This is a genomic window from uncultured Aquabacterium sp. (genome assembly GCF_947366995.1).
Lineage (GTDB): Bacteria > Pseudomonadota > Gammaproteobacteria > Burkholderiales > Burkholderiaceae_C > Aquabacterium.
Genome location: NZ_CANBCC010000026.1, coordinates 1 through 47234, shown reverse-complemented (window position 1 = coordinate 47234; position 47234 = coordinate 1). Strand labels below are relative to the sequence as shown.

43 protein-coding genes and 1 other RNA gene are annotated in these 47234 nt (G+C 68.0%); 29 read left to right on the top strand and 15 right to left on the bottom strand.

Going from position 1 to position 47234, the window contains the following annotated elements; translation table 11 throughout:
• Positions 1-158: 158 nt before the first annotated feature.
• Entirely contained in the window at positions 159-1175 is a 1017-nt protein-coding gene (gene lipA, locus Q0Z44_RS09150) for a lipoyl synthase (RefSeq protein WP_298011892.1), read from the top strand.
• A 14-nt stretch (positions 1176-1189) separates the two neighbouring features.
• On the opposite strand, the gene Q0Z44_RS09145 is transcribed toward lipA, so the two are convergent.
• Positions 1190-2221, bottom strand: a complete 1032-nt coding sequence (locus Q0Z44_RS09145; protein WP_298011891.1) for a patatin-like phospholipase family protein — start codon at positions 2219-2221, stop codon at positions 1190-1192.
• A gap of 207 nt (positions 2222-2428) precedes the next feature.
• Here Q0Z44_RS09145 and Q0Z44_RS09140 point away from each other — a divergent pair, with 207 nt between their 5' ends.
• Positions 2429-3172, top strand: a complete 744-nt coding sequence (locus Q0Z44_RS09140) for a helix-turn-helix transcriptional regulator (RefSeq protein WP_298011888.1) — start codon at positions 2429-2431, stop codon at positions 3170-3172.
• Entirely contained in the window at positions 3106-3594 is a 489-nt protein-coding gene (gene ybaK / locus Q0Z44_RS09135) for a Cys-tRNA(Pro) deacylase (RefSeq protein ID WP_109034150.1), read from the top strand. Before Q0Z44_RS09140 ends, ybaK begins: the two co-directional genes overlap by 67 nt.
• A gap of 22 nt (positions 3595-3616) precedes the next feature.
• Here ybaK and Q0Z44_RS09130 read toward each other — a convergent pair whose 3' ends face one another.
• Entirely contained in the window at positions 3617-4339 is a 723-nt protein-coding gene (locus tag Q0Z44_RS09130; RefSeq protein ID WP_298011886.1) for a TetR/AcrR family transcriptional regulator, read from the bottom strand.
• 222 nt (positions 4340-4561) lie between these two features.
• Here Q0Z44_RS09130 and Q0Z44_RS09125 point away from each other — a divergent pair, with 222 nt between their 5' ends.
• Complete coding sequence (locus Q0Z44_RS09125) at positions 4562-5404, top strand: SDR family NAD(P)-dependent oxidoreductase (RefSeq protein WP_298011884.1); 843 nt, start codon at positions 4562-4564, stop codon at positions 5402-5404.
• Positions 5405-5432: 28 nt separating this feature from the next.
• Positions 5433-6416, top strand: coding sequence for an alpha/beta hydrolase (locus tag Q0Z44_RS09120; protein WP_298011883.1), 984 nt, complete (start codon positions 5433-5435; stop codon positions 6414-6416).
• Positions 6417-6492: 76 nt separating this feature from the next.
• On the opposite strand, the gene Q0Z44_RS09115 is transcribed toward Q0Z44_RS09120, so the two are convergent.
• The gene (locus Q0Z44_RS09115) at positions 6493-8208 is read right to left on the bottom strand and encodes an AMP-binding protein (RefSeq protein WP_298011899.1); all 1716 of its coding nucleotides are present in this window, start codon (positions 8206-8208) and stop codon (positions 6493-6495) included.
• A 225-nt stretch (positions 8209-8433) separates the two neighbouring features.
• Positions 8434-10254, bottom strand: coding sequence for an acyl-CoA dehydrogenase C-terminal domain-containing protein (locus Q0Z44_RS09110; protein ID WP_298011882.1), 1821 nt, complete (start codon positions 10252-10254; stop codon positions 8434-8436).
• A gap of 331 nt (positions 10255-10585) precedes the next feature.
• On the opposite strand from Q0Z44_RS09110, the gene Q0Z44_RS09105 reads away from it, so the two are divergent.
• On the top strand, positions 10586-11317 hold the full coding sequence (locus Q0Z44_RS09105; protein ID WP_298011881.1) for a GntR family transcriptional regulator: 732 nt from the start codon (positions 10586-10588) through the stop codon (positions 11315-11317).
• A gap of 10 nt (positions 11318-11327) precedes the next feature.
• Here Q0Z44_RS09105 and Q0Z44_RS09100 read toward each other — a convergent pair whose 3' ends face one another.
• The 3 genes from Q0Z44_RS09100 to Q0Z44_RS09090 form a co-directional block, all read right to left on the bottom strand.
• The gene (locus Q0Z44_RS09100; protein WP_298011879.1) at positions 11328-11663 is read right to left on the bottom strand and encodes a hypothetical protein; all 336 of its coding nucleotides are present in this window, start codon (positions 11661-11663) and stop codon (positions 11328-11330) included.
• A 139-nt stretch (positions 11664-11802) separates the two neighbouring features.
• Positions 11803-13032, bottom strand: coding sequence for an FIST N-terminal domain-containing protein (locus tag Q0Z44_RS09095; RefSeq protein ID WP_298011878.1), 1230 nt, complete (start codon positions 13030-13032; stop codon positions 11803-11805).
• 18 nt (positions 13033-13050) lie between these two features.
• Complete coding sequence (locus tag Q0Z44_RS09090; protein ID WP_298011877.1) at positions 13051-13866, bottom strand: PhaM family polyhydroxyalkanoate granule multifunctional regulatory protein; 816 nt, start codon at positions 13864-13866, stop codon at positions 13051-13053.
• Between the two features lie 92 nt (positions 13867-13958).
• Between Q0Z44_RS09090 and Q0Z44_RS09085 the strand changes: the two genes are divergently transcribed.
• Positions 13959-15551 (top strand): alkaline phosphatase D family protein, encoded by a 1593-nt coding sequence (locus Q0Z44_RS09085; RefSeq protein WP_298011875.1) that lies wholly within the window; start codon positions 13959-13961, stop codon positions 15549-15551.
• 22 nt (positions 15552-15573) lie between these two features.
• Entirely contained in the window at positions 15574-16179 is a 606-nt protein-coding gene (locus Q0Z44_RS09080; RefSeq protein WP_298011874.1) for a helix-turn-helix domain-containing protein, read from the top strand.
• A gap of 42 nt (positions 16180-16221) precedes the next feature.
• Here Q0Z44_RS09080 and Q0Z44_RS09075 read toward each other — a convergent pair whose 3' ends face one another.
• Positions 16222-16782 carry an HNH endonuclease gene (locus tag Q0Z44_RS09075; RefSeq protein WP_298011873.1) on the bottom strand — a complete coding sequence of 187 codons (561 nt, stop codon included), beginning with the start codon at positions 16780-16782 and terminating at the stop codon, positions 16222-16224.
• A gap of 281 nt (positions 16783-17063) precedes the next feature.
• Between Q0Z44_RS09075 and Q0Z44_RS09070 the strand changes: the two genes are divergently transcribed.
• From Q0Z44_RS09070 to Q0Z44_RS09040, 7 genes are all read left to right on the top strand, one after another.
• Entirely contained in the window at positions 17064-17765 is a 702-nt protein-coding gene (locus Q0Z44_RS09070; RefSeq protein ID WP_245932731.1) for a TetR/AcrR family transcriptional regulator, read from the top strand.
• A 59-nt stretch (positions 17766-17824) separates the two neighbouring features.
• On the top strand, positions 17825-19615 hold the full coding sequence (locus tag Q0Z44_RS09065; protein ID WP_298011872.1) for an acyl-CoA dehydrogenase C-terminal domain-containing protein: 1791 nt from the start codon (positions 17825-17827) through the stop codon (positions 19613-19615).
• Between the two features lie 89 nt (positions 19616-19704).
• Positions 19705-22104 (top strand): 3-hydroxyacyl-CoA dehydrogenase/enoyl-CoA hydratase family protein, encoded by a 2400-nt coding sequence (locus tag Q0Z44_RS09060; RefSeq protein ID WP_298011871.1) that lies wholly within the window; start codon positions 19705-19707, stop codon positions 22102-22104.
• A gap of 18 nt (positions 22105-22122) precedes the next feature.
• Positions 22123-23346, top strand: a complete 1224-nt coding sequence (locus tag Q0Z44_RS09055) for an acetyl-CoA C-acyltransferase (RefSeq protein WP_298011870.1) — start codon at positions 22123-22125, stop codon at positions 23344-23346.
• A gap of 71 nt (positions 23347-23417) precedes the next feature.
• Entirely contained in the window at positions 23418-24317 is a 900-nt protein-coding gene (locus tag Q0Z44_RS09050; RefSeq protein ID WP_298011869.1) for an alpha/beta fold hydrolase, read from the top strand.
• Between the two features lie 65 nt (positions 24318-24382).
• Positions 24383-25159 (top strand): enoyl-CoA hydratase, encoded by a 777-nt coding sequence (locus Q0Z44_RS09045; RefSeq protein ID WP_294635990.1) that lies wholly within the window; start codon positions 24383-24385, stop codon positions 25157-25159.
• 176 nt (positions 25160-25335) lie between these two features.
• Positions 25336-26265: a diguanylate cyclase gene (locus Q0Z44_RS09040; protein ID WP_298011868.1), complete on the top strand. Its 930-nt coding sequence runs from the start codon at positions 25336-25338 to the stop codon at positions 26263-26265.
• 21 nt (positions 26266-26286) lie between these two features.
• Here the strand turns inward: Q0Z44_RS09040 and Q0Z44_RS09035 are convergent, their stop codons facing one another.
• Positions 26287-27018, bottom strand: coding sequence for a 2OG-Fe dioxygenase family protein (locus Q0Z44_RS09035; RefSeq protein WP_298011866.1), 732 nt, complete (start codon positions 27016-27018; stop codon positions 26287-26289).
• Positions 27019-27136: 118 nt separating this feature from the next.
• The gene (locus tag Q0Z44_RS09030; RefSeq protein WP_298011864.1) at positions 27137-27559 is read right to left on the bottom strand and encodes an acyl-CoA thioesterase; all 423 of its coding nucleotides are present in this window, start codon (positions 27557-27559) and stop codon (positions 27137-27139) included.
• A 53-nt stretch (positions 27560-27612) separates the two neighbouring features.
• On the opposite strand from Q0Z44_RS09030, the gene Q0Z44_RS09025 reads away from it, so the two are divergent.
• Positions 27613-29439, top strand: a complete 1827-nt coding sequence (locus Q0Z44_RS09025; protein ID WP_298011863.1) for an ABC transporter ATP-binding protein/permease — start codon at positions 27613-27615, stop codon at positions 29437-29439.
• A 21-nt stretch (positions 29440-29460) separates the two neighbouring features.
• Here Q0Z44_RS09025 and Q0Z44_RS09020 read toward each other — a convergent pair whose 3' ends face one another.
• Both Q0Z44_RS09020 and Q0Z44_RS09015 read right to left on the bottom strand, forming a co-directional pair.
• A complete protein-coding gene (locus Q0Z44_RS09020) occupies positions 29461-30396 on the bottom strand; it encodes a DUF4394 domain-containing protein (RefSeq protein WP_298011861.1) in 936 nt (311 codons plus the stop codon).
• A gap of 43 nt (positions 30397-30439) precedes the next feature.
• Positions 30440-31273 carry a prohibitin family protein gene (locus tag Q0Z44_RS09015; protein WP_298011858.1) on the bottom strand — a complete coding sequence of 278 codons (834 nt, stop codon included), beginning with the start codon at positions 31271-31273 and terminating at the stop codon, positions 30440-30442.
• Positions 31274-31385: 112 nt separating this feature from the next.
• Here Q0Z44_RS09015 and pyrC point away from each other — a divergent pair, with 112 nt between their 5' ends.
• Positions 31386-32429, top strand: coding sequence for a dihydroorotase (gene pyrC / locus Q0Z44_RS09010; protein WP_298011857.1), 1044 nt, complete (start codon positions 31386-31388; stop codon positions 32427-32429).
• A gap of 12 nt (positions 32430-32441) precedes the next feature.
• On the opposite strand, the gene Q0Z44_RS09005 is transcribed toward pyrC, so the two are convergent.
• Together Q0Z44_RS09005 and cysK are read right to left on the bottom strand one after the other, a co-directional pair.
• On the bottom strand, positions 32442-33245 hold the full coding sequence (locus tag Q0Z44_RS09005) for a potassium channel family protein (RefSeq protein ID WP_298011855.1): 804 nt from the start codon (positions 33243-33245) through the stop codon (positions 32442-32444).
• Positions 33246-33286: 41 nt separating this feature from the next.
• A complete protein-coding gene (cysK, locus tag Q0Z44_RS09000; protein ID WP_298011853.1) occupies positions 33287-34204 on the bottom strand; it encodes a cysteine synthase A in 918 nt (305 codons plus the stop codon).
• A gap of 81 nt (positions 34205-34285) precedes the next feature.
• Here cysK and dsbD point away from each other — a divergent pair, with 81 nt between their 5' ends.
• The 4 genes from dsbD to Q0Z44_RS08980 all read left to right on the top strand — a co-directional run bounded on the left by dsbD (position 34286) and on the right by Q0Z44_RS08980 (position 38694).
• Positions 34286-36028, top strand: coding sequence for a protein-disulfide reductase DsbD (gene dsbD, locus Q0Z44_RS08995; protein WP_298011852.1), 1743 nt, complete (start codon positions 34286-34288; stop codon positions 36026-36028).
• A gap of 2 nt (positions 36029-36030) precedes the next feature.
• Positions 36031-37230, top strand: a complete 1200-nt coding sequence (locus Q0Z44_RS08990) for a multidrug effflux MFS transporter (RefSeq protein WP_298011896.1) — start codon at positions 36031-36033, stop codon at positions 37228-37230.
• 9 nt (positions 37231-37239) lie between these two features.
• Positions 37240-37566: RNase P RNA component class A (gene rnpB, locus Q0Z44_RS08985), an RNA gene on the top strand.
• Between the two features lie 96 nt (positions 37567-37662).
• On the top strand, positions 37663-38694 hold the full coding sequence (locus Q0Z44_RS08980) for a carbonic anhydrase family protein (RefSeq protein ID WP_298011850.1): 1032 nt from the start codon (positions 37663-37665) through the stop codon (positions 38692-38694).
• Positions 38695-38697: 3 nt separating this feature from the next.
• On the opposite strand, the gene ruvC is transcribed toward Q0Z44_RS08980, so the two are convergent.
• Positions 38698-39258 carry a crossover junction endodeoxyribonuclease RuvC gene (ruvC, locus tag Q0Z44_RS08975; RefSeq protein ID WP_298011849.1) on the bottom strand — a complete coding sequence of 187 codons (561 nt, stop codon included), beginning with the start codon at positions 39256-39258 and terminating at the stop codon, positions 38698-38700.
• Between the two features lie 150 nt (positions 39259-39408).
• On the opposite strand from ruvC, the gene Q0Z44_RS08970 reads away from it, so the two are divergent.
• The 8 genes from Q0Z44_RS08970 to Q0Z44_RS08935 all read left to right on the top strand — a co-directional run bounded on the left by Q0Z44_RS08970 (position 39409) and on the right by Q0Z44_RS08935 (position 47203).
• Positions 39409-39996: a GspH/FimT family pseudopilin gene (locus tag Q0Z44_RS08970; RefSeq protein WP_366517594.1), complete on the top strand. Its 588-nt coding sequence runs from the start codon at positions 39409-39411 to the stop codon at positions 39994-39996.
• Complete coding sequence (locus Q0Z44_RS08965; RefSeq protein ID WP_298011846.1) at positions 39993-40565, top strand: hypothetical protein; 573 nt, start codon at positions 39993-39995, stop codon at positions 40563-40565. The genes Q0Z44_RS08970 and Q0Z44_RS08965 overlap by 4 nt, the downstream gene beginning before the upstream one ends.
• Positions 40562-41290, top strand: a complete 729-nt coding sequence (locus tag Q0Z44_RS08960) for a PilW family protein (protein ID WP_298011845.1) — start codon at positions 40562-40564, stop codon at positions 41288-41290. Before Q0Z44_RS08965 ends, Q0Z44_RS08960 begins: the two co-directional genes overlap by 4 nt.
• Entirely contained in the window at positions 41287-41898 is a 612-nt protein-coding gene (locus tag Q0Z44_RS08955) for a PilX N-terminal domain-containing pilus assembly protein (protein ID WP_298011844.1), read from the top strand. The genes Q0Z44_RS08960 and Q0Z44_RS08955 overlap by 4 nt, the downstream gene beginning before the upstream one ends.
• Before the next feature lie 69 nt (positions 41899-41967).
• Entirely contained in the window at positions 41968-45234 is a 3267-nt protein-coding gene (locus tag Q0Z44_RS08950; protein ID WP_298011895.1) for a PilC/PilY family type IV pilus protein, read from the top strand.
• Positions 45235-45261: 27 nt separating this feature from the next.
• The gene (locus Q0Z44_RS08945) at positions 45262-45675 is read left to right on the top strand and encodes a type IV pilin protein (RefSeq protein ID WP_298011842.1); all 414 of its coding nucleotides are present in this window, start codon (positions 45262-45264) and stop codon (positions 45673-45675) included.
• Positions 45676-45812: 137 nt separating this feature from the next.
• Positions 45813-46199, top strand: coding sequence for a hypothetical protein (locus Q0Z44_RS08940; protein WP_298011840.1), 387 nt, complete (start codon positions 45813-45815; stop codon positions 46197-46199).
• On the top strand, positions 46172-47203 hold the full coding sequence (locus Q0Z44_RS08935) for a HAMP domain-containing sensor histidine kinase (RefSeq protein WP_298011838.1): 1032 nt from the start codon (positions 46172-46174) through the stop codon (positions 47201-47203). Before Q0Z44_RS08940 ends, Q0Z44_RS08935 begins: the two co-directional genes overlap by 28 nt.
• Positions 47204-47234: the final 31 nt, after the last annotated feature.

Below are 47234 nucleotides of genomic sequence, written 5' to 3'. Positions count from 1 at the left end.
TCCGAGGGGCCCGCTGCAGCCCCTCCGCGCCCTGAGCACGGGCAGATCGGCTACAGTCCCGGCTGGCCACGTCACCCATGTGGCCACTGTTGGCCGCAGGGCGCCTATCCGGCGTCCTGGCGGTCGCTCCGGCAGCCCCGCCACCCAGACCCCGCGCCATGACCACTGAACGCACCCCGTCCGCCCCGGCTTCCGACACCCCCGCAGCCGGCCAGCCCGCCTACGACCCCACGGCCAAGCAGAAGGCCCAGGCCAAAACGGCCCGCATCCCCATCAAAGTGGTGCCCGCCGGCGAGGTGCTGAAGAAGCCGGACTGGATCCGCGTGAAGGCGGGTTCGCCCACCACGCGCTTCTACGAGATCAAGGACATCCTGCGCGAGCACAAGCTGCACACGGTGTGTGAAGAGGCCTCGTGCCCCAACATCGGTGAATGCTTCGGGCACGGTACGGCCACGTTCATGATCATGGGCGACAAGTGCACGCGCCGCTGCCCGTTCTGCGACGTGGGCCACGGCCGCCCCGATCCGCTCGACGTGAACGAGCCGGCCAACCTGGCCAAGACCATCGCGGCGCTCAAGCTCAAGTACGTGGTGATCACCAGCGTGGACCGCGATGACCTGCGTGATGGCGGCGCCGGTCATTTCGTCGAGTGCATCAAGCAGGTCCGCGAGCAGTCGCCGGCCACACGCATCGAGATCCTCGTGCCCGACTTCCGCGGCCGCGACGACCGCGCGCTCGAGATCCTCAAGGCCGCGCCGCCCGACGTGATGAACCACAACCTCGAGACCGCGCCACGCCTGTACAAGGAAGCGCGCCCGGGTTCTGACTACCAGTTCAGCCTGAACCTGCTCAAGAAGTTCAAGGCGCTGCACCCCGATGTGCCAACCAAGAGCGGCATCATGGTGGGCCTGGGCGAGACCGATGAAGAGGTGTATCAGGTGATGCGCGACATGCGCGCGCATGACATCGACATGATCACCATCGGCCAGTACCTGGCGCCGTCGGGCCACCATCTGCCGGTGCGTCGCTACGTGCACCCGGACACCTTCAAGGCCTACGAGCAGGCCGCCCGCGAGATGGGCTTCACCCACGCCGCGGTGGGCGCCATGGTGCGCTCAAGCTACCATGCCGACCAGCAGGCAGCGCAGGCCGGGGTGACGGTCGACGGCGCCTGAGTTGGCGCCCCGTCTCAGGTGTAGTGCGACAAGGGCACGGTGGGGCGGCGGCCCAGGTGGGCAAAGTTGTCCTGTAGCCAGGCGTCTGCCGCAACGCGACCGACGCCGTGCAGCCGCAGCAGGTGCGGCCATCCCGCCTGCAGCTTGCTGCTGGCGTCCAGGCTGACCCGGTCCTTCTCGGTGTCGATGCGGTGCAGGCGCAGTGCGCCGATGCGCTGGAACAGCGTCGCCCGTCGGGGTGGGCCTGCGCCGTCATTCTTTTCCTCCTGCAGCGCGGCCTGAACCAGGGCCAGCGTGCGCAGGTCCTTGAGCAGTGCGCTGTTGAAGGTGATCTCGTTGGTGCGGTCCATGATCTGCTGCTGGGTCACCGGCAGCGCCTGGCGGTTCGACGGGTTGATCTGCACCAGCATCAGGTCGTCGCTGCCGCCCTCTGCCACCAGCGGCAGCAGCGGCGGGTTACCCACGAAGCCGCCGTCCCAGTAGGCCTCTCCGTCGACATCCACCGAGCCGAACAGCTGGGGCAGGCACGCCGAGGCCAGCAGGACGTCGACGCTGAGTTCGTGCTGCCGGAAGAGCTTGAGTTCGCCCGTGCGCACATGGGTGGCCGACACGTACACCTGCACCTTGTTGCAGGCCCGAACCCGGTCGAAGTCGACGCTGGCGCGGACGATCTCGCCCAGGGTGTGAGTGCCCGGCAGGTACTGGCGGGGCGACCAGAGCGACATCCAGCCCGCCATCCACTGGATGGGCAAGGGGGTGCCCTGGTCGCCGGTGAAGGCGTGAACCCATCCACCGGGGGCCGCCCGGCCCACCGCGGTCCAGAACCGGCGCAGGGCTTCGCGGGCGCCGGCGCGGCCTCCCGCGTGCAAGCCATCGGCCAGAACCGCAGCGTTCATGGCGCCGGCGCTGGCCCCGCTGACGGCTTCGATCTCCAGGCGCTCGTCTTCCAGCAGGCGGTCGAGCACGCCCCAGGTGAAGGCGCCGTGGGCACCCCCTCCCTGAAGCGCCAGTTTGATCTGCTTGCGGTGGCGTGTGGTGCTGGCCATGTGGCGTGGTGGTCTGTCCTGCGCCCATTCTGACGGGAGGGGACGGCCGATCGCCTTATCCCTTCGGCGTGACAGGGCCCTCGAAAGGGGGGAAGAGGCGTCCGGAATCCTTTATTGTCAACGTGCCGACAGTTATCATGCTGTTATCGCACTGCTAGTTTCCGGGTGCGCCATGACGACAAACCAGAATCGGGATCAGGGGTGGCCATGCCAGCCAGTTCGAACCAACTTGGGGTGCCCGGCGGCGCGGGCGCGGGCGCGGCCCTGACTCCCCGCCAGTTCGCGGTGGGGGCCCTGGTGGCCCAGGGATTGACGAATGCGGAGGTGGCCGAGCGACTCGGGCTGAGCGTCGCCACCGTGAAGGTCTACCGCCGGGAAGCGATGCAGCGGCTGGGGGCGGCCTCGCCGGTTCAACTGGTGCGGCACTTCCTGGGTGTGCCGGCTTCGGCCGCCCCGGGCATGGGCGCTCGGCTGGTACGGCCTCTGCAGGCCCACGTGGTCGACACCGACGCCACCGCGCGGCGCGGGCTGCTACAGGCCCTGCGGCGCCGCGGCATCCCGGCGCAGGAGCACGCGGGGGTGGCGGCGTTGCTGCACGAGGGGGCACCGGCCGCCACCGACGTGGTGCTGATGTCGCTGTGTCCGCCGGCGTTTGCGTGGGATGAGCGCGCATTCGAGCCGGCTGGCGCACTGCGGCGTGCCAGCGACTGCGGGCTCCTGCTGCTGCTGCCCAGCTACCACATGGGGCACTGGACGGCCGCGCGCGAGGCCGGCGCCGACGGCGTCTTCAGCCGCCCGGTGGACTTCCGCGAACTGCACCTGGCGGTGATGAACCTGTATGCGCGGCTCGGCCATGGCGCGTCAGTCGACGTAGACTCGCCTTCATGGCCCGCAAGACCCCCCATGTCAGCGAAACCCCAGCCACTCAATGGCTCAAGGCTCATGGCGTGAGCTACACCGAGCACGCCTACGACTACGTCGACCACGGTGGCACGGCAGAATCGGCACGCCAGTTGGGCTGGCCTGAACACCAGGTCATCAAGACGCTGGTGATGGAAGACGAGCGCGGTGACCCGCTGGTCGTCCTGATGCACGGTGATCGGCAGGTCAGCACCAAGAATCTGGCCCGCGCCATCGGCGTGAAGTCGGTGCAGCCTTGCAAGCCGGAGGTGGCGCAGCGGCACAGCGGCTATCTCGTGGGTGGCACGTCGCCGTTCGGTACGCGCAAGGCGCTGCCGGTCTATGTGGAAGCGAGCGTGCTGGCGCTGGAGCGCATCCTCATCAACGGCGGGCGCCGCGGCTTTCTGGTGGGCCTGGCGCCCGCGGTGCTCGAGACCGTGCTGGGCGCGCGCCCGGTGCAGTGCGCGATCTGACCTGGCCCCCGGCCTGAGCGATTCAGGCGGGCTCGCTCTGGCGGGTCGCCACCGGCGGCAGCCGGGCTTCGACGTCGCGCGCGTACAGGATGGCCGCCTGGAACAGCGAGAACGTGTTGCGCAGCACGTCTTCCAGGGGAGCGCGACAGCGGTCGGCCACCCATTTGGTCGCAATGCGGGTGTTCGAGCCGACCAGACCTTGCGCCAGCATGTGGTGGTTCAGCCCGGCCTCGGGCAGCCGCGGAAACATCTGCGTCATGAAGCCCTGGATGAGCAGCGCGAAGTCCTCTTGCGCCTTGTCGAAGGCCGTCTGCATCTCGCCACCCACGTTCAGCGCGTCGATCAGCGCAACGCGCGCGCGGCGGGGGTCGTCGCGGATGAACTCGAAGAACGCGCGCAGGGCGGCTTCGGCCAGCTTGTCGGGTTCGGGCTCGCTGCGCGCCAGCGCCATCACGGTGGCCTGCATCAGGTCCCGGCTCACCTCTGCGTAGACCGAGCGGAAGAGGTCCTCCATGCCTTCAAAGGACTCATAGAAGTAGCGTGAGGTGAGCTGCGCCTGCTTGCAGACATCGCGCACGGTGGACTGGTGGTAGCCCTGGTCACCGAACACGGCCAGGGCCGCCTCGATCAGCCGGGCGCGCCGCTGGCGCTGGCGCTCTTCGGAATCGACGCCGCCATAACGCCGGCCCGACGTCCCCGCGGTGGAGGGGGGGTCAGGGTTAACCCGATTTCTGGAAACGGCCATTGTCAAATAGTATTTTTGAGATTGATCGTTGTCAAATCCGACGCGACACCGAGGCCGGTGCGCACGCGAGGACTGCGGTACGGTGCCCAAAAGTATGGCACGTCGGGCGACTTCGCTGCCGGCGGTGTGCATACGGATGTGCTCTGACTGCCGTCGGCCGCGCCGGAAAGGCAGCGCTCAGGCTGTTTTCGCTCCACCCTCACATCACCAGGCACACCGTACATGAAGGACTTCCGCAACAAGGTCGCCGCCATCACAGGCGCAGCATCGGGCATGGGGCGCACGCTGGCGCTCGAGCTGGCGCGCCGCGGCTGCCACCTCTCACTGAGCGACGTGAACGAGCGTGGTCTGGCGGAGACGGCGTCGATGGCGGCCGCCCTGGGCGTCAAAGTGACCACGGCCAAAGTCAACGTGGCCGACTTCGAGGCCATGACGGCGTGGGCCGACGACACGGCCCGCACCCACGGCAAGGTCAACCTGGTCTTCAACAACGCAGGCGTGGCGCTGGGCGCCTTCTGTGAGAGTGTGAGCCGCAAGGACTTCGAGTGGATCATGGGCATCAATTTCTGGGGTGTGGTCAACGGCACCCAGGCCTTCCTGCCGCACCTCAAGCGCGCGGGTGAGGGCCACATCGTCAACACCTCCAGCCTCTTCGGCCTGCTGGCCACGCCCACGCAGGGCACCTACAACGCCAGCAAGTTTGCCGTGCGGGGCTACACCGAGGCGCTGCGCCAGGAGCTCGACATGATGAAGTGCGGCGTGAGCGCCACCTGCGTGCACCCGGGCGGCATCCGGACCAACATCGCCCGCGATGCCAAGATGGACGCCAGCATCGACAAGGCGACCGGTGGCAAGTCGGAGGTGGCCCGTGCCAAGTTCGACAAGCTGCTCAATGCCACGAGCGCCGAAAGCGCTGCCTTGCAGATCCTGAGGGCGGTCGAGGGCAACCAGCGACGCGTGCTGGTCGGGATGGACGCCAAGTTCCTCGACAAGCTGGTGCGCGTGCTGGGCAGCGCCTACCAGCCCCTCACCACCTTCTTCGCCAAGAAGAGCATGCTGGGCTGAGCCCGTGCCCGCCCCCGGAGTGCACCCCATGTCTGCTGTCATGAAGACCCCTCACGCCCCCACCCGTCCAGACGGCCCGATCCAGCGCACCTATGCGCCGGTGCCCGGTGCCCGCGAGCGCATCGTCGCCGCCATGATGCGCACCAGCCTGCGCACCTTCTTCAAGCCGGTGATCAAGCCGCCGATGCCGGTCGGCCTGCAGCGGGCCGTGCTGCACACGCTGTCGGTGATGATGCCGCCGGGTGGCGGGGTGCGCGTCGAGCACGTGAAGCTGGGCGCCATGGCCGCCGAGCGCATCACGCCCAAGGCCAACCCCAAGCCGCGGCACGCGCTGCTGTACCTGCACGGTGGCGCCTTCTGTGCCGGCAGCCCGCGCAGCCACCGCAGCATCACCTCACGCCTGAGCCGCATGGCCGACTGCGAGGTGCTGGCCATCCATTACCGCCGCGTGCCCGAGTACCCGTTTCCGGCGCAGATCGAAGACGCCGTGACGGGCTTCAAGGACCTGCTGCAGCGCGGCTACCGGCCGGAGCACATCGCGGTGGCGGGCGACTCGGCAGGCGGCACGCTGACGCTGCTGGTGTTCAAGGCGCTGGAGCGCGAGGGGCTGCCCACGCCCAAGTGCCTGGTGATGATGTCGCCGGCGTTCGACGCACGGCTCAACAGCGACAGCGTCAAGAAGTACAAGAAGCTCGATCCGATGATCAACATCGAGTGGGGCATGCAGGGCTTTGCCTGGTATCGCCCGCAGCACGACCACCCGCTGGCCTTTCCGAAGCGACAGGACCTGAGCACACTGCCGCCCACGCTGGTGCAGGTCGGCGAAATCGAGGTGCTGCACGACGACTCGGTGTGGCTGCTGCACGCAGCCAAGCGCTTCGACCGCCACGTGGAGCTCGAGATCTACCAGGACCGCTGGCACGTGTTCCAGATCCACGCCGGCATGATGCCCAGTGCCACGCAGGCGCTGGCGCGCCAGGCGGCGTTCCTGAAGCAGCACTGGGGTGCCTGAAAGCGCTCGGCGCGCATCGCCATGAAAAAGGCCACCCTGGGGTGGCCTTTTGCGTTCCGGGTGGGGCGAGCGTTGCTCAGGCCACCTTCTTGCGCCGCGCCATCGCAGCCAGCTCTTCGTCGCGCAGGTCCTTGCGCAGGATCTTGCCCACGTTGCTCATTGGCAGGTCTTCGCGGAACTCGATGTACTTTGGCCGCTTGTAGCCCGTGAGCTGGTCCTTGCAGTAGGCGGCGACGTCCTCTTCCGACAGGCTGTAGTCCTTGCGCACCACGAACAGCTTGACGGCCTCGCCAGAGCGTTCGTCCGGCACGCCGATGGCGCAGCACTCGGTCACGCCGGGGTGCAGGCTCACCACCTGCTCGATCTCGTTCGGGTACACGTTGAAGCCGGACACCAGGATCATGTCCTTCTTGCGGTCGACGATCTTGATGAGGCCGTCTGCCGCCATCACGCCGATGTCGCCGGTGCGGAAGAAGCCGTCGGGGGTCATCACCTTCGCCGTCTCTTCCGGGCGCTTCCAGTAACCTGCCATCACTTGCGGGCCGCGCACGGCGATCTCGCCGGCTTCGCCCTGGGCCACGGGCTGACCCTGTTCATCGAGCAGCGCCACCTCGGTGGAGGGCAGCGGGTAGCCGATCGCACCGTTGTACTGGCGGTTGTCGAGCCGGTTGACCGTCACCACCGGTGAGGTCTCCGACAGGCCATAGCCTTCGACGATGGGCACGCCCGTGATGCGTTGCCACGCCTCGGCCGTGGCCTGCTGCACCGCCATGCCGCCGCCGTTGCACACCTTCAGGCGCGAGAAGTCGAGCTCGGCGAATTCCGGCTCTTCGACCAACGCGTTGTACAGCGTGTTGACCGCCGGGAACTGCGTGATCTGGAACTTCTTGAGCGTCTCGATCAGCTTGCCGACATTGCGGGCGTTGTCGATCATCACGTTCAGCGTGCCCATGCGTGCGCTCAGGAAGTAGCACACCGTCAGCGCAAACACGTGGTACAGCGGCAGGGCCACCACGTTGACCAACTGGCCTTGCACCTTGTCAAGCTCGGGCTTGAACCATGCCTCGCATTGCAGGATGTTGGCGACCAGGTTGCGGTGCGTGAGCGTGGCGCCCTTCGACACGCCGGTGGTGCCGCCGGTGTACTGCAGGAAGGCCACGTCGCTGCCCTTCAGCGCGGGGCGGCCATATGGCAGACGCTTGCCTTCGGCAAGGGCGCGCTTCATCGGGGTCAGCTGCCGGCGGCCGTCATTCGGCAGTTGGAAGTCGATCACGTGCTTGTCGACATTGCGCGACCTGTACGTCATCCACGGGCCCTTGATGGCGCCGAACACATCGCCCAGCGAGGCCAGCACGATGTGCCGGACGGGCGTGCGGTCGATCACCTCCTGCACGGTTGGGCCGAAGTACTCGAGCACGATGATCGCCTCGGCGCCCGCGTCGTTCAACTGGTGCTCCAGCTCGCGCGGGGTGTACATGGGGTTCACGTTGACGACCACGTAGCCGGCGCGGAGGATGCCGGCGATGGCAACGGCATAGTGCGGCACATTGGGCATCATCACAGCCACACGGGCTCCGGGGCTCAGGCGTTGAGCCTGGAGCCAGGCGGCCAGCTGCCGGGACTGGGCGTCGATGTCGGCAAACGTCCAGCGCGACCCCATGTAGGCCATCATGTCCTTGCGGGCATGGGTTCGGAACGCATCCTCCAGCAGATCGACCAGCGAGGGGTGGGCGTCGGGGTCGATCGTGGCGGGCACGCCGGGCCCGTATTGCGTCAACCAGGGTTTGTCCATCATCTCTTGCCTCAGTAAAGCGGAATCATCTGAAAACGATGGATGTCATTTTGGCTGACGAAGATCAAGGTGTCACCCCTGGTTCGTGTGCGAAAGCGATGTCCGGCGTGGTCACATCGGGTTAATCCTGATGGGGCGTGTGCGCCGGCCATGAAAAAGCCCGGCGTGCGCTGGGCAGGCCGGGCCGTGAGCGCGCCGCCGGTGGGCCGCGCATCAAAGGGGGCGTCAGACGAAGCTGAAGTGCTCGTTGTCCATCTGCATGATGGAGCGGGTCGGCGACAGCATGGTCTTCTTGTGGGCGTTGGCGCGCGGAGCGAGGCGCTCGAAGAAGAACTCGGCCGTCTGGAGCTTGGCGGTGTAGAACTCCTTCGACTCCTTGCCACCCCGGGCCAGTTTTTCCTTCGCCACGATGGCCTGCTTGAGCCAGAAGTGGCCCATCATCGCGAAGCCGGCGTACATCAGGAAGTCATAGCAGGCGGCGCTGACGACATCACGGTCCTTGTTGGCGCGCAGCATGATCTTGACGGTGATCCACTTCCACTCGAGCGCGCGCTTGAACGAGGCGCGCGCCATCGTGCCGACGGCGTCACCGTCCAGCAGGTGCGGCTTGGCCAGCGCAATCATCTCGTTGGTGAAGTTGAAGATGCACTTGCCGCGCGACTGCAGCAGCGTCTTGCGGCCCAGCAGGTCCAGCGCCTGGATGCCGGTCGTGCCTTCGTACAGCGTGGAGATGCGCGCGTCGCGGGCGATCTGCTCCATGCCGTGCTCCTTGATGTAGCCATGTCCGCCGAAGACCTGCATGCCGAGGTTGGCGCACTCCAGGCCCATCTCGGTGATGAAGCCCTTCAGGATGGGCGTGTAGAAGCCCAGCTTGTCGTCGTAGGCCTCGTACTTGGCCTGGTCGCCTGTGGCCACGCCGGCCACCATGTGGTCGGCCAGCTTGGCGGCTACGTAGATCATGGCGCGGGCGCCTTCGGCAACGGCGCGCTGCGTCAGCAACATGCGGCGCACGTCGGCGTGCCAGATCAGGGCGTCGTTCGGGTGGTCGGCGTCCTTCTTGCCCGACAGCGCCCGCATCGAGCGCCGCTCCTTGGCATAGGGCAGCGAGCCCTGGTAGGACAGCTCGGCGTGGGCCAGGCCCTGCACGGCTGTGCCGATGCGGGCGGTGTTCATGAAGGTGAACATGGCCTCCAGACCCTTGTTGGGCTCGGCAATCATGTAGCCGGTCGCGCCATCGAAGTTCATCACGCAGGTGGCTGAGGCGCGGATGCCCATCTTGTGTTCGAGCGCACCGGCGCGCACGGCGTTGCGCTCACCCACGCTGCCGTCCTTGTTGACGAGGAACTTCGGCACGATGAACAGCGAGATGCCCCGGGTGCCCTTGGGCGCATCGGGCAGGCGGGCCAGCACGATGTGGATGATGTTCTCGGCCAGATCGTGTTCGCCCGACGAGATGAAGATCTTCGTGCCGGTGAGCTTGAAGGTGCCGTCGGGCTGGGGTTCGGCCTTGGTCTTGACCTGACCCAGGTCGGTGCCGCACTGCGGTTCGGTCAGGCACATCGTGCCTGTCCATTCGCCGCTGACCAGCGGGGGCATGTAGGTGGCCTTCTGCTCGGTCGAGCCGAACTGGAACACCGTGTTCATGCAGCCGAGGCTCAGACCGGGGTACATGGTGAACGACCAGTTGGCCGTGCCCATCATCTCGGCCTTCAGCAGGTTGAGCGACATCGGCAGCTCCTGCCCGCCGTATTCCTTGGGGTGCGACAGACCCTGCCAGCCGCCCGCCACATACTCGGCGTAAGCTTCCTTGAAGCCCTTGGGCGTGGTGACTTCACCGTCCTTCAGCGTGCAGCCCTCCAAGTCGCCCGGCAGGTTCAGCGGAGCCAGCACCTCTTCGCAGAACGTGGCACAGCCCTCCAGGATGGCGTCCACCATGTCAGGCGACGCCTCTTCGCCATTGGGCAGGCTCTTGAAGTGGCCCTCGAAATCAAAGACTTCGTTGAGCAGGAAGCGCATGTCGCGCAAAGGCGCCTTGTACTGCGGCATAGGTCGTCACCTCGGTCAGGGTCATGGGAGGGTGTCGAACGGTCTTTTGAAACGGTCGTTCGAATTCAGGCGCATTTATAGCGCATGGTGCCCGGTCTGTGTCAAGGCGGCCCCGTCGCCCCAGGGGCCTCCCCCCGAAAGCGAGGGGCAGGATTTCCCGCGGCACGCGGTGGTGACGCGGGACTGAAGCGGATCAGGGGTGTGCTGCCGGGCCTCCGGTACGGTGAGGGCGGAATTGGCTTTGACCCTTCCGAGGGATGGTGATGTGACGCAGGGCATGCCAGCATGGCTGTTGAGCCGAATCCGGCTTTCTCCCTTTCACCCTCTCCCCATGACGCTGGCCGTTCCGTCCCTGCCCACGCCGCCTGTCGCCCTGTCTGCCGGCACGCTCGCCGAGCGCGTGTACGCCCAGATCAAGCAGCTCATCTTCGATTTCGTGCTCTTGCCGGGCGACCGGTTCTCGGAGAGCGACCTGGCCAACCGCGTGCAGGTCAGCCGCACGCCCCTGCGCCAGGCGTTGCAGCGCCTGCAGCGCGAGGGGTTTCTGCTCGTGTTTCCCAAGAGCGGCTGGCAGGTCGCCCCGCTGGATTTCGATGCCTTCGGCCAGCTCTACGACCTGCGCATGCTGCTCGAGACGCACGCGGTCGCACGCCTGTGCGAGGCCGATCCGCGCCCTTCCCTCGACGAACTCAACCGTGTGTGGCTGGTGCCCGAGGCAGAGCGTCAGCACACCGTGTTGACGATCGACCGGCTGGACGAGGCGTTTCACGCCGCCCTGGTGGAAGCCGCGGGCAACACCGAGATGGCGCGCGTGCACGCCGATGTGACCGACCGCATCCGCATCATCCGCCGGCTGGACTTCACCAAGCCGCAGCGCGTGGAGGCAACGTACGACGAGCACGCGCTGATCCTGCGCGCCATCACCCGGCGTCGCGCCGACGAGGCCCAGCGGCTGCTGCGCGCCCACATCGAGCACAGCAAGGTCGAAGTGCGGCGGATCACGATCGAGACCCTTCAGAACGCCCGGCTTCGCATGGCGGAGGCGCACACTCCGCCGGGCTGAGTCGTCGGGGTCAGTCGCCCAGCTGCAGGTCGGGGATGCGGCGCAACATCAGCACATCACGGGGGTCGACCGGCTGGGTGTCGCCGTGTCCGACGAAGCGGTAGTGCTGACCGGAGGTGCTGGAGCGCACGCTCAAGCGGCCTTGTCCCGTGAAGCGGGCGAACCGCGTGGGGGCCTGGGCGGCGGGCACCGGAGGCAGGGCGTTGCCCAATGACACGGTGACTGGCGAACGTCGAGGCAGCAGCGCCGTGGCGACCACGGGCGCTGCAGCGGGCGACGGGGCCGGGCCGAGGCCGGGCGCCGAAAACGGAATGGGAACGCGTTGTGCGGACGGACGGGCGATCATGGTGGCTCCTGGGTGGGCTCAGCCATGCTCGAACGGGCCATGGCGCGCAGCGGTCTGCATGCAGTGTCCGGCGCGGCCCGATGCCGGGGAATCCCCCTTGGGGTGGTGTCTGGGGGCTGAGCCACCCAGATAGGGGGGGTCAGCAGCCGAAGACCGTCAGCACGCCCGTGTAGCCGTAGAGATGCCGGCGCGCGATCTCACCGCCCGCGAAAAAACCGACCAGCGGCACATCGCCCAGCGCGTGCCGCACGATCTCCATTTCAGCGTGCGGCCCACCGAAGTGCGGCCCGCCGCGGCCCGAACAGCTGATGTAGACCGCGCCGGCCATCTGGCGGCCGGGCGACTCCAGGGGGTCGAACTCCTCGCGCACCTCGGCGCAGGCCCGCACCAGATCCTGCCTGGCGGCCTGCACGTGGCGCTGGCAGAACGCCAGCTGCATGCCTTCCTCGACCCAGTCGCTCACCGCCACGCCCTGACGAGCGGGATCCAGCCCCACCAGGTGCCGCACGCGGGTGTCAGCGCCGAAATGCTGGCCGTGCTGCATCAGGTCCGATCCAGCGTCGGTCAGGCCGACCAGCGTGGCGCGCATGCGGGGCAGGGCCTCCCGCTGCCAGTCCGTGCCGCCCACCCGGGCGGTGACGCCCAGATCGCGCAGCAGGCAGGTGAGTGCGGGCTCGCCATCGAGTTCATAGACCAGATTGCGGTCGGCAGAAGTGACCTCGCGGCGCGGGCCGATCGGCTCGCAGCCCTGCGTCACGCGCGAGACCACGTCGACATGGGCATCGAAGGCGACGCCCGACACCCCGCCCTCCCACACGCCGACCTCGTCCTCGCCATCGTGCGGGTCAAAGGCCAGGTGTAGCGCGTGCTGGCGGCCGGTGCTCAGGCCGCCGAAGAGGTAGCCCGTGTCGGTCCGTTCCGCCAGTTCGGCGAGCAGCTCGGGCATGTCGGCCGTGCGGGCATCGGCGTGCACCTGCGCGGTGTGGGCGCGCCACACGCCGTCCTGCGCCATCACCCGTTCGGCCGGGCCGGGCAGCGGGTGCCGCCCATGAAAGATGCGGAACGTGGCCGGCGGCAGGTTGCACAACATCACCACCAGCGCGGGTTCGTCGATGTACTCCACCCCGGTGGCCAGCACACCGATGCCCACGCCCCCGACCCAGGCGACGCCCGGCAGGCGCGCGCGCAGGCTGTCGAGCACGGCTTCGGCGTGATCTGAATAGGCTTCGGTGAGGTAGCACCAGCCGAGGCTGGCTTCCATCGTGGTGGCGCCCTGTGATGCCAGTTGCGCCCAGACGATCTCGAGGGCCAGCTCGGGATGCGGGTGGGTGGCGTGGGCGTGCAGGAAGCGCAGCGGGGCAGATCGCATGGCCGTGCCTGTGAGGGGTCAGTCCGCCTGCGGATCGCCGCGACGGCGGGCAGCGGGGCGCGAGGGGCTGCGCGGCGTGCCGGCCGCGGCTGTCTTGCGGGTCGGCGTCTTGTCGGCGGCGGGGCGGCTGCTGTCGCGGGCCGGGGTGCCGCCGGCGGCCTGGGGGCGGTCCTTGGGGGCCGCGGAGGCAGGCGACGGCATGGCCGATGCGGCGGCGGCCTGGTTGGCCAGGTGCGTGAACTGCTGCGTGAGGGTGTCCCACCACCGCATCGGGTTGATGAGTTCCGGCGAGGCCTCGGCCGACGGGCCAGCCTCGGCCCCGGCTGTGCTCGATTCGGATGCAGACTCGGCGGGGGCGGCTTCCGACGGACGGTCTGCCGACGCGGCCGAGGCCCGGGCCCGGGCCATCCAGTCCGGTGCGGCGGGGGGCTCCGCGCCCGTGGCCGGCGAGTCCGGGCGCACCTTCAGCGCATCGCGCACGGCGTCCATCGAGACGTTCATGCCCTTGAGCGTGGCCAGCGTCATGCGCTGCACCTCCATCCCCTGGATGGTCATGGCGATCATGCGGGCGTTCTGCTCCAGCCAGAACTGCACCGTCTTGAGATCCCGGATGCGCTTGTCCAGTTCTTCGGGGTCGAGCGTCGGCAGCGACCACGCGGGCAGGCCCGCAGGTGCGGCGCCGGCTGCTGCCTGCAGATTGGGCATGGCGCTGCCGGCGGCCTTCATCCAGTCCTGGAAGAAGTCCAGACCGGCGCCAAGGCCCGCAAACGGATTCAGGCGGTCGGTGGGGTTCGGCGTGCCGTCGTCGGCAGGGCTGGAGGGGCGGGTCGACATGCGGGTCTCCTCTTGGGCTTTAGGTCATTGTGCCCGGCCTGTGCGGCGCACGCGAGGGCTGGGGAAAACCCCGCCGCATAATCGGCGGCTTCATGCAACGCCGACAACTGTTTCTCCACGCCAGCCGCATGGCCGCCGCCCTGGCCTGGCAGCAGCTTTTTGGGCCCGGTGCCCGGGCGCAGCCCCTGCAGGCGCCGGACTGGACCGCCCCGGGCGAGGTGTTCTCGCTGGGGGTGGCAAGCGGTGAGGTGCAGCCCGAGTCGGTGGTGATCTGGACGCGGCTCGCTCCCGAGCCCCTGAAGCCGGACGGGGGCATGCCGGCCGCGGCGGTGCCCGTGCGCTGGCTGGTGGCTCGCGACGCCCGGTTCGAACACGTGGTGGCGTCCGGCCAGGCGCTGGCTGCGCCAGAGGCCGCGCACAGCGTGCATGTCGACGTGACGGGGCTGCAGCCGGGCCGCAGCTACCACTACCGCTTCGAGGCTGGCGGCCAGACCAGTCCGGTGGGGCGCACCCGCACTGCGCCCGCGCCCGAGGCCCGGCCGACGCGCATGCGCGTGGCGCTGGCGTCGTGCCAGCACTATGAGGCGGGCCACTTCACGGTCCACCGCGAAATCGCCGCGGCCGATGTGGACCTGGTCGTGTTCGTGGGCGACTACATCTACACCTCATCGGTGCCGTCGTTCAACCGGGTGCGCCGGCACCCGCACCGCTTCCCCCGGGATCATGCCGACTTCACGCTGGCGCATTACCGCGTGCACCACGCGAGCTACAAGCTGGACGCCGACCTGCGCGCCTGCCATGCGGCGCACCCCTGGCTGCTGGCCTGGGACGACAACGAGGTGGTCAACGACTACACCGGCGACCGCGATGCCGAGATCGACGATGTCGACACCTTTCTTGCAGTGCGGACGGCCGCCTACCGGGCCTATTTCGAGCACCTGCCGATCTCGCCCACGCGGGCCCCGACCGGGCCGCGGATGCGCATGCACGCCCGCTATGACTGGGGGCGGCTGGCCACGTTCTGGACGGTGGACACGCGGCAGCACCGCGATCCGTCGCCCTGCACCGGCCGCACGCAGAGCCTGTTCAATGGCAAGCTGGTGCGCAACTGTCCCGAACTGGCCGTGCCCGGGCGCGATCTGATGGGCCGCGCGCAAGCCGACTGGCTGAGTTGGGAGCTGGCATCCAGCGCGGTCGACTGGAAGTTCATCGTGCAGTCAACCCAGGTTGCGCCGGGCACGATCCGGGCCCCGTTCGGGCGCGTGGTCTATGGCGACGGCTGGGATGCGTTCCCGGCCGCACGCGAACGCCTGATGCAGGCCATCGCGCAGCCCCGCGTGCCCGATGTGGTGTGCCTGGGCGGCGATGTCCACCGCCATGTGGCGGCCCAGCTGCGACTGCATCCCGAGGACCTGAACTCGCCCGTAATCGCCAGCGAGGTGGTGACCACCTCGGTGTCCAGCAAGGGCCTCAGCGAAGTGGTCACCGCCTGGCTCAAGGGCGGCAACCCCGACATGCTGCACGCCCGCGCCGACCAGCGCGGCTACGTGGTGCTGGACGTCACACCGCGTCAGATCGACATCGAATTCCGCGGCACGCCGCACCCCGTCCGCCCCGACTCGCGGCTGCGCACGCAGGCCCGCTACCGCATCGATCGGGGGATCCCCGGCCCGCGGCGCGTCTGAGCAGCCTGCCTACAATCACACCATGGCCCGTCTTCCCTTCAGTCAGCAGGTACGCCAGGCGCGCGAAGACGCCATCGTGGATGCCGTCAACCGCCTTCTGGCGGGCAAGGGCTTCGACCTCATGACGATGGACGAGGTGGCCGCCGAGGTCGGCATCGCGAAGGCCAGCCTCTACAAACACTTCGACTCGAAGGAGGCGCTGGCGGCCGCGGCGATGAAGCGCCTCTTGAGCCGCGCCCGTGTCGAACTGGACCGCGTCGAGGCGACGACCGGGCTCGACCCCCTGGCCCGCCTGCAGGCCGTGGTGCGCTGGACCATGGGCGTGCAGCTGGCGGGCGAGATGCCCTCGCTGCCTTCGCAGAACTCGTCATTGCGCACGGCCCTGATGGCCGACATGGACTACATGACGCTGCTGCTCGGGGTCAGCGAGCGCCTCAGCGGCTGGATCCTGCAGGCGCAGGCGGCCGGGCAGCTCGGTGCCACGGTGCCGCCCGAGGTCGTGCTCTACACGCTGTTTGCACGCGCCTGTGATCCGGTGCTGGCGGTGCTCAAGGCGGGCGGCCACCCCGATGAACGCATCATCGACTGGGTGATGGCCACGACGTTCGACGGCCTGCGCGCCCGTTGAGCGGCTGGGGCGTGGCGGCGACGCCACCGACGCCGTTCTGACTCAGTTCTGGCGCAAGCGGCTGTGGGCTGGCACGCTGGCCAGCAGGAACTCCATCTGGTCGGCCAGAATGCGGCGCCCGCGCAGGATCATGTCCTCATGCAGGCTGGGCACATAGGGCAGGTAATACAGAGACCAACCCAGCTCGTGCAGCGTGCGGTTGCCCTTGCGCCCGTTGCAGCCGCGGCACGCGGTGATGCAGTTCATCCAGGTGTCGTGGCCCCCGCGCGAGGTCGGCACGATGTGCTCACGCGTGAGGTGATCCAGCGCGAAGTGCCCGCCGCAGTAAGCGCACATCTGCCGATCGCGCGCGAAGAGCTTGGGATTGCTGAGTGCGGGCTGCTGTCGCCAGGCCCGGCTGGGCACGGCACCGTGCACCGCCACGATCGGATGCAGGGCCAGCCGCGATTGCTGACCCGTGAGCCGCTGGATGCCACCGCGCAGCACCATGAAGGGCTCGCCCAGCGTCCACGCGACACCGTCGCTCGCATACACCACCGCCGCGTCCTTGGCCGACAGCCAAGCCTGCGGACGGCCTGACACGTCAAGTTGCAGCACGTCCATGCAGCCTCCAGTAAGGCATTGGTGCGCTACAGCATAGAGACCTTGCGTGACATTCTCAAGCACGCCGGGCCCTGCAGATGGCGGGGCCCCTGTGGAGAACCCTGAGGTCGCGCGACCGCACCGCGAGCAAGGCGATGCACCCCGGCACGACAAATCCCCAAAAAAATTTGGGGCGGACTCACACAGCCGTCATCATTTTCTGCAAAATAGCACGGTCGTTCGATTTAGCACGACCGTTCGTATTTTTTTGAAGGAGCCCGCCTGTGTCCGTCCCGCCGCCCATCGACACCAAACACGCCGCCGAGTCTGGGCGCGAGCGTGGGCGTGGTGCCGCCAAGGGGCAGCAGACGCGCGCAGCCATCCTCGACGCGGCCCTGAACCTGGCCTCGCAGATGGGCATCGAAGGCCTGTCGATCGGCGCGCTCGCTGAAGTCACCGGCATGAGCAAGTCCGGCGTGTTCGCCCACTTCGGCTCACGCGAAGAATTGCAGATTTCGGTGATCCGCGAGTACCACGCCCGCTTCGAGGAAGAGGTCTTCAAGACGGCCATCCAGCAGGCGCGTGGCCTGCCGCGCCTGCGTGCCCTGTTCGAGAACTGGGTGGCCAAGGTCGCCACCGAAATCGATTCCGGCTGCATCTACATCAGCGGTGCCGTCGAGTTCGACGACCGCCCCGGCCCTGTGCGCGACGCGCTGGCCGGCATGGTCGTCACCTGGCACACGTCGCTGGTGCGCGCCATCCGCATGGCCATCGAGATGGGCCACCTGCGTGCCGACACGGATCCGATGCAGATGCAGTTCGAGATCCACGGCCTCATCCTCTCCTTGCACCACGACGCCCGCTTCCTGCGGTCGACGGGGGCCATCGAGCGCGCCCGGGTCGCTTTCGACCGTGTGGTGCAGTACTACGCACAGGGTGCACCCAACCCCTTGCCATACCAACCATCCACCGCGGCGGCGTCATCCGCACCGGTGTCCCGCTGAACCCATCGCCTGGCCAGATCAGGTTTATTCAAGTGTCTTTCTGACCGAGGAGCTTCACGATGCCTTCCTACACCCCCCCTCTGCGCGACATGCAATTCGTGATCCACGAGCTGCTGGGTGCCGTTGACGAGCTGAAAAAGATCCCTGCCTATGGCGATCTGGACACCGACACCGTCAACGCGGTGCTGGAAGAAGGCGGCAAGTTCGCTTCGGAAGTGCTGGCTCCGCTGAACCTGGTCGGCGACGTCGAAGGCTGCACGCTGAACAAGGAAACCCACGAGGTCACGACCCCGAAGGGCTTCAAGGAAGCCTACAAGCAGTACACCGAAAACGGCTGGTCGGCGCTGTCGGCCGATCCGGAGTGGGGCGGCCAGGGCCTGCCCCTGCTGGTCAACCAGGCCATCTACGAGATGCTGAACTCGGCCAACCAGGCCTGGACCATGTACCCTGGCCTGAGCCACGGTGCCCACGCCTGTCTGGAAGCCCACGGCTCCGACGAGCAGAAGAAGATGTACCTGCCCAAGCTGACCTCGGGCGAGTGGACGGGCACGATGTGCCTGACCGAGCCGCACTGCGGCACCGACCTGGGCCTGCTGCGCACCAAGGCTGAACCTCAGGCTGACGGCACTTACAAGCTGACCGGCCAGAAGATCTTCATCTCGGCCGGCGAGCACGACATGGCCGACAACATTGTCCACCTGGTGCTGGCCCGCCTGCCGGACGCGCCTGCCGGTTCGAAGGGCATCTCGCTGTTCGCCGTGCCGAAGTTCCTGGTGAACGCCGACGGCTCGCTGGGTGCGCGCAATGGCATCTACTGCGGCGGCCTCGAGCACAAGATGGGCATCCACGGCAACGCCACGGCCCAGATGGTGCTGGACGGTGCCGTCGGCACGCTGGTCGGCCAGCCGCACCGCGGCCTGCCCGCCATGTTCGTGATGATGAACGGCGCCCGTCTGGGCGTGGGCAACCAGTCGCTGGGCCTGACGCAAGTCGCCTACGAGAACGCCGTCAACTATGCCAAGGACCGCGTGCAGATGCGTGCGCTGTCGGGCCCGAAGCGCCCTGACCTGGCTGCCGACCCGATCATCGTGCACCCTGACGTGCGCAAGATGCTGCTGACCGCCCGTGCCTACGCCGAAGGCGCCCGCGCCCTGGTGTACTACGTGGCCATCGAGCTGGACAAGGCCCACAACCATCCGGACGAAGCCGTGCGCAAGGAGTCGGACGACATCGTCGCGCTGCTGACCCCGATCGTGAAGGCCTTCATCACCGACAACGCCTGGATCTCGACGGTGCACTGCCAGCAGGTCTACGGCGGCCACGGCTTCATCCACGAGTGGGGCATGGAGCAGTTCGTCCGTGATGCGCGCATCAACATGATCTACGAAGGCACCAACACCATCCAGTCGCTGGACCTGCTGGGCCGCAAGGTGCTGGGCGATGCTGGCGCCAAGCTGACCAAGTTCGGCAAGGTGGTGGGCCGCTTCGTCAAGGAAAACGCCGACAACGAAGCCATGCAGGAGTTCACCAAGCCGCTGGCCGATCTGGGCCAGAAGGTGCAGGCCTTCACGATGGAAATCGGCATGAAGGGCATGCAGAACCCCGACGAGGTGGGCGCTGCCGCCGTCGACTACCTGCGCGTGGTCGGCCACATGGTCTATGCCTATTTCTTCGCCCGCATGGCCAAGATCGCCCTGGAGAAGCAGGCTTCCGGTGACGCCTTCTACAAGGCGAAGCTGGCCACCGCCCGCTTCTACTTCGCCAAGCTGATGCCTGAAGTCGAAACGCTGATGATCACGGCCAAGGCCGGTCTGAAGCCGCTGACCGAAATGGAAGAAGCCCTGTTCTGACCGACAGGCACCCGATGAAGGGCGTGCTCCGCACGGGGTGCGCCCTTCAGCCTCTCTCCTCCTTTCCAAAATCTCTGCCAGGAGAAAACATGAGTCGATTCAATGTCCGCAAGGTGGCCGTGCTCGGCGCCGGCGTGATGGGTGCCCAGATCGCGGCCCATCTGGTCAACTGCAAGGTGCCGGTCGTGCTGTTCGATCTGCCTGCCAAGGAAGGTCCGAAGAACGGCATCGTCACCAAGGCCGTTGAAAACCTCAAGAAGCTCAAGCCGGCTCCGCTGGGCGTGGCCGAAGACGCCGCGCTGATCCAGCAGGCCAACTACGAAGAGCACCTGGAAGTCCTGCGCGGCTGCAACCTCATCATCGAGGCCATCGCCGAGCGTCTGGACTGGAAGGAAGACCTCTACAAGAAGATCGCCCCGTTCGTGAACGACAACGCGATCCTCGCCACCAACACGTCCGGCCTGTCGATCACCGCCATGGCCAACGTGCTGCCCGAGCAGCTGCGTTCGCGCTTCCTGGGCATCCACTTCTTCAACCCGCCGCGCTACATGGCGCTGCTGGAACTGATCCCCACCGAATACACCAAGCCGGAAGTTGTCGACCAGCTCGAAGCCTTCTCGACCTCGGCCGTGGGCAAGAGCGTCATCCGCGCCTACGACACCCCGAACTTCATCGCCAACCGCGTGGGCGTGGCCGGCATGCTGCTGACCTTCCGCGAAGTCGAGCGCTCGGGCCTGGGCTATGACGTCGTCGACGACCTGACCGGCAAGAAGCTGGGCCGCGCCTCGTCGGCCACCTTCCGCACCGCCGACGTGGTGGGCCTGGACACGATGGCCCATGTCATCAAGACGCTGCAGAACGGCGCCAAGGACGACCCGTTCAACGGCGCGTTCGAAACCCCCGCTGCCCTGACCATCCTGATCGAGAAGGGCTTCCTGGGTCAGAAGACCAAGCAGGGCTTCTTCAAGAAGGAAGGCAAGACCATCCTGCAGTTCAACGCTGCCACGGGTGAGTACGGTGCCGCCGGCGGCAAGGCCGACGAAGAAGTCAGCAAGATCCTGAAGAAGCCGGCCGCCGAGCGTCTGAAAGCGCTGCGCGAGTCGAGCCACCCGCACGCCCAGTTCGTGTGGGCCATCCTGCGCAACGCCTTCCACTACGCTGCCGTCACGCTGGAATCGATCGCCGAGACCGCCCGCGACGTGGACTTCGCCATGCGCTGGGGCTTCGGTGCCAAGCAGGGCCCGTTCGAGCTGTGGCAGGAAGCCGGCTGGAAGCAGGTCGCTGAATGGGTGAAGGCCGACATCGACGAGGGCAAGGCCCTGTCGAAGGCGCCCCTGCCCGCCTGGGTGTTCGACGGCCGCGACGGTGTGCACACCGCCGAAGGTTCGTGGGCGCCGAAGCTGGGCAAGTACGTGCCGGTGCGCAACCTGCCCGTCTACGAGCGTCAGTACTTCCGCGAGAACGTGCTGGGCTCGAACGCCCCGTCGGCCGCCACCGCTGGCAAGACGCTGTTCGAAGACGCCGCCATCCGCCTGTGGACCCTGGACGACGAAGTCGTCATCGCCTCGATCAAGTCGAAGATGCACACCATCTCGGCCGAGGTCACCTCGGGCCTGACCAAGGGTCTGGAGCTGGCCGAAGCCGGCTACAAGGGCCTGGTGATCTGGTCGCAGGACGGCCCGTTCTCGGCCGGTGCCGACCTGCAGTCGATGATGCCTGCCTTCATGCAGGGCGGCGGCAAGGCCATCGCTCCGTTCGAGAAGCAGCTGCAGGACTTCATGCTGTCGCTGCGCTACTCCAACGTCCCGACCGTGGCTGCGATGCACGGTCTGGCCCTGGGTGGCGGCTGTGAGCTGGCCGTGCACGCTGCCAAGCGTGTGGCCGCGATGGAAACCTACGTCGGCCTGGTCGAAGTGGGCGTGGGCCTGATCCCTGGCGGTGGTGGCCTGGCCTACCTGGCCCGCCGCGCAGCCGAGCTGCTCGAGCCGTCGAAGGGCGTGTCGGGGCAGGTCGGTGGCGAACTGATGGGCTTCCTGAAGGAAGGCTTCCAGGCTGCGGCCATGGCCAAGGTCGGCACCTCGGCGATCGAGTCGCGCAAGTTCGGTTATCTGATCGACGGCGACATCATCGTGCCGCACAAGGACGAAGTCCTGCACGTGGCCATCGCCCAGGCCAAGGCCATGTACGAGTCGGGCTACCGCGCCCCGGCCAAGAAGCTGATCCCCGTGGCGGGCCGCAGCGTCAAGGCCACGCTGCAGTCCTCGCTGATCAACATGCGTGATGGCGGCTTCATCAGCCAGCACGACTACTACATCAGCTCGTGCATCGCCGATGTGCTGACCGGCGGCGACGTCGATGCCGGCACCCTGGTGAGCGAGGAATACCTGCACGCCCTGGAGCGCAAGCACTTCTGCACGCTGCTGGACAACCCCAAGACGCAAGAACGCATCATGGGCATGCTGTCGACCGGCAAGCCTGTCCGCAACTGATCGATCGGAGACACACACATGTCCAAGCAACTCCGCGACGTCTACGTCGTTGCCGCCACCCGCACCCCGATCGGCAAGTCGGGCCGTGGCGTGTTCAAGAACACCCGTCCTGACGACCTGCTGGTCGCCACCATCAAGAACGCCCTGAAGCAGGTTCCCTCGCTGGATCCGGCCGCCATCGAAGACGCCATCATCGGCTGCGCGATGCCCGAAGGCGAACAGGGCATGAACGTGGCGAAGATCGCCGCGCTGCTGTCGGGTCTGCCCAAGACCGTGGCCGGTGCCACCGTGAACCGCTTCTGCGCGGCCGGCATCACCGCCGTGTCGATGGCCGCCGACCGCATCCGCGTCGGTGAAGCCGAAGTCATGATCGCCGGTGGCGTGGAATCGATGTCCATGGTGCCCATGGGCGGCTCCAAGCCCTCGTTCAACCCGGCCGTGGTCAACGTCGACGAGAACGTCGGCATCGCCTATGGCATGGGCATGACCGCCGAGAAGGTGGCCGAGAAGTGGCAAGTCACCCGTGAAGAGCAGGACGCCTTCTCGGTGGAATCGCACCGCCGCGCCATCGCCGCCCAGCAGGCTGGCTGGTTCGACGCCGAGACCACCCCGATCGAAGTGGAAGTGCGCACGCCCAACCTCGAGACCGGCGAGGTGACCGTCACCAAGAAGGTCATCACCCGTGACGAAGGCGCGCGCCCCGACACCTCGATGGAAGGCCTGGCCAAGCTGCGCCCGGTGTTCGCGGCCAAGGGTTCGGTCACGGCCGGCAACTCGTCGCAGACCTCGGACGGCGCTGGCTGCCTGATCCTGGCTTCGAAGGAAGCCTGCGAGAAGTACGGTCTGCAGCCGCTGGCCAAGTTCGTGGCCTTCGCGGTCAAGGGCGTGCCGCCCGAGATCATGGGCATCGGCCCGATCGAAGCCATCCCCAAGGCTCTGGAATATGCCGGCCTGAAGGCCTCGGACATGGACTGGGTCGAGCTGAACGAAGCCTTCGCCGCCCAGTCGCTGGCCGTGCTGAAGGATCTGGACAGCAAGGGCTACGTGCTGGACCGCGCCAAGGTGAACCCCATGGGCGGCGCCATCGCTCTGGGCCACCCGCTGGGTGCCACCGGCGCCATCCGTGCCGCCACCGTGGTGCACGGCCTGCGTCGCACTGGCGGCAAGTACGGCATGGTGACGATGTGCATCGGCACCGGCCAGGGCGCTGCCGGCATCTTCGAGCGCGTGGACAGCCTGTAATCGGCCCCATCGCGCTGGACGCCTGAGAAAGCCCGCCGCCGTGCGGGCTTTTTCTTGAACGCCTCGCCACCATGGAACACCTCGAACACCTCCACCTGCACACCGACGATGGCCACACGCTGGCGGCCCGGGCCTTCCGGCCGCTGGAGGGGGCGACGGTGCAGCGCGCCGTCATCGTGGCGCCGGCGCTGGGTGTGCCGCAGTCGTTCTATGACCGCTATGCACGCTGGCTGGCCGGCCATGGTTGCGTGGTCTACACGCTCGACTGGCGCGGCATGGGCGAGTCGGCCCCGGCCGACCTGAAGCGTTATCGCGCCCGCCTGACCGACTGGGCGCGGCACGATGCGCCGGCCATCATGGCGCTGGTGAGCGAACGCCACCCGGGGCTGCCCATCAGCTGGTTCGGCCACAGCATGGGCGGCATCCTGTTCGGGATGATGCCGCAGCACCCGCAGATCGACCACGTCGTGACGCTGGGCAGCGGCAGCGGCTTCACGCGTCACCTGGCGCCGCGGCTGCGGCCGTGGATGGGGCTGTTCTGGCATGTGGTGGTGCCGCTCAGCGTGGCGCGTCACGGCTATTTCGCCGGGCGGCGGATCAACGCGGTGGGTGACCTGCCGCGGGGCATCGTCGCGCAGTGGAAGCGCTGGTGTGCCAGCTCCGACTTCCTGTTCAGCGAAGGGGCCGAAGTAGTGGCCGCGTACGCCGCGGTGCGCAAGCCGATCACGGCCGTGCTCTTCACCGACGACACGATGGCCAGCGCGCGCGGGATCCGCGCCGTGCACGCGGGCTACACCGGCACCACCGTGCGCCACCTCCACCTGCGTCCGCAGGACATCGGGGCGGCGCGCGTGGGCCACTTCGATTTCTTTCACGCTCGCACGGGCCCGCGCGGCTGGGCACACAGCCTGGCCTGGCTGGGCGTGACACCGCAGGCCGACACGGCTGAACCCTCCCGGCAGGCCGCCTGACGCCCTAACATGGCGCCTTGATTCCGGCCCCTGCCTCTCGAACCGCATCCTTCAGGAGACCTCTCATGTCCGATCCCATCCTCGCCCACGTCGAAGGCGCGGTGCTGACCCTCACCTTCAACCGCATCGAGAAGAAGAACGCGATCACGACCGCGATGTACTCGGCGCTGGCCGACGCCCTGACCGAGGCAGCCCAGGACGACGCCGTGCGCGTGGTGGTGTTCCAGGGGGCGGTCGAGGTCTTCACCGCGGGCAACGACCTGGCCGACTTCCTGAGCAAGCCGGCCGACCTGTCGCCGGGCGCCGAGCCGGCCCCGGTGGTGCGCTTCCTGGAAGCGCTGCGCACCTTCCCCAAGCCCGTGGTGGCGGCCGTGTGCGGCCCGGCCGTGGGCATCGGCACGACGCTGCTGCTGCACTGCGACCTGGTCTACGCGGGTGACAACGCGGCCTTCAGCCTGCCGTTCGTCAACCTGGGCGTGTGCGCCGAGGGCGGCTCGAGCCTGCTGTTGCCGCAGCTGCTGGGCTACCAGCGCGCGGCCGAAAAGCTGCTGCTGGGCGAGGCCTTCTACGCCGACGAGGCGCTGGAGATGGGCCTGGTCAACCGCATCCTGCCGCCCAACGAAGTGAACGGATACGCCCAGGCGCAGGCCGCCAAGCTGGCCGCCAAGCCGGCCACCTCGCTGCGCGCCACGAAGGCGCTGATGAAGAAGCCGATGACCGGTCTGGCCCAGGCCATGATCGACGAGTTCCAGTCCTTCGGTGAGCTGCTGCGCGGCCCGGCCGCCCGCGAGGCCATCAGCGCGGTGATGGAAAAGCGCAAGCCCGATTTTTCGAAGTGCTGAAACGGACGGGCCTGTTAAAGGCCTGTCCATGAACTGTCGCGCCTTACGGGCGATGCGGGTCGGCAGAATGCGAAGTAAGTCTCGCCAGGGTGGTGTCAAAGGCAGGGGCGGCGCGCATAATGGGCCCCTTCCGGTCTTCTACGTGGTGGCGCCGTGCGCTGCCGTCCTGACCCGCCTTGTTCGACATCCGTCTGCCTTCCACCCTGGTCCAGTCCGTGCTGGACGCGCTGCCCACGCCGGTCTTCTTCAAGGACCGCGCCGGCCGCTACCAAGGGTGCAACCGCGCCTTCACCGAGCTGATGGGCAAGCGGCCAGAGGAGCTGCTCGGGATGTCGGTGTTCGACCTGTCTCCGCCCGAGCTCGCCCGTGTCTACCAGGCGGCCGATGAGGCCTTGATGCAGGCCGGAGGCGAGCAGCGCTACGAAGCGGAAGTGCAGCGCCCCAATGGCGAACGGCTGCACGTGCTGTTCTACAAGGCGGCGGTGCGAGATGAGCAGGGCGTTGTGTGCGGTCTGGTGGGCACCATCCTCGACATCACCGAGCGCAAGGCGCTGGAGCACCGTTTGGCCGATCTGGCTGACCGTGATGCGCTGACGGGCTTGCTCAACCGGCGCGCCATCCTCGCCCACCTGGAAGGACTGCACGCCGACCGGCGTCAGACCCGGCAGCCGCTGTGCCTGCTCATGGTCGATGTCGACCATTTCAAATCCATCAACGACCGCTTCGGTCACGCCATCGGCGACGAAGCGCTGACCCGCGTGGCCGACTGCCTGCGCGGTAACCTGCGCGACGGTGACCGGGTGGGCCGCATCGGTGGCGAGGAGTTCCTGGTGGTGCTAAGCAGCACCGATCTGGACGACGCGCGCGGCGTGGCCGAGCGGCTGCGCCAGGTCGTGTCTCAGATCATGATCGACACGCTGGGCGGGATGCTGCAGCTGACCGTCAGCATCGGCCTGGCGCGCAGCCTGCCTGATGAAGACTGGGCCCACGTGCTGGGCCGTGCCGACGAAGGGTTGTACGCCGCCAAGCGCACCGGGCGCGATCGCGTCGTGGTGGCACAGAACGAGGGCCGCCACCTGTTGAACAAGGACTGGCGGCGCACCTGACGCCGCCTCGGGTCGTCGCGCTTACGGCCCCTGGAAGCCGCCCTGGCGGAAGGTGAGCACCAGCGTGTCGCGCCAGCCGTGGTCGCCCAGGGGCTGGATCGGCGTCGATTCGTGGATCACGCGCTCGTCGTCGATCAGCATGGTGCTCCAGGGCTCGGTCAGCGTGAAGCGCACGCCGCGCGGGCCGTCGGCTTCGAAGACCCGGGTCTCGCCGCCCTTGATGGCATGGCGCTCGAGCATCAGCACGGCCACGAAGTCGACGCCATCGCGGTGAGCGCCCTCCGGCGTCGGCCGACCGATGCCACCGGTGGTGTCGACCCGGAACTGGTGGGCCTCGATGTACCAGCGGTCCACGGGCTTGACGCGCGCCAGCAGCTGACCGATCTGCGTGAGCAGCCCCTGCCACAGCGGGTGAGCACAGATAGCCGGTGCGACGGGTTCGAACCAGCGCTCGAAGCCGCCGTGCAGTGCGTTGTAGGTGACCGGTTGCCAGTGCGCGCGGTGCTGCACCTGGGTCAGTGTGCCGTCGGCGATGTCGAGCGTGAAGCAGCTGTGACGGCGGAAGCGGTAGTGCCCGCCGTCGCGCAGGTGCTGGTCGGGCGGCAGGTCGTTCCAGCTGGCGTGCAGGGCGTCGGCCGTGGCGGCGTCGCTGTGAAGCCAGTCCAGCAGCACGGCCGGGCGAAGCAGGGCCCAGCCTTGCTGGTGAAGGGCATCGGGAACCTGATCGAGGGAGGTCGAGGTGAGCGCGTCCATAAGGCCGACATGGTCGCACAGACCGCGGTGGGCGCCCGGCGACAGGGTGGCGTCGCGCGCGGTGCGCTGCCGGCTCGCTTGACCTGCCGCAACCCGCGGGTAAGGACCGAGGGGCGGATCAGGCCGCAGGCACGGGCCGGGGCTTGCCTTCAAGGTCGATGGCGACGTACGTGATGTGCGCCTCGGTGACCTTCACGAGGATCGGGTCGGTGGGCTGGCGCTCGGCCCAGACCTCGACATGCACCTTCATCGACGTGCGGCCCACCGATTCGATGCGGGCGTAGAACGACAGCAGGTCGCCCACCGACACCGCATTGCGGAAAACGAACTCGTTGACGGCGACGGTCGCCACGCGCCCGCGCGAGATGCGGCCGGGCAGCACGCAGCCAGCCAGATCGACCTGGGCCATGATCCAGCCGCCGAAGATGTCGCCATTGCCGTTGGCGTCCTTGGGCATGGGCATGACCCGCATGACGAGCTCCATGTCGGGATGCAGATCGGCGGGGGTCAGAAGGGTGTTGGGGCGGGGAACGACGGTCATGGGCAATCAGGCAGACAATCTGCGTCTTCGGTCTGACCCGTGATTGTTCCAGAATGCGCCGCTACGCACACGTTCCTGCCGCCGAGACCCCAGCCGGCTCCCCCTCCGCCGCCCCACAGCACAGCGAACGCCAGACCCTGGCTCGCCTGTGGCCCTATTTGTGGGCCTACAAGGGCCGGGTGATGCTGGCGCTGGCCTTCATGGTGGGCGCCAAGCTGGCCAACGTGAGCGTGCCGCTCGTCCTCAAGAACCTGGTGGACCGCCTGGCGCCCGATGCGGGCAGCCCGCAGGCGCTGCTGGCCGTGCCCGCCGGGCTGCTGCTGGGCTACGGGTTGCTGCGCCTGTCGACCTCGGTGTTCACCGAGCTGCGCGAGCTGGTGTTCGCCAAGGCCACCGAGGGCGCGGCGCGGCGCATCTCGCTGGAGGTGTTCTCGCACCTGCATGCGCTGAGCCTGCGCTTTCACCTCGAGCGCCAGACGGGCGGCATGACCCGCGACATCGAGCGCGGCACGCGCGCGGTGCACTCGCTGATTTCGTACTCGCTTTACAGCATCGTTCCCACGGTGATCGAGGTGGCGCTGGTGCTGACGCTGCTGGGCAGCAAGTTCGACATGGTGTTCGTGTGGATCACGGTGGCAGCGCTGGTGCTGTACGTGAGCTTCACCGTGGGCGTGACCACGTGGCGCACCCGTTTTCGGCGCGAGATGAACGAGCTCGATTCCAAGGCGCACACGCGCGCGGTCGATTCGCTGCTGAACTACGAGACCGTCAAGTACTTCAACAACGAGGCCTTCGAGGGCCGGCGTTATGACGAGGCGCTGGAGCGTCTGCGCAAGGTGGCCGTGCGCACGCAGCAGACGCTGTCACTGCTCAACGCCGGGCAGCAGACCATCATCGCCACGGCCCTGATCGCCATGCTGTGGCGAGCCACGCAGGGCGTGGTTGACGGGCGCATGACGGTGGGCGACTTGGTCATGGTCAATGCCTTCATGATCCAGCTCTACATCCCGCTGAACTTCCTGGGCGTGATCTACCGCGAGATCAAGCAGTCGCTCACCGACCTCGACAAGATGTTCACGCTGATGGCGCGCGAGCGCGAGGTGGCCGACGCCGCCGACGCCCGTCCGCTGCTGATCAAGGACCACCTGGCTCCGGCCGTGCGGTTCGACCATGTGCAGTTCGCGTACGACCCGTCCCGTCCCATCCTGCACGACGTGAGCTTCGAGATTCCGGGCGGGCAGACGGTGGCCGTGGTGGGCCCGTCGGGCTCGGGCAAGTCGACGCTGGCGCGGCTGCTGTACCGCTTCTACGACGTGCAGGGCGGCCGCATCACCGTGAATGGCCACGATGTCCGCAGCCTCACGCAGGACAGCCTGCGCCGGCACATCGGCATCGTGCCGCAGGACACCGTGCTGTTCAACGACACCGTGGCCTACAACATCGCCTACGGCCGCCCCGACGCCACGCGCGAGCAGGTGGAGCAGGCGGCCAGGGCGGCGCACATCCACGATTTCATCGAGGCCACACCGGCGGGCTACGACACCATGGTGGGCGAGCGCGGCCTGAAGCTGTCGGGCGGCGAGAAGCAGCGCGTGGCCATTGCCCGCACGCTGCTGAAGAACCCACCCATCCTCGTGTTCGACGAGGCGACCTCGGCGCTCGATTCGGCGAACGAGCGCGCCATCCAGGCCGAGCTGGCGGCCGTCGGCCAGGGCAAGACGGTGCTGGTGATCGCGCACCGGTTGTCGACCATCGTGCACGCGCACGAGATCCTGGTGATGGATCAGGGCCGCATCATCGAGCGCGGCACGCACCCGCAGCTGCTGGCCGCGAACGGCCGGTATGCGCAGATGTGGCGCCTGCAGCAGCACGAGGCCTGAGCCAGCCCCGCGCTGGCCGGATCAGGGCTCGATGGCCAGGCCCCGCAGCACCACACCCTGGCCCACGCCGCCGATGAAGCGGGCCTGGCCCGATTTCAGATCGACCTCGTACAGCCGCGTGGCCCGGTCGGTGCCGCGGCGGGTGGCGAGGTAGGCCCGGTTGTTGGTGTCGGCGATGTCGAAGGCGGCGTCGTCGAACCCGTCGATGGCCAGTGGCCCCACCGAGCGCATCAAGCCCGTGTTCGGCGAGACCTCGGGCCGCGTGCCCTCCAGCGAGCCCATGATGGACAGGTGGCGCGTCTGCGCGTCGATCGCGTAGTTCGTGGTGATCTTGTCGTTGTCGGCGTTGTAGGTGTAGCCCACGGCCACGATGCGGGCAGGGCGTCCCTCGAGCAGGTCGCCCGGCGCGTAACGCAGCGTGCCATCGGGCTGGACGCCCGGCTGCTGCGGGTTGCCATCTACGGCGGCGCCGGTGTCGGGGTGCAGGCGCAGGTTGGCGCCGGCGTCGGTCACCACGCGGATGCGGTCGACCGTCGGGTTGAAGTCGAAGCCAACGTGGGCGCCGGCCGGCATCGTCACCGGCTCGCCCACGGGCGTGGCCTGGCCCGTGGTACGGTCGATGCGCAGCAGTCGGCCCTGGGTGGACAGCCCGTACAGCAGGCCTCTCGCGACCCGGTAGTCGATGCCCACCAGCGCCTCGCCCGCTGCCAGCCCTTGCAGTGGCTGACGGCTGAGGATCTGCTCGGGCGCGCTGCCGTTGAACGTGACCAGCACGTTGTCGTCGGTCACGCCGACGATCAGCTCCTTGCGCTCGATTCGCGGGGCCGGCGTTTCGAGGTAGGAGGCCCGCGCGGCCGCGTCGGGCGCCGGGGCACTGACGCACCCGGTCAGCACCGACAGGGCGAGGCTGGCCGCAAGGGCCATGTGGCGAGAAGACGGGTGGCGAGGGATGGCCATGGGCGGTACTCCTGGGCGGGCAGCCCGCGGCCGCCAGCCATGTTCAATCGGGCTTGACCTGGATGAACGGCACGGTGCCGCCCGTCACGTTGGGCAGTTTGCCATCCCACTTGCGGATGGCCTCCCGCTCGTTTTCCACCTTGCGCAGCTCCAGCAGTTCGCGCGTCACCTGCTGGCGTTGCAGGGCCAGCGCGTCGGCTTCGGCCCTGGCCGAGGCGACCTTCTGCTTGGCCTCCACCTCGATGCGCTGCAGGTCGCGTTCGGCCTTGAGCTTCTCCTGTTCGGCCTTGACCTTGGCCTCGATGGCCTCGGCGAACGAGCGCGAAAACGCGAAGTTCACGATGGCGAATTCGTCGAGGATCAGGCCGTGGCGTTCCATCTTCTGCTTGAGCAGGCCGCCGATGGCATCGCGCACCTCGGTGCGGCGTGTGACCAGCTCTTCGGCCGTGAAGCGCGCTGTGACGGCCTTCACGGCCTCCTGCGCAGCCGGGATGATGATGCGGTCGGCCGCGATGTCGGTGCTTGGTCCGATCGAGCGGAACACGTCCACCACCCGGCGTGGATCGAGGTGGTAGTTGATGGCAATGCGCGTGTGCACCGACTGCAGGTCGCGCGAGGCGGCGTCGCCTTCACCTTCGCCCTTCTGGATGCGCACGTCCATCAGGTGCATGGACTGCGCCAGCGGCACCTTGAAGTGAATGCCCGGCTCGTAGACCGCGTCATCTGGCTTGCCGAAGGTGGTCTTGACGCCGCGCTCGCCGGCGGTGATGACGACCACGGGGTTGATGAGAGACAGCGCGAAGAGCGCACCCACGACGAGCAGGACGCCCTTGAACACCGCGCCGAAGCGCGAGGGAGAAGAAGAAAGCGAATTCATGGTCCTTCCTGATGCAGCCGCTCGGATGGCGACCTTGCCGTGATCCTACCGGCCCTGCAGGCAGGCGGCGGTGCGAAAATGGCGACTGATTCCACACCGAACCCGCTCTGCCATGACCGACACCGCGCCCGCCACGCTGACCCTGACCCGCCCCGACGACTGGCATCTGCACGTGCGCGATGGCGCGGCCATGGCTTCGGTCGTGCCGGCCACGGCGGCTCAGTTCGCCCGCGCCATCATCATGCCCAACCTGCGTCCGCCGATCACGACGGCCGAGCAGGCCGTGGCCTACCGCGACCGCATCCGCGCGGCGGTGCCGGTCGGTGTGGCCTTCGAGCCGCTGATGGTGCTCTACCTGACGGACAACACCCCGGCCGAAGAGGCGGCCCGCGCCAAGGCCATGGGCGCCGTGGCCTTCAAGCTCTACCCGGCCGGCGCCACCACCAACAGCGACGCTGGCGTGACCGACCTGCGCAAGACCTACAAGGTGCTCGAAGCCATGCAGCGCGAGGGCCTGGTGCTCTGCGTGCACGGCGAGGTGACCGACAGCGAGGTCGACGTGTTCGACCGCGAGAAGGCCTTCATCGACGACAAGCTGATCCCGCTGCGCCGCGACTTCCCCGAACTGAAGATCGTGTTCGAGCACATCACGACCAAGGAGGCCGCGCAGTACGTCACCGAGGCCGACCGCTTCGTGGGCGCCACGATCACGCCCCAGCACCTGCTGTACAACCGCAACGCCATCTTCATGGGCGGCGTGCGCCCGCACTACTACTGCCTGCCCATCCTGAAGCGCGAAGAGCACCGCCTGGCGCTGGTGCAGGCCGCCACGAGCGGCAGCACGAAGTTCTTCCTGGGCACCGACAGCGCGCCGCACGCCTCGCACCTGAAGGAGAACAGCTCCGGCTGCGCCGGCTGCTACACCGCGCCGTGCGCCATCGAGCTGTATGCCGAAGCCTTCGAGGCCGCCGGTGCGCTCGACAAGCTGGAAGGCTTTGCCAGCTTCCACGGCCCGGACTACTACGGTCTGCCGCGCAACACCGACCGCATCACGCTGGCGCGCGAAGACTGGGTGGTGCCGGAAAGCCTGCCCTTCGGCGAGGCCGTGATCAAGCCGCTGCGTGGCGGCGAGACGCTGCGCTGGCGTCTGCGCTGAGCCCGGGCGGGCTCAAGGCCCGCTGGGAGGATCGGATGAGGCGGGTGACTCCGCCCGCAACGCGCGGATTTCTTCCCGCAGACCGGTGATTTCCTGTCGCAGCGAGCGGATCTGCGCGTGCATGTCACGGAGGATGTCGCGCTCGACCTTGCGCTCCTGCGTGCCGACGAACATGGCCGCAATGCTGGCCGTGACCAGCGACAGCAGGCCGTAGCCCAGCAGCACCACAAAGACCGAGAACACGCGCGAAGCGGTGCTGCTTGGCACAACGTCGCCATAGCCGACGGTTGCGGCGGTGGAGAACGCCAGCCACAGGCCCTCGTGCAGCGAAGTCACCCCCGGGTCGAGCCAGTAGAAGCCGATGCCGCACAGGCCGATGACGGTGGCGCCCATGCCCAGCAGCCGGGCCAGACCGGTCTCGGTGAACAGCGGCTTGCTGATCTTCAGCAGCCGGTAGAGCATCAGCACCGCGATCGCCAGGCGCCAGATCAGCGCCGGCTCGGATTCATTGCTTTGCGGCAGCACCGCGTTGAGCAGCAGGGCCGCACCCAGAAACCAGTCCAGCCGCAACTCCATGGGGTGATGGCCCCAGGTGTGACTCTGGTCGTCGGGCGCGGGCCCCAGCTTCCGGAGCGCCTGCCGCACCCGCCAGGCGGACACCAACACCACCGTGCCGCTGAGCAGGTACATCCACGTCGCCCACGTGGCGGGGGTGGGCATCATGGAGTCGTAGAAGGCCGGCACGCTGGCGGTCAGCGCGATCAGCATCGGCCACGGGGAGTGGGCCGCGTCGAAGCGGCCGAAACGTCTGGGCATGGCAGGGCGGGGCCACGCGGCCCGTAAGGCGAGAGAAGGCGTCAGGCGGGCAGGAAGCCTTCCACCGACAGATAGCGTTCGCCCGTGTCGTAGCAGAAGCCGAGCACGCGGGCGCCCTCGGGCAATTCGGCCAGTTGCTGGGCGATGGCGGACAGCGTGGCGCCCGACGAGATGCCGACCAGCATGCCTTCCTCGCGGGCGGCGCGGCGGGCGTATTCGCGGGCGTCTTCGGCTTCCACCTGGATCACGCCATCGAGCAGGTCGGTGTGCAGGTTGGCCGGCACGAAGCCGGCGCCGATGCCCTGGATGGGGTGCGGCGCCGGGCTGCCGCCCGAGATCACCGGCGAGGCCTTGGGCTCGACCGCGAAGACCTTCAGCTTCGGCCAGGCCGCCTTCAGCACCTTCGCGCAGCCCGTCAGGTGGCCGCCGGTGCCCACGCCCGTGATCAGGGCGTCGAGGCCCTCGGGGAAGTCAGCCAGAATCTCCTGGGCGGTGGTGCGCTCGTGCACGGCGATGTTGGCCGGGTTCTCGAACTGCTGCGGCATCCAGGCGCCGGGCGTGGTGGCCACGATCTCTTTGGCGCGCTCGATCGCACCCTTCATGCCCTTCTCGCGCGGCGTGAGGTCGAACTGGGCGCCATAGGCGAGCATCAGGCGGCGGCGTTCGATCGACATGCTGTCGGGCATGACCAGGACGAGGCGGTAGCCCTTCACCGCGGCCACCATGGCCAGGCCGATGCCGGTGTTGCCCGAGGTGGGCTCGACGATGGTGCCGCCGGGCTGGAGGGCGCCGCTGCGTTCGGCGTCTTCCACCATGGCCAGGGCGATGCGGTCCTTGATCGAGCCGCCGGGGTTGGCGCGTTCGGCCTTGATCCAGACCTCGGGCGCCGCGCCGAACAGGCGGTTCATGCGGACGTGAGGGGTGCGGCCAATGGTGTCGAGGATGGATGAGGCTTTCATGGTGGTTCTCTCCGCGGTCATAAAGACCTTATGCACAAAGCGCCTGAGAGCATACGACGCGGGCCGGGCAGAATGCGGGCCATGCTGCAAACACCGATTCTGATGCGCGGCGGCCGCCTTGTGGAGCAGGGCGTCGCGGTTGTGCTGCTCTGTCTGACCTTCATCATGGTGGCGCTGTGGCCGCAGGGTGCGCGCGCCGAGGATTTCCTGCCCGCCGACCAGGCTTTCCGGCCGAGCGTGGGCGTGGCCGGCAAGCACGCCGTGCGCGTCGACATCGCGCAAGTGCCCGGGGTGTACCTCTACCGGGAGCGGTTCGAAGCCCGCCTGCAGACGGGCGAGCGCGCGGCCCCCGAGGCGCTGAGCTGGCGCCTGCCGCCCGGCGAATCCAAGCACGATGCCACGTTCGACAAGGTGATGGAGGTCTACCACGGGCCGGTTTCGGGCGAGGTGGTGCTGCCGGCCGGGCTGCGCGGCGAGCCCCTGCTCACCATCGTCTACCAGGGCTGTGCGGATGCCGGTCTGTGTTACCCGCCGCAGACCCGGCGTTACGAACTCCAGATCGGGCCGGATGGTGCCTTGCAGGGCGTGCGCCCGGCCGGGGGCTCGGTGGCGCTGGCCGCGCCGGGGGGCGGGCGCCTGCTGGGCAGTGCGACGGTGCCCGCTGTGCCGCAGCCTGCCGCGGCCCCGGCGGCGCCCGCCGATGCCGATGGCGACCGCGTGAGCCAGGCGCTCGCCTCCGGACGGCTGTTGGTGGTCTTGCCGGTGTTCCTGCTGGCGGGCCTGCTGCTGTCGCTCACGCCGTGCGTGCTGCCCATGGTGCCCATTCTGTCGTCCATCATCGTGGGGCAGCAGGGGCGCGTCAGCCGGGGGCGCGGCTTTGCGCTGGCCCTGAGTTATTCGCAGGGCATGGCGCTGGTCTACACCGGCCTCGGCGTGGCCGCCGGCCTGCTGGGCCAGGGCCTGGCCGCCTACCTGCAGCACCCCTGGGTGGTGCTCGGCTTTGGCGCGCTGATGGTGCTGCTGGCGCTGTCGATGTTCGGGCTGTACGAGCTGCGCCTGCCGGCGGCGGTGCAGAGCTGGCTGGGCGAGGGCACGCAGCACCTGCCCGGCGGGCGTTTCCTCAGCGTATTTGCCATGGGCGTGGTGTCGGCGCTGATCGTCAGCCCGTGTGTGTCGGCGCCGCTGGCCGGCGCGCTGCTCTACATCAGCCAGACGCGGGACGTGTGGCTGGGCGGCGGCGCGCTGTACGCCATGGCCTGGGGCATGAGCGTGCCGCTGCTGCTCGTGGGCCTTTCGGCCGGCACGCTGCTGCCGCGCACGGGGCCGTGGATGAAGGCGGTCAAGGCGCTGTTCGGCGTGCTGATGCTCGTGATGGCGGCCTGGGTGACCCGGCCGGCCTGGCCGGTGCTGGTGGCCCAGGTGACGGGCCAGCAGGCTGCCGTGGGTGCCCACCGCAGCGTGCTGCCGTTCGAGCGCGTGCGCAACGTGGCCGAGCTGGATGCGGCCCTGGCCCGGGCCGCGGCCGAAGGCCGGCCCGTGATGCTGGACTTCTACGCCGACTGGTGTGTCTCGTGCGTCGAGATGGAGCAGCTGACCTTCCGCGATGAAGCTGTCAGACAGCGTGTTCAGCGCGCGGTGCTGCTGCAGGCCGACGTGACGGCAAACAACGACGACGACCGGGCGCTGCTGGCGCGCTTCCAGCTGTTCGGGCCACCCGGCATCCTGTTCTGGAACGCGCAGGGGCAACCGGTGCCGCAAGCCCGTGTGGTCGGCTTCCAGAGGCCCGAGGTGTTCGTGCAGGCGCTGCAGCAGGCGGGCTTGTGAGCATGCACCCTGACGCCCGGGCGCTGTGGCGCGCGCCGATGTGGCTGCTGTCGGTGCTGCTGGCGGCGCTCGGCATGCTGGGCCCGTTCGCGGTCGACACTTACTTGCCGGCGTTTTCAGGCATCGCGGCCGACCTGCAGGCCACGCCCGTGCAGATCCAGCAGACACTGTCGGCCTACCTGTTTGCCTTTGCCTTCATGAGCCTGTTCCACGGCTCGCTGTCCGACAGCCTGGGCCGCCGGCCGGTGGTGCTCACGGGCATTGCGGTGTTCACGCTCGCTTCGGCCGGCTGTGCGATGTCGACGAGCATCGGGCAGCTGGTGTTCTTCCGGGCGCTGCAAGGGCTGTCCACCGGTGCGGGCATCGTCGTGTCGCGCGCGGTCATCCGCGACCTGTTTCCCCCGGCCGATGCCCAGCGGGTGATGTCGCAGGTCACGCTGTTCTTCGGCATTGCGCCAGCCATCGCGCCCATCATCGGCGGCTTCCTCTTCGCCCATCTCGGCTGGCATGCGGTGTTCTGGTTCCTCACCGGCGTGGGCGCGGTGCTGTGGCTGGCCAACTGGCGCTTGCTGCCTGAATCCCTGCATGTGGGGCACCGGCAGCCCTTCGTGCTGCGCAACCTGATGCGCGGCTATGTGGCCATCGGCACCAGCCCGCGTTTTCTGCTGCTGGCGCTGGCCAGTGGCGTGCCGTTCAACGGCATGTTCCTCTACGTGCTGGCGGCGCCGGCGTTCCTGGGCGAGCACCTGCATCTGGCGCCCACCGAGTTCTTCTGGTTCTTTCTGTGCACGATCAGCGGCATCATGGGCGGCGCCTGGATCAGCGGGCGGCTGGCCGGGCGCATCGAACGCGACCGCCAGATCCGCATCGGCCTGGGCGTGATGCTGGCCGTGTCGGTGCTGAACCTGGTCGCCAACGTGCTGATGCCGGCGCACGTGAGCTGGTCGCTCATCCCGATCGGCCTGTATGCGCTGGGCTGGGCCATGATGACGCCCGTCGTCACGCTGATGGTGCTCGATCTGTATCCCGACCGGCGCGGCATGGCGGCGTCGATGCAGGCCTTCGTCGGGGCGCTGTCCAACGGCGTGGTGGCCGGTGTGGTGGTGCCCATGGTGATGCACGACACCGTGGCGCTGGCCGTGGCCTCGCTGTTGCTGATGTTGGTGGGCCTGTTCGCGTGGATCACGCTGCAGCGGCGATAATGCGTGGGTGAAGTTGGCCAGACCGCCGCTGGTGCAAGGCCCGAAAGGGCGCACTGGAGGAAGGTCCGGACTGCACAGGGCAGCGTAGGAGGTAACACCTCTCCACCGCGAGGTGAGGATCAGAGCAACAGAGACGAGCCGATTCAGTTCGGGTGAAACGGGCAATCTCTACGCGCAGCAACACCAAATAGGCACACGATGACCTGGCCCGGGGAGTGTGCGGGTAGGTGGCACCGAGCCGCTCTGGCGACAGGCGGCCCAGAGGAATGGCGGTCACGGTCTGGCGTTGCAAGACGCCGGGCTGCACAGAATCCGGCCTATCGGCCGACTTCACACTTTTTTCACGATGAGGCATCGCCCGCGGCCGCCTCATTCAAGTTCGGGGCGGCGGCGTCCGACAACCCGGGGAGTGACCCTTTTCACATCCCCACCATGTCCGACCTCGACCTCCGCCACGCCAGCCAGCGCCTGAAGTACTACGCCAGCCTTGTCATGCTGTCGATCGGCCTGTCTTACGCGGCGGATGCCCACACGGCCGAGGCCCACGGTGAGGGGCATGCGGCAAAGGCGGCGGCCAAGCCGATTCCCGCGGCATCCGGCGCGGCCAGCAACGTCTCCATGACCGAGCTGCGCGACATGATCGACCAGAAGATCAACGAGGTGCGCGCGCGGCGCGAAGGGCCGGCCGTGGTGCGCGTGCCCGTGCGCGGCGCCCGTGCCACGGTCAGCAAGGCCGCACCCACCCGGGCTGGCGCGGGCGGTGGCAGCGTGGTCGACCCGCACGGCCACGAGGTGCACTGGGCCTATGGCGGCGCCACGGGCCCGGAGAGCTGGGGTCAGCTCAAGCCCGAGTACCGCCAGTGCATGCTGGGCAAGCGCCAGAGCCCCATCGACATCCGCGACGGCATCCCGGTCGAGCTCGACCCGATCGCGTTCGACTACCGGCCCAGCGCCTTCCGGGTGACGGACAACGGCCACACGGTGCAGGTCAACGTGGACGCGGGCAACGGCATCACGGTCAGTGGCCGCCGCTACGAACTGCTGCAGTTCCATTTCCACCGGCCCAGCGAGGAGCGCATCAACGGTCGGCAGTTCGAGATGGTGGCCCACCTCGTGCACAAGGATCCGGAAGGGCGCCTGGCCGTGGTGGCCGTGCTGCTGGATGCCGGCCCGGCCAACCCCGTCGTGCAGCAGGTGTGGAACAACCTGCCGCTGGAAAAGCACCTGGAACAGGCCGCCCAGCAGCCGGTAGATCTGAACCGCCTGCTGCCCGAGGCCCGGCAGTACTACACCTACATGGGCTCGCTCACCACGCCGCCGTGCAGCGAAGGGGTGCTGTGGCTGGTGATGAAACAGCCCGCAGGCATCTCGCGTGAGCAGATCGGCGTGTTCAGCCGCCTGTATCCCATGAACGCGCGGCCGGTGCAGCCCGCATCGGGGCGGCTGATCAAGGACGGCCAGTGAGCCTCAGTACACGCGCCCGCCCTTGATCTGGGCGTGCGTGCGGCGGCTGAGGTCCGTCATGCGGGCCATCTGCGCCATGGCGTGGCCGGCGTGCGCGTGGCAGATGGCCAGCCCCAGCGCGTCGGCCGCGTCGTTGTGCGGCTCGCGCGGCAGTTCCAGCAGCCGCATCACCATGTGCCGGATCTGGGCCTTGGCCGCGTGCCCGTGGCCCACCACGGCCTTCTTCATCTGCAGGGCGGTGTATTCAGACACCTTGGGTGAGGTGGCCGACGACAGCAGCCCGGCAATGGCGGCGCCACGGGCCTGACCGAGCAGCAGGGTCGACTGCGGGTTCACGTTCACGAACACGATCTCCACCGAGGCATCGGTCGGTTCATAGCGCGCCACCACCTCGCGCACGCCCTCGAAGATCAGGCGCAAGCGGTTGGGGAGGTCGCCCTGGGCCGCCTCCTTGGTCCGGATGGTGCCGCTGGCCAGGTAACGCAGCCGCGGCCCATCGGTCTCGACCACACCGAAGCCGGTTGTCTGAAGACCGGGGTCGATGCCGAGGATGCGCCGGCTCATCGGGCCTCCGCCCGGGGTCGTTCGGCCCGGCGTGCGGCGGACGCGGTCGCTGCGCCTAAACAACAAGAAGAGTCTTGGATTCCGGTCTTTTGCACTTCTCGGCTCGTGAAATCGTTCCTTACACTCTGGCGAAGTCTTGCAGTGTTGAGGATGGTGATGCGGGTGGACAAGGCGCGAAGCCGGGCGGGCAGGCGCGCATGCGGCGGGCCGACGGCGTGCCGTGGGTTCACGGTCATCGAACTGATGGTGGTGCTGACCGTGTCCGTCATTCTGATGGCCGTGGCGGCGCCTGCGTTCCAGCCGATCGTACAGGCCAATCGCACGCTCACTGAAATGAACACGCTCACTGCCTCGATGCGCGTGGCGCGGGCCGAGGCCTTGCGCCAGGGCCTGCCCGTCACGCTGTGCGCGTCCACGAACGGCACGTCGTGCTCGGGGGCCAACACCTGGCAGGGCGGCTGGATCCTCTTTGTCGACCAGGATGCCAACCGCGCGGTGGACGCCGGGGACCGCATCGTGCGCGTGCAATCCGGTTTTTCGGGTGGCGATGTCGTCACCGCGAGCAACACCACCTCCGGGATCACCTTCAGCCGTGACGGCTTTGCGTTCAACCTCGGCGCCGCCGTGACCTGGACGATCCACACCACCCCCGTGAGCAACGCGGCGACACGCTGTGTCGTTCTCAACCGCGTGGGGCGCGTGCAGGAACGTGCGTATGACGGGAGTGCGTGCACATGAATGCCGCGCGCCGTGTCGGGCCCGTGCGTCGCAGGCAGGCGGGTTATGCGCTGCTCGAGGCCGCGGTGGCCCTGCTGGTGCTGGGCCTGGGCCTGCTGGGTGTGGCCAAGACGCAGGCCCTGGTGCTCAAGAGCACGTATTCGTCCGGGCAGCGCTCGCTGGTGTCGCTCTCTGCGGCCAGCCTGGCGGCGGCCATGGAGGGCAACCCGGCCTACTGGCGTGGGCTGGCTCGGGGCCGCACCACCGCGCTGACCGTGAGCGTCACGCCGGCGAGCGACGGCGGGGTGACGTTGTCGCAGAACGACCTGACCACCGCGACCCGGGACTGTTCGGCGGGCACCTGCTCGACCACCGAACTTGCAGCCTACGATCTCAAGGCCTGGGCGGCGAATCTCCAGTCGCAACTGGGGGATGCCCTCATCGGGGCCAGCCTGGTGTTGCAGCCGCCCGATGGCGCGGGCGCGGTCAACGCCGCGCTCACCATCCAGTGGCGCGAGAACCTGCCTGCCATCCACGGCAGCACCGGCGGCACGTCCAATCAGAGCCTGACCCATTACGTCCAGCCATGACGCGCCGCTGCCCTTCTGCTCGCCCGAGGCAGACCGGCTTCACGCTGGTGGAGCTGATGGTGGCCGTGGCCATCGGGCTGCTGGTCGTGGCCAGCGCCATCGGCGTCTTCATCAACATGAAGGCCACCTACCTGGCGCAGGACACGCAGTCGCAGCTGCAGGACGCGCAGCGCATGGCGGTGCAGATGATCCGCACCACCGTGCAGGCGGCGGGCTACCACGTGAACCCGGCACGCAACGCCCGGGCCGACGCCTTGCCGGCCCGGGCAGCCACGGCCAGCGTGCCGAAGTTCTCGGCGGGCCAGGCGGTGGCGGCCAAGGCGGGCACCGGCGCCACGGGCGACACGCTGTATGTGCGCTTTCAGACGCTGTCGGGTGACGGCATCTTCAACTGCAAGGGCGACACCAACCAGGGCACGGCAGGCACGGCCCGGCTCTACCTCAATGCGCTGAGCGTCAACGCGAGCAACGAGCTGGTGTGCGAGGTCGATGACGGCGAGGCGGCTCAGCCCATCCTGGCCAACGTCAGCCGGCTGGCGGTGTCGTTCGGGGTGCACGAGACGGCCACCACCTTCGACACCGACCGCAATGTCAGTCGCTACAAGACGGCCGCCCAGATGAGCGACGACGAGTGGAGTCGCGTGCTGACGGTGCGCATCCAGCTGACCTTCGTGAATGGGCAGCGCACCTGGCAGCAGGTGATCAACCTGGCCAACTACATATGAGCGAGATCGACAAAGGCAGGCGGGCGCCGTCCGGCCCGGGTGCACAAGGCGGTGCAGCACTGGTGACCGCGCTGCTGTTGCTGCTGGTGATGACCGTGCTGAGCGTGACGCTGTTCCGCAAGGTGGTCGGCGAAGAGCGCATTGCGGGCGACGTGCGCGAGCACCAGCGTGCCTACGCGGCCGCCCAGACCACGCTGCAGTTTGCCGAGAACTGGCTGAGCACGGCCTACACCGGCAACCTGAACACCTGCGCTGCGGGCACGACAGCGGTGACGTCGGTGAGCCTGGCCAAGGTGTGTGATGCGCCTCTGTACGGCAGTGCCAGCACGACCAGCGCGCAGCGCGCCATCGTGACCGAGCCCGCCAACTGGCCGGCCCGCTTCACCTACCAGCCCGCCGGCATGGCGGTGGGCTCGTCGGACACCGGCGTACAGCGCCATGCACAGCTGCCCGGCTTCTACATCACCTCGCTGGGGCTGGGGCCCGACGGCCGCACGCCCTACTATCAGGTCACCAGTTACGGCATCGGCGGCAACGGCACGTCGGTCTCGGTGGTGCAGTCCACCTACGCCCTCACCGCGCAGGTGACGGCGCTCGACAACCCCTGAGGCTTCTCCATGGCAAGGCCTTTCTCCGTGCTTCGACCCGTCGCCTCGAGCATCGCCGCCTTGTGGCCAATGGCAGCCAGCACGCAGCTGGTGATCAGTGACACGTTGACGGGGGCGACCTCGTCGTACGAGTGGCGCAGCTTGGGCGGGGCATGTCTGACTGCTGGCACCTACTCGGCCGCCAGCGCGAGTGCCACCCGCATTCCCGGATGCAATGGCCTGCCGTATTACAGCGGCAAGGTTCAGGTTGGAGGGGTAGCGGGTCGACTGCCCGACCCCGTGGGGCAAGGCGCATTGCGGCTCACCAACGGCGACACCACGCGGGACGGCAGTAATGGGACCAACCAATCCGGCACGGTGGTGTCTGATTTCCCATTTCCGTCCACGCAAGGCTTGCAGGTCACTTTCACAAGCGTGACCTATGGCGGTAACAACTACGACGGCAAAGGGGCAGACGGCCTAGCCTTCTTCTTAATGGACGGCGCACGGCCGACTTCGGATGGCGAGGGGTCGTACGGCGGGTCGCTTGGATACAGCTGTGGCAACGCGAAGGACGCACCGGACGGTGTTCGGGGCGGCTACATCGGCCTAGGCATCGACGAGTTCGGCAACTTTTCGAACAGGGACGACACCACAAACACTGGCCCGGGTTTTTCCCCAGGGTCCATTGTGCTGCGAGGCGGCGGGAGTGTCAGTTGGGGGTGGCTGAATGAGACCTACCCGACCCGCTATCCGGGGACCACCACCGCGGCCGGCCGCGTCAAAGCTGTGCAGGACGTTTGCAGGAGCGGGCGATTGAGCGACGGTACGCGGGTTTTGAACTACCCGTACCTCAACTCGGTGACGCTCCCCTCAACGCAGCCCATCGCCAATCAACAAGCCGTCACATCTCCCCGGCGCGGAAGCGCCATACCGATCACGTATTCACTGCGCATCACGCAGAGCGGGCTGCTGAGTCTTTCGTACAGCTACAACGGCGGGGCCGCCACGCCGGTGCTCACCAATCAATCCATTACTGCATCGAACGGGCCACTGCCCTCCACATTCCGCGTCGGCTTCAGCGCCAGTACCGGCGGCGGCAGCAACGTCCACGAAATCACCTGCTTCAAGGCCGAGCAGATCGCCACCTCCAGCAGCTCTGCCGGGGTGAACGCCCAGCAGGCCTCGCGGGTGCAGGCGGGCACACAGGTCTACCTGGCCTATTACCACGCCACCAACAACTGGGGGCAGCTGACTGCCAACAGCCTGCTGTACGACAGCGCCACGGACAGCATCAGCGTGGCCAGCACGGCAAACTGGGACGCGCACTGTGTGCTCACCGGCGGCACGTGCCAGGCCACGGGCGGCACCACCGTCACGGCGCAAGGGCCGACCAGCCGTGCGCTGCTGACCTGGAATGGCACGCAGGGCATCCCCTTCCAGTGGACGAACCTGACCACGGCCCAGCGTAACGCCCTCACGGCCGGGGATGCCACGGCCACGTCCTCGCGCCTGAGCTACCTGCGCGGGGACCGCAGCCAGGAGATCACCTCATCGGGCACCGGCACCTTCCGCACGCGCACCGGCGTGCTGGGCGACATCCAGAACGCCAGCCCGACCTGGGTGGGGCCGCCGACCACGAACTACCCGGACACCTGGCGTGACCGGCTCACCGGCACCCAGGGGGTGGAGGCCAACTACAGCACCTTCCAGAGCACGTACGCCACCCGCCCGCATGTGGTCTACGCGGGCTCGAACGATGGCTGGCTGCATGGCTTCCGCGCAGGCGCGAACGATGCCGCGGGCAACTTCTCGACCGCCACCACGGCCAACGACGGGCGTGAGGTGTTGGGCTACATGCCGGCCCAGGTGCTCAACACCATCCACTCGACGACCGCGTCCCTCAGCTTCGCGTCACCGAGCTACATCGACAACGCCTACGTCGACGCCACCCCTGGCACGGGCGAGATCTTCTACAAGGGCGCCTGGCGGACCTGGCTGGTGGGCGGCCTCGGCGGCGGCGGCAACGCCACGGGGCAGATCGCCAGCCGCACGGCCACCGGCACCGGCACCGTCTATGCGCTGGACGTGACCAACCCGACGAACTTCTCGGAAGCGAACGCGGCCAGCCTCGTGATCGGGGAGTGGACCTCGGCCAACCTCGCCTGCGCCAACGTGGCCACGGGCTGTGGCAACAACCTGGGCAACACCTACGGCACGCCGATCATCCGCCGTCTGCACAACGGCGAGTGGGCGGTCATCTTCGGCAACGGGCGCAACAGCGCCAACGGCGTGGCCGGCATCTTCGTCGTCACGTTCAACGCCACGTCGGGGGCGCCCACCGTGCGCTTTCTCAGCACCGGTTACGGCCCCTCGCGTGACCCGCTTGGTGCCAGCGGCAAGAACGGCATCGCCTATGTCTCCTCGGCCGACCTCGATGGCGACCGCATCACCGACTACATCTACGCTGGCGACGTGTTCGGCCATGTCTGGCGCTTCGACCTGACCAGCAGCACGGCCTCGGACTGGGCCGTGCGCAGCACCCCCGTCTTCTCCACCGGCGGCCTGCCGATCACCACACGGGTGAACGTGTCGTCCGCACTGTCGACCACCGGTGCGCCGCGCGTGATCCTCAACCTGGGCACGGGCCAGGTCTTCCCGCAGACCGCCACCGCGGGCGCCTCGTACGCCAGCGGCACGCAATACCTGTTTGGCGTGTGGGACGCCGACATGACCCGCTGGAACGAGATCGGCGGGACCACCGCACGGTACGCCGCCATCACAGGCGCGACGGCCTACCCGACGGTGGCGGCCAGCGAGCTGGTCACGCAGACCATCACCGCCGTCAGCGGCACGAACGGCGAGGTGAACGGCTACCGGGCCGTGAGCCGCGCCGCCGTGTGCTGGCGTGGCAGCACCGTGTGCGGCAGCGAGGCCTCGTCCAACAACCACATGGGCTGGCGCATGGCGCTGCCGGGCACCAACGAGCAGGTGGTGTTCAACCCGGTGATGTTCAACAGCCTGATGGTCGTCAACACGCTGATCCCGGCGGTGGATCAGCCCCTGAGCTGCACCACGACGGCGTCGGCCGGCTTCACGATGGCGGTGCAGGCCGACACCGGCGCAGCGCCCACCACGTCGTTCTTCAATGCGCTGGTTCCGAGCAGCGTGGCGGTGCCCACCAACACCGGCATTGGCGGCGTGGGCTTGAATGGCACGGGCTCGCCGAGCTTTGTCACCACCAAGGGCCGCACAGTGCTCGTGCAGCAGAACAACCGCGGTACCGGCACGGCGGTCGAGGTCACGCCCTCCGCCTCGGGCAAGGGCAAACGCGTCAACTGGATCCGCCTGCGCTGAGCATGGCGACCGAGCAGAGGTTTTTCCATGCCCATCCGTCTTTACCGCCCGCGCGGCTTCACCCTGATCGAATTGATGGTGGCAGTGGCCATTGTCGGCATCCTGGCTGCGGTCGCCTACCCGAGCTATACCGACTACGTGCGCAAGTCCCGTCGGGCCGACGCGCGCAGCGCCTTGCTCGACATCGCCGCGCGGCAGGAGCGGCGCTTCAGTCAGATCAACAATTACAGCAGCAGCCTGGCCGACTTCGGCTACACGGCCTCCTCCGTGACCGGCTACACCCTCGCGCTGTCCGGGGTGACGGCCTCGGCCTTCACCGTCACGGCCACGCCGACCGGGGTGCAGACGGGCGATGCCTGTGGCACCTTCGAACTCAACGAAACAGGCCGCACCCGCAACCTCGACGACACCACGGTGATCACCGGCGTGGTCTGCTGGTGAGCCGACCCACCGGGTGGCTTCCCTTGCGCGATCGACGCCCGGTGCGCCGGCCTGGTGTACGCTGGGCGACCACTGACGGCACCTTGGCTTCTCGGTAAAGCGGCGTGCCGTTCGGCTCTTGGAGCAGGGAGACGGCAATGACGTTCATGGGCGATGCCACGGCGGGTGCCCTGCTGGCAGCCAGCGGGTTCCTGGTGGTTCTGGCGGGCAGTTTCGCTGTGGGCGATCGGCTGCGCCCCACCTGGGGCCTGAGGTGGTTTGCACTGGCGATGGTGCTGACCTTGCTGCGTGCCGTCGGGTCTGCGTCGTCGCTGGTCGCCCGACCGGAGTGGGCCACCGTGGCAGCCTTGCTGGCCGCCCTCAACCTGTCGGCGCTGTACGTCGGGGTCCGCGCCTACATCGAGCAGCCCGTGCGCAGGCCCGGGGTCTGGCTGGTCGGCGGGATGCTGGGCTGGTTCGGTCTGCGGTCCGGCTTCGAGTGGGGGGGCTCGGGGCCATGGCGGGGCCTTGGGCCTCGGGGGTGATCTTCGCCTACCTCGCCTTCCTGTGCGTGCGCCGCATGCGTTCGTTTGCCGGGGGCGCCTACGTGCTGGCGGCGGTCGTCTTCATCCTGCACCCCGTGCTGGTGCTGGGCGTCGGGCCCCTGGTGGTGGCGCCCGACATGAAGGGCTTGCGCGGCTGGGGCGTCATGGGTTCGGCCGTGGTCGGGCTGGGGCTGCTGATGGCCGCCATGGGCCGCCTGCGCATGGAGCTGGAGCGGGAGATCGCGCGGCGCTGCCAGGCCGAAGCCTCGCTGCGCGAAGCCAACGCCTCGCTGGAAGCGCGGGTCAAGGACCGCACCGCCGAACTGGAAGAGCTGGTGAGCGACCTCGAGTCCTTCAATCACATGGTCTCGCATGACCTTCGGGGGCCGTTGGGCGGCATGAAGGGTCTGGCCGAGGTCTGCCAGCAAGGCCTGCAATCCGGTGACCTCGTTCGGGTTGCGCGTTACCTCGACATCATGCAGCAGGAGGCCGACCGCCTGGGGCAACTCGTGAGCCAGTTGCTGGAGTTGGCCAAGGTCACCCATGCGCAGCTCGAACGGCATGAAACCGAGCTCGGCGACGTGCTCGGCCGCGCGCTGGATGTTCTGCGGCTCAGCCACGGCGCCGATGCGGTGGCCTGCGTGAGCGCCACACCGCTGCCGCGCGCCACCGTCGATCCGGTGCTGCTACAGCAGGTATTCGTGAACCTGATCGGCAATGCCATCAAGTTCTCCGGCCTCATGGCCCATCCGGAAGTGCGCGTGCGTTCGGACACGGCCTCCGCGCAGATCGTGATCGAGGTGCGCGACAACGGGCCGGGTTTTACGCCAGAGCAGGCCAGAAGTCTGTTCCAGCCGTTCGTGCGCCTGCATGGCAAGGCAGTCGAGGGCAACGGCATCGGCCTGACCATCGTGCGCCGTATCGTCGAACGACACGGTGGCACGGTGTGGGCCGAAGGCGAGGCCGGGGCAGGGGCCCGCTTCTTCTTCAGCCTGCCGGTGTGAGCGCGGCCCGGCCGAGCCGCCCATGAAAAAG

Coding starts and splice junctions, on each gene's coding strand:
- lipA (WP_298011892.1), top strand. CDS start 159: ATGACCACTGAACGCACCCCGTCCGCCCCGGCTTCCGACACCCCCGCA.
- Q0Z44_RS09145 (WP_298011891.1), bottom strand. CDS start 2,221: ATGGCCAGCACCACACGCCACCGCAAGCAGATCAAACTGGCGCTTCAG.
- Q0Z44_RS09140 (WP_298011888.1), top strand. CDS start 2,429: ATGCCAGCCAGTTCGAACCAACTTGGGGTGCCCGGCGGCGCGGGCGCG.
- ybaK (WP_109034150.1), top strand. CDS start 3,106: ATGGCCCGCAAGACCCCCCATGTCAGCGAAACCCCAGCCACTCAATGG.
- Q0Z44_RS09130 (WP_298011886.1), bottom strand. CDS start 4,339: ATGGCCGTTTCCAGAAATCGGGTTAACCCTGACCCCCCCTCCACCGCG.
- Q0Z44_RS09125 (WP_298011884.1), top strand. CDS start 4,562: ATGAAGGACTTCCGCAACAAGGTCGCCGCCATCACAGGCGCAGCATCG.
- Q0Z44_RS09120 (WP_298011883.1), top strand. CDS start 5,433: ATGTCTGCTGTCATGAAGACCCCTCACGCCCCCACCCGTCCAGACGGC.
- Q0Z44_RS09115 (WP_298011899.1), bottom strand. CDS start 8,208: ATGGACAAACCCTGGTTGACGCAATACGGGCCCGGCGTGCCCGCCACG.
- Q0Z44_RS09110 (WP_298011882.1), bottom strand. CDS start 10,254: ATGCCGCAGTACAAGGCGCCTTTGCGCGACATGCGCTTCCTGCTCAAC.
- Q0Z44_RS09105 (WP_298011881.1), top strand. CDS start 10,586: ATGACGCTGGCCGTTCCGTCCCTGCCCACGCCGCCTGTCGCCCTGTCT.
- Q0Z44_RS09100 (WP_298011879.1), bottom strand. CDS start 11,663: ATGATCGCCCGTCCGTCCGCACAACGCGTTCCCATTCCGTTTTCGGCG.
- Q0Z44_RS09095 (WP_298011878.1), bottom strand. CDS start 13,032: ATGCGATCTGCCCCGCTGCGCTTCCTGCACGCCCACGCCACCCACCCG.
- Q0Z44_RS09090 (WP_298011877.1), bottom strand. CDS start 13,866: ATGTCGACCCGCCCCTCCAGCCCTGCCGACGACGGCACGCCGAACCCC.
- Q0Z44_RS09085 (WP_298011875.1), top strand. CDS start 13,959: ATGCAACGCCGACAACTGTTTCTCCACGCCAGCCGCATGGCCGCCGCC.
- Q0Z44_RS09080 (WP_298011874.1), top strand. CDS start 15,574: ATGGCCCGTCTTCCCTTCAGTCAGCAGGTACGCCAGGCGCGCGAAGAC.
- Q0Z44_RS09075 (WP_298011873.1), bottom strand. CDS start 16,782: ATGGACGTGCTGCAACTTGACGTGTCAGGCCGTCCGCAGGCTTGGCTG.
- Q0Z44_RS09065 (WP_298011872.1), top strand. CDS start 17,825: ATGCCTTCCTACACCCCCCCTCTGCGCGACATGCAATTCGTGATCCAC.
- Q0Z44_RS09060 (WP_298011871.1), top strand. CDS start 19,705: ATGAGTCGATTCAATGTCCGCAAGGTGGCCGTGCTCGGCGCCGGCGTG.
- Q0Z44_RS09055 (WP_298011870.1), top strand. CDS start 22,123: ATGTCCAAGCAACTCCGCGACGTCTACGTCGTTGCCGCCACCCGCACC.
- Q0Z44_RS09050 (WP_298011869.1), top strand. CDS start 23,418: ATGGAACACCTCGAACACCTCCACCTGCACACCGACGATGGCCACACG.
- Q0Z44_RS09045 (WP_294635990.1), top strand. CDS start 24,383: ATGTCCGATCCCATCCTCGCCCACGTCGAAGGCGCGGTGCTGACCCTC.
- Q0Z44_RS09035 (WP_298011866.1), bottom strand. CDS start 27,018: ATGGACGCGCTCACCTCGACCTCCCTCGATCAGGTTCCCGATGCCCTT.
- Q0Z44_RS09030 (WP_298011864.1), bottom strand. CDS start 27,559: ATGACCGTCGTTCCCCGCCCCAACACCCTTCTGACCCCCGCCGATCTG.
- Q0Z44_RS09025 (WP_298011863.1), top strand. CDS start 27,613: ATGCGCCGCTACGCACACGTTCCTGCCGCCGAGACCCCAGCCGGCTCC.
- Q0Z44_RS09020 (WP_298011861.1), bottom strand. CDS start 30,396: ATGGCCATCCCTCGCCACCCGTCTTCTCGCCACATGGCCCTTGCGGCC.
- Q0Z44_RS09015 (WP_298011858.1), bottom strand. CDS start 31,273: ATGAATTCGCTTTCTTCTTCTCCCTCGCGCTTCGGCGCGGTGTTCAAG.
- pyrC (WP_298011857.1), top strand. CDS start 31,386: ATGACCGACACCGCGCCCGCCACGCTGACCCTGACCCGCCCCGACGAC.
- Q0Z44_RS09005 (WP_298011855.1), bottom strand. CDS start 33,245: ATGCCCAGACGTTTCGGCCGCTTCGACGCGGCCCACTCCCCGTGGCCG.
- cysK (WP_298011853.1), bottom strand. CDS start 34,204: ATGAAAGCCTCATCCATCCTCGACACCATTGGCCGCACCCCTCACGTC.
- dsbD (WP_298011852.1), top strand. CDS start 34,286: ATGCTGCAAACACCGATTCTGATGCGCGGCGGCCGCCTTGTGGAGCAG.
- Q0Z44_RS08990 (WP_298011896.1), top strand. CDS start 36,031: ATGCACCCTGACGCCCGGGCGCTGTGGCGCGCGCCGATGTGGCTGCTG.
- Q0Z44_RS08980 (WP_298011850.1), top strand. CDS start 37,663: ATGTCCGACCTCGACCTCCGCCACGCCAGCCAGCGCCTGAAGTACTAC.
- ruvC (WP_298011849.1), bottom strand. CDS start 39,258: ATGAGCCGGCGCATCCTCGGCATCGACCCCGGTCTTCAGACAACCGGC.
- Q0Z44_RS08970 (WP_366517594.1), top strand. CDS start 39,409: ATGGTGATGCGGGTGGACAAGGCGCGAAGCCGGGCGGGCAGGCGCGCA.
- Q0Z44_RS08965 (WP_298011846.1), top strand. CDS start 39,993: ATGAATGCCGCGCGCCGTGTCGGGCCCGTGCGTCGCAGGCAGGCGGGT.
- Q0Z44_RS08960 (WP_298011845.1), top strand. CDS start 40,562: ATGACGCGCCGCTGCCCTTCTGCTCGCCCGAGGCAGACCGGCTTCACG.
- Q0Z44_RS08955 (WP_298011844.1), top strand. CDS start 41,287: ATGAGCGAGATCGACAAAGGCAGGCGGGCGCCGTCCGGCCCGGGTGCA.
- Q0Z44_RS08950 (WP_298011895.1), top strand. CDS start 41,968: ATGGCAGCCAGCACGCAGCTGGTGATCAGTGACACGTTGACGGGGGCG.
- Q0Z44_RS08945 (WP_298011842.1), top strand. CDS start 45,262: ATGCCCATCCGTCTTTACCGCCCGCGCGGCTTCACCCTGATCGAATTG.
- Q0Z44_RS08940 (WP_298011840.1), top strand. CDS start 45,813: ATGACGTTCATGGGCGATGCCACGGCGGGTGCCCTGCTGGCAGCCAGC.
- Q0Z44_RS08935 (WP_298011838.1), top strand. CDS start 46,172: ATGGCGGGGCCTTGGGCCTCGGGGGTGATCTTCGCCTACCTCGCCTTC.